The 57,152-nt window shown below is 73.2% G+C and carries 48 protein-coding genes (1 of these 48 running past the window's edge); 27 read left to right on the forward strand and 21 right to left on the reverse strand.

Annotated elements, in window-relative coordinates:
• Positions 1–235 precede the first annotated feature (235 nt).
• Together CHR28_RS30325 and CHR28_RS30330 are read left to right on the forward strand one after the other, a co-directional pair.
• Entirely contained in the window at positions 236–3,352 is a 3,117-nt protein-coding gene (locus CHR28_RS30325) for a sacsin N-terminal ATP-binding-like domain-containing protein (RefSeq protein WP_094056912.1), read from the forward strand.
• A gap of 172 nt (positions 3,353–3,524) precedes the next feature.
• The gene (locus tag CHR28_RS30330) at positions 3,525–4,433 is read left to right on the forward strand and encodes a hypothetical protein (RefSeq protein ID WP_179272608.1); all 909 of its coding nucleotides are present in this window, start codon (positions 3,525–3,527) and stop codon (positions 4,431–4,433) included.
• Positions 4,434–4,439: 6 nt separating this feature from the next.
• Here the strand turns inward: CHR28_RS30330 and CHR28_RS30335 are convergent, their stop codons facing one another.
• From CHR28_RS30335 to CHR28_RS30345, 3 genes are all read right to left on the reverse strand, one after another.
• Positions 4,440–6,833, reverse strand: a complete 2,394-nt coding sequence (locus CHR28_RS30335) for a cation-translocating P-type ATPase (RefSeq protein ID WP_094056913.1) — start codon at positions 6,831–6,833, stop codon at positions 4,440–4,442.
• A gap of 131 nt (positions 6,834–6,964) precedes the next feature.
• Positions 6,965–7,810 (reverse strand): class I SAM-dependent methyltransferase, encoded by an 846-nt coding sequence (locus CHR28_RS30340; protein ID WP_094056914.1) that lies wholly within the window; start codon positions 7,808–7,810, stop codon positions 6,965–6,967.
• Between the two features lie 129 nt (positions 7,811–7,939).
• Positions 7,940–8,200, reverse strand: coding sequence for a DUF2530 domain-containing protein (locus CHR28_RS30345; protein WP_094056915.1), 261 nt, complete (start codon positions 8,198–8,200; stop codon positions 7,940–7,942).
• A gap of 118 nt (positions 8,201–8,318) precedes the next feature.
• Here CHR28_RS30345 and CHR28_RS30350 point away from each other — a divergent pair, with 118 nt between their 5' ends.
• Positions 8,319–9,764, forward strand: a complete 1,446-nt coding sequence (locus CHR28_RS30350) for an NCS2 family permease (protein ID WP_094056916.1) — start codon at positions 8,319–8,321, stop codon at positions 9,762–9,764.
• Here the strand turns inward: CHR28_RS30350 and CHR28_RS30355 are convergent.
• Positions 9,734–9,967 carry a ribbon-helix-helix protein, CopG family gene (locus tag CHR28_RS30355; protein WP_094056917.1) on the reverse strand — a complete coding sequence of 78 codons (234 nt, stop codon included), beginning with the start codon at positions 9,965–9,967 and terminating at the stop codon, positions 9,734–9,736. The two genes, CHR28_RS30350 and CHR28_RS30355, sit on opposite strands and share 31 nt — an antisense overlap.
• Positions 9,968–10,115: 148 nt before the next feature.
• On the opposite strand from CHR28_RS30355, the gene CHR28_RS30360 reads away from it, so the two are divergent.
• Both CHR28_RS30360 and CHR28_RS30365 read left to right on the forward strand, forming a co-directional pair.
• On the forward strand, positions 10,116–10,553 hold the full coding sequence (locus CHR28_RS30360) for a MarR family winged helix-turn-helix transcriptional regulator (RefSeq protein ID WP_094056918.1): 438 nt from the start codon (positions 10,116–10,118) through the stop codon (positions 10,551–10,553).
• A 27-nt stretch (positions 10,554–10,580) separates the two neighbouring features.
• Positions 10,581–11,963 (forward strand): MFS transporter, encoded by a 1,383-nt coding sequence (locus tag CHR28_RS30365; RefSeq protein ID WP_094056919.1) that lies wholly within the window; start codon positions 10,581–10,583, stop codon positions 11,961–11,963.
• A 7-nt stretch (positions 11,964–11,970) separates the two neighbouring features.
• On the opposite strand, the gene CHR28_RS30370 is transcribed toward CHR28_RS30365, so the two are convergent.
• Complete coding sequence (locus CHR28_RS30370; protein WP_094056920.1) at positions 11,971–12,558, reverse strand: Uma2 family endonuclease; 588 nt, start codon at positions 12,556–12,558, stop codon at positions 11,971–11,973.
• Positions 12,559–12,672: 114 nt separating this feature from the next.
• Between CHR28_RS30370 and thpR the strand changes: the two genes are divergently transcribed.
• Positions 12,673–13,245 carry an RNA 2',3'-cyclic phosphodiesterase gene (thpR, locus tag CHR28_RS30375; protein ID WP_094056921.1) on the forward strand — a complete coding sequence of 191 codons (573 nt, stop codon included), beginning with the start codon at positions 12,673–12,675 and terminating at the stop codon, positions 13,243–13,245.
• 168 nt (positions 13,246–13,413) lie between these two features.
• Here the strand turns inward: thpR and CHR28_RS30380 are convergent, their stop codons facing one another.
• The 3 genes from CHR28_RS30380 to CHR28_RS30390 all read right to left on the reverse strand — a co-directional run bounded on the left by CHR28_RS30380 (position 13,414) and on the right by CHR28_RS30390 (position 15,864).
• Positions 13,414–14,406, reverse strand: a complete 993-nt coding sequence (locus CHR28_RS30380) for an aldo/keto reductase (protein WP_094056997.1) — start codon at positions 14,404–14,406, stop codon at positions 13,414–13,416.
• Positions 14,407–14,449: 43 nt separating this feature from the next.
• Complete coding sequence (locus CHR28_RS30385) at positions 14,450–14,974, reverse strand: hypothetical protein (RefSeq protein ID WP_094056922.1); 525 nt, start codon at positions 14,972–14,974, stop codon at positions 14,450–14,452.
• A gap of 215 nt (positions 14,975–15,189) precedes the next feature.
• Positions 15,190–15,864, reverse strand: coding sequence for a GDSL-type esterase/lipase family protein (locus tag CHR28_RS30390; protein ID WP_094056923.1), 675 nt, complete (start codon positions 15,862–15,864; stop codon positions 15,190–15,192).
• Between the two features lie 134 nt (positions 15,865–15,998).
• Here CHR28_RS30390 and CHR28_RS30395 point away from each other — a divergent pair, with 134 nt between their 5' ends.
• Positions 15,999–16,979 (forward strand): hypothetical protein, encoded by a 981-nt coding sequence (locus tag CHR28_RS30395; protein ID WP_094056924.1) that lies wholly within the window; start codon positions 15,999–16,001, stop codon positions 16,977–16,979.
• Here the strand turns inward: CHR28_RS30395 and CHR28_RS30400 are convergent.
• Positions 16,976–17,776: a TetR/AcrR family transcriptional regulator gene (locus CHR28_RS30400; RefSeq protein WP_094056925.1), complete on the reverse strand. Its 801-nt coding sequence runs from the start codon at positions 17,774–17,776 to the stop codon at positions 16,976–16,978. The genes CHR28_RS30395 and CHR28_RS30400 overlap by 4 nt on opposite strands.
• Before the next feature lie 105 nt (positions 17,777–17,881).
• On the opposite strand from CHR28_RS30400, the gene CHR28_RS30405 reads away from it, so the two are divergent.
• The 3 genes from CHR28_RS30405 to CHR28_RS30415 are packed head-to-tail and all read left to right on the forward strand — an operon-like array spanning position 17,882 to position 20,386.
• Positions 17,882–18,841, forward strand: a complete 960-nt coding sequence (locus CHR28_RS30405) for an ATP-binding cassette domain-containing protein (protein WP_094056926.1) — start codon at positions 17,882–17,884, stop codon at positions 18,839–18,841.
• Complete coding sequence (locus CHR28_RS30410) at positions 18,838–19,659, forward strand: ABC transporter permease (protein ID WP_094056927.1); 822 nt, start codon at positions 18,838–18,840, stop codon at positions 19,657–19,659. The genes CHR28_RS30405 and CHR28_RS30410 overlap by 4 nt, the downstream gene beginning before the upstream one ends.
• Positions 19,660–19,717: 58 nt before the next feature.
• The gene (locus CHR28_RS30415; RefSeq protein ID WP_256984497.1) at positions 19,718–20,386 is read left to right on the forward strand and encodes a formylglycine-generating enzyme family protein; all 669 of its coding nucleotides are present in this window, start codon (positions 19,718–19,720) and stop codon (positions 20,384–20,386) included.
• Between the two features lie 97 nt (positions 20,387–20,483).
• Here CHR28_RS30415 and CHR28_RS30420 read toward each other — a convergent pair whose 3' ends face one another.
• The 4 genes from CHR28_RS30420 to CHR28_RS30435 all read right to left on the reverse strand — a co-directional run bounded on the left by CHR28_RS30420 (position 20,484) and on the right by CHR28_RS30435 (position 27,815).
• Positions 20,484–21,473, reverse strand: a complete 990-nt coding sequence (locus CHR28_RS30420; RefSeq protein ID WP_094056928.1) for an EamA family transporter — start codon at positions 21,471–21,473, stop codon at positions 20,484–20,486.
• A 172-nt stretch (positions 21,474–21,645) separates the two neighbouring features.
• On the reverse strand, positions 21,646–22,782 hold the full coding sequence (locus CHR28_RS30425) for a lipid II:glycine glycyltransferase FemX (protein ID WP_094056929.1): 1,137 nt from the start codon (positions 22,780–22,782) through the stop codon (positions 21,646–21,648).
• 361 nt (positions 22,783–23,143) lie between these two features.
• The gene (locus tag CHR28_RS30430; protein ID WP_094056930.1) at positions 23,144–26,047 is read right to left on the reverse strand and encodes an FAD-binding and (Fe-S)-binding domain-containing protein; all 2,904 of its coding nucleotides are present in this window, start codon (positions 26,045–26,047) and stop codon (positions 23,144–23,146) included.
• Positions 26,048–26,108: 61 nt separating this feature from the next.
• Positions 26,109–27,815, reverse strand: coding sequence for a serine/threonine-protein kinase (locus CHR28_RS30435; RefSeq protein WP_094056931.1), 1,707 nt, complete (start codon positions 27,813–27,815; stop codon positions 26,109–26,111).
• A gap of 198 nt (positions 27,816–28,013) precedes the next feature.
• Between CHR28_RS30435 and serC the strand changes: the two genes are divergently transcribed.
• The gene (gene serC, locus CHR28_RS30440; RefSeq protein ID WP_094056932.1) at positions 28,014–29,132 is read left to right on the forward strand and encodes a phosphoserine transaminase; all 1,119 of its coding nucleotides are present in this window, start codon (positions 28,014–28,016) and stop codon (positions 29,130–29,132) included.
• 57 nt (positions 29,133–29,189) lie between these two features.
• Here serC and CHR28_RS30445 read toward each other — a convergent pair whose 3' ends face one another.
• The gene (locus tag CHR28_RS30445) at positions 29,190–30,062 is read right to left on the reverse strand and encodes an NAD(P)-dependent oxidoreductase (protein ID WP_094056933.1); all 873 of its coding nucleotides are present in this window, start codon (positions 30,060–30,062) and stop codon (positions 29,190–29,192) included.
• A gap of 156 nt (positions 30,063–30,218) precedes the next feature.
• On the opposite strand from CHR28_RS30445, the gene CHR28_RS30450 reads away from it, so the two are divergent.
• From CHR28_RS30450 to CHR28_RS30495, 10 genes are all read left to right on the forward strand, one after another.
• Entirely contained in the window at positions 30,219–30,821 is a 603-nt protein-coding gene (locus tag CHR28_RS30450; protein WP_094056934.1) for a TetR/AcrR family transcriptional regulator, read from the forward strand.
• Positions 30,822–31,514: 693 nt separating this feature from the next.
• Positions 31,515–32,309 (forward strand): TIGR03084 family metal-binding protein, encoded by a 795-nt coding sequence (locus tag CHR28_RS30455; RefSeq protein WP_094056935.1) that lies wholly within the window; start codon positions 31,515–31,517, stop codon positions 32,307–32,309.
• A 32-nt stretch (positions 32,310–32,341) separates the two neighbouring features.
• A complete protein-coding gene (locus tag CHR28_RS30460; protein WP_094056999.1) occupies positions 32,342–34,012 on the forward strand; it encodes an acyclic terpene utilization AtuA family protein in 1,671 nt (556 codons plus the stop codon).
• Positions 34,009–35,607: an acyl-CoA carboxylase subunit beta gene (locus tag CHR28_RS30465; protein ID WP_094056936.1), complete on the forward strand. Its 1,599-nt coding sequence runs from the start codon at positions 34,009–34,011 to the stop codon at positions 35,605–35,607. Before CHR28_RS30460 ends, CHR28_RS30465 begins: the two co-directional genes overlap by 4 nt.
• Positions 35,608–35,617: 10 nt before the next feature.
• Positions 35,618–37,465: an acetyl/propionyl/methylcrotonyl-CoA carboxylase subunit alpha gene (locus CHR28_RS30470; RefSeq protein WP_094056937.1), complete on the forward strand. Its 1,848-nt coding sequence runs from the start codon at positions 35,618–35,620 to the stop codon at positions 37,463–37,465.
• A 58-nt stretch (positions 37,466–37,523) separates the two neighbouring features.
• Positions 37,524–38,651 (forward strand): acyl-CoA dehydrogenase family protein, encoded by a 1,128-nt coding sequence (locus CHR28_RS30475; protein WP_094056938.1) that lies wholly within the window; start codon positions 37,524–37,526, stop codon positions 38,649–38,651.
• A 38-nt stretch (positions 38,652–38,689) separates the two neighbouring features.
• Positions 38,690–40,258 (forward strand): 4-coumarate--CoA ligase family protein, encoded by a 1,569-nt coding sequence (locus tag CHR28_RS30480; RefSeq protein ID WP_094056939.1) that lies wholly within the window; start codon positions 38,690–38,692, stop codon positions 40,256–40,258.
• Positions 40,255–40,989, forward strand: a complete 735-nt coding sequence (locus tag CHR28_RS30485) for an enoyl-CoA hydratase family protein (protein ID WP_094056940.1) — start codon at positions 40,255–40,257, stop codon at positions 40,987–40,989. The genes CHR28_RS30480 and CHR28_RS30485 overlap by 4 nt, the downstream gene beginning before the upstream one ends.
• Positions 40,977–41,588, forward strand: coding sequence for a TetR/AcrR family transcriptional regulator (locus tag CHR28_RS30490; RefSeq protein WP_179272609.1), 612 nt, complete (start codon positions 40,977–40,979; stop codon positions 41,586–41,588). The genes CHR28_RS30485 and CHR28_RS30490 overlap by 13 nt, the downstream gene beginning before the upstream one ends.
• 34 nt (positions 41,589–41,622) lie before the next feature.
• Positions 41,623–42,204, forward strand: a complete 582-nt coding sequence (locus CHR28_RS30495) for a hypothetical protein (RefSeq protein ID WP_094056942.1) — start codon at positions 41,623–41,625, stop codon at positions 42,202–42,204.
• Between the two features lie 11 nt (positions 42,205–42,215).
• Here CHR28_RS30495 and pdxH read toward each other — a convergent pair whose 3' ends face one another.
• Positions 42,216–42,884, reverse strand: a complete 669-nt coding sequence (gene pdxH, locus CHR28_RS30500; RefSeq protein ID WP_094056943.1) for a pyridoxamine 5'-phosphate oxidase — start codon at positions 42,882–42,884, stop codon at positions 42,216–42,218.
• 279 nt (positions 42,885–43,163) lie between these two features.
• Here pdxH and CHR28_RS30505 point away from each other — a divergent pair, with 279 nt between their 5' ends.
• Positions 43,164–44,264, forward strand: a complete 1,101-nt coding sequence (locus tag CHR28_RS30505) for a citrate synthase 2 (RefSeq protein ID WP_094056944.1) — start codon at positions 43,164–43,166, stop codon at positions 44,262–44,264.
• A gap of 18 nt (positions 44,265–44,282) precedes the next feature.
• Here the strand turns inward: CHR28_RS30505 and CHR28_RS30510 are convergent, their stop codons facing one another.
• The gene (locus tag CHR28_RS30510; protein WP_094056945.1) at positions 44,283–44,783 is read right to left on the reverse strand and encodes a diadenosine tetraphosphate hydrolase; all 501 of its coding nucleotides are present in this window, start codon (positions 44,781–44,783) and stop codon (positions 44,283–44,285) included.
• A gap of 413 nt (positions 44,784–45,196) precedes the next feature.
• Here CHR28_RS30510 and CHR28_RS30515 point away from each other — a divergent pair, with 413 nt between their 5' ends.
• The gene (locus CHR28_RS30515; RefSeq protein ID WP_094056946.1) at positions 45,197–46,663 is read left to right on the forward strand and encodes a PAS domain-containing protein; all 1,467 of its coding nucleotides are present in this window, start codon (positions 45,197–45,199) and stop codon (positions 46,661–46,663) included.
• Positions 46,664–46,873: 210 nt separating this feature from the next.
• On the opposite strand, the gene CHR28_RS30520 is transcribed toward CHR28_RS30515, so the two are convergent.
• Positions 46,874–47,629, reverse strand: a complete 756-nt coding sequence (locus CHR28_RS30520; protein ID WP_094056947.1) for an SIS domain-containing protein — start codon at positions 47,627–47,629, stop codon at positions 46,874–46,876.
• A gap of 276 nt (positions 47,630–47,905) precedes the next feature.
• Here CHR28_RS30520 and CHR28_RS30525 point away from each other — a divergent pair, with 276 nt between their 5' ends.
• Entirely contained in the window at positions 47,906–48,598 is a 693-nt protein-coding gene (locus CHR28_RS30525; protein ID WP_094056948.1) for a metal-dependent transcriptional regulator, read from the forward strand.
• A gap of 552 nt (positions 48,599–49,150) precedes the next feature.
• The gene (locus CHR28_RS30530; RefSeq protein WP_094056949.1) at positions 49,151–50,059 is read left to right on the forward strand and encodes an alpha/beta fold hydrolase; all 909 of its coding nucleotides are present in this window, start codon (positions 49,151–49,153) and stop codon (positions 50,057–50,059) included.
• Positions 50,060–50,111: 52 nt separating this feature from the next.
• Here the strand turns inward: CHR28_RS30530 and CHR28_RS30535 are convergent, their stop codons facing one another.
• The 3 genes from CHR28_RS30535 to CHR28_RS30545 all read right to left on the reverse strand — a co-directional run bounded on the left by CHR28_RS30535 (position 50,112) and on the right by CHR28_RS30545 (position 53,263).
• Positions 50,112–51,704 (reverse strand): transporter, encoded by a 1,593-nt coding sequence (locus CHR28_RS30535; protein WP_094056950.1) that lies wholly within the window; start codon positions 51,702–51,704, stop codon positions 50,112–50,114.
• Positions 51,701–52,492 carry an ABC transporter ATP-binding protein gene (locus CHR28_RS30540; RefSeq protein ID WP_094056951.1) on the reverse strand — a complete coding sequence of 264 codons (792 nt, stop codon included), beginning with the start codon at positions 52,490–52,492 and terminating at the stop codon, positions 51,701–51,703. The genes CHR28_RS30535 and CHR28_RS30540 overlap by 4 nt, the downstream gene beginning before the upstream one ends.
• A gap of 108 nt (positions 52,493–52,600) precedes the next feature.
• Complete coding sequence (locus CHR28_RS30545; RefSeq protein ID WP_094056952.1) at positions 52,601–53,263, reverse strand: bifunctional DNA primase/polymerase; 663 nt, start codon at positions 53,261–53,263, stop codon at positions 52,601–52,603.
• 306 nt (positions 53,264–53,569) lie between these two features.
• Between CHR28_RS30545 and CHR28_RS30550 the strand changes: the two genes are divergently transcribed.
• Together CHR28_RS30550 and CHR28_RS30555 are read left to right on the forward strand one after the other, a co-directional pair.
• Positions 53,570–54,955, forward strand: coding sequence for a transcriptional regulator (locus CHR28_RS30550; RefSeq protein ID WP_094056953.1), 1,386 nt, complete (start codon positions 53,570–53,572; stop codon positions 54,953–54,955).
• A gap of 200 nt (positions 54,956–55,155) precedes the next feature.
• Positions 55,156–56,850, forward strand: a complete 1,695-nt coding sequence (locus CHR28_RS30555; RefSeq protein ID WP_094056954.1) for a hypothetical protein — start codon at positions 55,156–55,158, stop codon at positions 56,848–56,850.
• 70 nt (positions 56,851–56,920) lie between these two features.
• On the opposite strand, the gene CHR28_RS30560 is transcribed toward CHR28_RS30555, so the two are convergent.
• Positions 56,921–57,152 carry the end of an ABC transporter substrate-binding protein gene (locus tag CHR28_RS30560; RefSeq protein WP_094056955.1) on the reverse strand. It continues 1,079 nt past the right edge of the window, so the window shows 232 of its 1,311 coding nt (coding positions 1,080–1,311); its start codon lies off the right edge, out of view; its stop codon occupies positions 56,921–56,923.

Below are 57,152 nucleotides of genomic sequence, written 5' to 3' on the forward strand. Positions count from 1 at the left end.
ACCTTCGACCTCACGGCCCCCGCTGCGTCCGCGGCCCGGCGGCCGGTCGTTGGCTTCTTCGGCCTGCGTTGTGTCCGGCCGAGGCCGCCGTGAGGAGTTGCCCCGCGGCTGTGCCCGGTGGTGATCGGCACGGGCCGCTCGGTGGCCGGGGTGGCGCCCGCACCTGGTCCGGCGGCCCCTCCGGGGCGCGGTACCTTCGACCTCACGGCCCCCGCCGCCGATGAGGAGAGTCAACGTGAGCAAGTTCGTGCGCCCGGCCGCCGAAGGTGCCGACCCGTTCGGCACGGCACGTCTGCGGCGCGGAGTCCTGGACGCCTGGGCCACCAGCCCCGCCCGGTTCCGCGAGGACGCCAACGCCGAGGAGGACCTGGTCCTCGGCGGCTACCGGGACCGGCTCGTCGTCGAACTCGCCCAGAACGCCGCCGACGCCGCGGCCCGGGCCGGAGTGCCGGGACGGCTGCGCCTCACCCTGCGCGACGGGGTGCTCGTGGCCGCCAACACCGGTGCCCCGCTGGACGCGGCCGGCGTCGAGTCGCTGTCCACGCTGCGCGCGTCGGCCAAGCGGGACACGCCCTCGATCGGCCGGTTCGGCGTCGGTTTCGCCGCCGTGCTGTCCGTGACCGACGAGCCCGCCGTCGTCGGCCGGCACGGCGGGGTCCGCTGGTCCCTCGCCGAGGCGCGCGAACTGGCCGCAGACACCGCCCGGCACAGCCCCGGCCTCGGCGACGAGATCCGCCGGCGGGACGGGCACGTGCCGCTGCTGCGACTGCCGTTCGCCGCCGAGGGCACCGCCCCCGGCCCGTACGACACCGCCGTCATCCTGCCGCTGCGGGACACGGCCGCCGCCGACCTGGCCGAGCGGCTGCTGCGGGCCGTCGACGACGCCCTATTGCTCGCCCTGCCCGGTCTGGAGGAACTCGTCGTCGAGATCGGCGACGGGCAGCCCCGCACCCTCACCCGCCGCACCGACGGCCCCTTCACCGTCGTCGACGACTCCGCCGAGGGCGTCACCCACTGGCGCACCGCCGCCGCGAACGGCCCCCTCACGCCCGACCTGCTCGCCGACCGGCCCGTCGAGGAGCGGCTGCGGCCCCACTGGTCCGTCACCTGGGCCGTCCCTGTGGACAGCGACGGCAGCCCGGTCCGGCCGCGCACCACCCCGGTCGTGCACGCCCCGACCCCCAGCGACGAGCCGCTCGGCGTGCCCGCCCTGCTCATCGCGTCGTTCCCGCTGGACTCCACCCGCCGGCACGCCGCCCCTGGCCCGCTGACCGACTTCCTCGTCCAGCGCGCGGCCGACGCCTACGCGGAGCTGCTGGGCGAGTGGCGCCCGGTGTCCGCCGGGATCGTCGACCTCGTGCCCGGGCCGCTCGGCAAGGGCGAACTGGACGGCGCCCTGCGCCAGGCCGTCCTGGAGCGGCTGCCCCGCACGTCCTTCCTGCCGCCCGCCGTCCCGCCCCAGGACGGCGACGACCTGCCGGAATCCCTGCGGCCGCGGGACGCCGAGCTCGTCGAGGGCGCAGGCGCGGACACCGTACGGGTCCTCGCCGAGGTGCTGCCGACCCTGCTGCCCGCCGGCCTCGAACGCCGCCCGGAGCTGCGGACCCTGGCGGTCGCCCGGGTTCCGCTCACCGACGCGATCGACCGGCTGGCCGGCCTGGAGAAGGACCCGGCCTGGTGGCGGCGGCTCTACGACAGCCTGGCCGGGGTCGACCCGGACCGGCTGTCCGGTCTGCCGGTGCCGCTGGCCGACGGGCGGACCACCATCGGGCCCCGGCAGGTGCTGCTGCCCGGTGCGGACGGCGTCCGGATCGACCCGGAGGTGCTGGCCCGGCTGGGTCTGAAGGTCGCCCACCCGGACGCCGCCCACCCGATCCTGGAGAAGCTGGGCGCGCTGCCCGCGACCCCGCGGGCCGTCCTGACCACCCCGCAGGTGCGGGCCGCCGTCGCCGCGTCGCTCGACGACGAGGGCCCGGTGAACTGGGAGGAGGACGCCCTCGACGCCGAGGAGCTGGCCGACACCGTGCTCGCCCTGGTGCGGGACGCCGGCCTGGAGCCCGGCGACGAGCCCTGGCTCGGCGCGCTCGCCCTGCCCGACGAGGACGGCGAACCGGCCCCGGCCTGCGAACTGGTCTTCCCCGGTGGCCCCTTCGCGCAGGTCATGCGGGAGGGCGAACTGGCCGCCGTGGACGCCGAGCTGGCCACGAAGTGGGGCGAGCAGCCCCTGGCCGCCTGCGGTGTCCTGGTGGACTTCGCGCTCGTCCGCGCCACCGACGTCGTCCTCGACCCGGACGAACTGGAGCCCCGCGAGGGCGACTTCGCCGAGCCGGACGACGCGGGCCTGCTGGACGCCGTCGACGTGTGGTGCGAGGACGTCCTCGACCGTTTCCCGGACAGCCCCGTGCCGCCGGTCGCCACCGAGCTCGTCGCCGTACGGGATCTGGACCTGGTGGACGAGGACAAGTGGGCGCGGGCGCTGGCGCTGCTGTCCCGGCCGCCGCTCAGGGACGCGATCGTGCAGCCCGTGCGGATCCTGCTGCACGACGGCACGCACGAGGTCGTCCGCCCGTACACCGCCTGGTGGCTGCGCGGGAACCCGGTGCTGGACGGCCGCCGCCCCGCGGGCCTGCGCGCCGCAGGCGGTGACCCGCTGCTGCGCGGCCTCTACGACGAGGCCGACGCGACCGGCTTCGAGGACGAGCAGGTGCTGCGGGCGCTCGGCGTGCGCACCTCGGTCGCCGCGCTGCTGGACGAGCCCGGCGGCGCCGCCGAGCTGCTCGACCGGCTCGCCGACCCCGAGCGCGAGGTCACGGAGGCTCAGCTGCACGCCCTGTACGGCGCGCTGGCCGAGCTCGACCCGGAGCAGGTGACCCTGCCGGACGAGCTGCGGGCCGTGGTCGACGGCCGGGTGGAGGTCGTGGACGCGGCCGACGCCGTGGTGTGCGACTCGCCCGATCTGCTGCCCTTCACCGAGGGCGTCCCGCTGCTCCCGGTACGGCCGTCGCGCGCCGCCGAGCTGGCCGAACTGTTCCAGGTGCGGCGGCTGAGCGAGTCCGTCACCGGTCAGGTCACCTCCGAGGGCGCCGAGCACGAGGTGCCCGAGCCGGTGCGGGTGCTGCTCGGCCGGCGGACCCCGGCCACCTATCTGGAGCACGACGAACTCGTCGTGGACGGCGTGGAGATCGACTGGCGGCTCACGGACGACGGCGTCCTGCACGCCGCGACCCTGGAGGGCGTCGCCGCGGGGCTGGCCTGGGCGGCGGGGCAGTGGCCGCGGCGGTTCGAGGTGGCGGCGCTGCTGGAGGACCCGTCCCGTACGCAGGAGCTGGCGCGGGACCGGTGGTTCGACTGAGCCGGTGACGGCGTTCACCCGGCCGGTGAAAAATACCGCACATATTTTTCACCTGTCGTACAACCAAGCGACCTGTTCGCGAATCTGATCACGTGAGTCAACAGACTCCACGATCACTTGGGCCCCGAGAGCCGACGACGAGCACCGGGGTCCCTCTCCACCTGGAGAACGCATGCGTATCCGAGCCACCGTGGCCGCCGTCACCGGCGCCCTGGCCCTTTCCGCCCTCGCCGTGCCGGCCGCCCAGGCCGCCGAGCCGAAGGTGCCCGCGGACATCGCCGCCGCCAGCGAGGTCATCCACGCCGACTCCGGCCGGTCGGCCTTCGCCGCCGCCGAGGACGGCCTGCCGTACGCCCTGAACGCGACCTTCTCCTCGGTCAAGGTCAACAACGGCAAGAACATCGCCGTCGGCACGACCAACCTCGTCAAGGTCCCCGTGTCCTTCACGCTGACCCACGGCGCGGAAGTGAACATCCACGCCGCGGACTTCTTCGCGGGTGTCGAGCTGTACCGCGGTGCCTCGTTCGAGGACAGCATCTTCTTCTTCGACAGCAACGACGCGACCTGCACGGACTCCTCCGCGACCGTCGCCAGCTGCAAGGCCACCGTCGAGATCGACCCGTTCGCGCTGCTGAACGAGGACGCCGGCTCCTGGAAGGCGGCGGCGTTCGCGGTCGCGTTCAACGGCGAGGACCCGGAGAACCCGAACCTGGACAACGTCGGCGTCAAGGTGCAGGACCCGACGAACTCCTTCAAGCTCCAGCGCTACTCCAAGCTGACGGTCAACGCCTCGCCCGAGCCGGTGAAGAAGGGCAAGACCATCACCGTCACGGGCAAGCTGTCCCGCGCCAACTGGGACGACAACAAGTACCACGGCTACACCAACCAGTCGGTGAAGCTGCAGTTCCGCAAGAAGGGCAGCAACACCTACACCACGCTGAAGACCATCAAGTCGAACAGCACGGGTGAGCTGAAGACCACGACCACGGCGTCGACCGACGGCTACTTCCGCTGGTCCTTCGCGGGCACGACCACCACCCCGGCGGTCAACGCCACGGGTGACTTCGTCGACGTGCAGTAAGTCCGGCTAGGCCGGGAAGCGGCGGTCCACCCACTTCCACGTGAACTCCAGGGTGGCCGCCGCCACCACCGAGATGCCGACCGCGGTCCACGGCATCGTCATCCCCACCAGCTTCAGCGCGAAGAAGTCCTGCAGCCACGGCACCACCAGCACCAGCAGGAACGCCCCGCCCATCGCGGCGACCAGCGCGATCCGCCACCAGGTGTACGGCCGGGCGATGATCGCCAGCACCCACATCGAGATCAGGAACAGCGTGAGCGTCGCCGCGCTGGTCTCGGCGTCCAGCGCCTGCGCGCCCGTGTAGTGCTCCCGGGCGATCAGATACGTCGCGAAGGTCGCCACCGCCGCCACGACCCCGCCGGGGATCGCGTACCGCATGACCCGCCGTACGAAGTTCGGCTTCGCGCGCTCCTTGTTCGGCGCGAGCGCGAGGAAGAACGCCGGGACGCCGATGGTCAGCGTCGACAGCAGGGTCAGATGGCGCGGCAGGAACGGGTACTCGACCTGGGAGCAGACCACCAGCACGGCCAGCAGCACCGAGTAGACGGTCTTGACGAGGAACAGGGTCGCCACCCGCGTGATGTTGCCGATGACCCGGCGGCCCTCCGCCACCACCGACGGCAGCGTGGCGAAGCTGTTGTTCAGCAGCACGATCTGCGCGACCGCCCGGGTCGCCTCCGAGCCCGAGCCCATGGCGACGCCGATGTCGGCGTCCTTCAGGGCGAGCACGTCGTTCACCCCGTCACCGGTCATCGCGACGGTGTGCCCGCGGGACTGCAGCGCGCCCACCATGGTCCGTTTCTGCTGCGGGGTGACCCGCCCGAACACCGTGCCGTCGTCCAGGGCGTCCGCCATCCCGTCCTGGTCGGCGGGGAGCCTGCGGGCGTCCACGGTGGTCCCGGACAGCCCGAGTTTGGCGGCGACCGCGCCGACCGAGACGGCGTTGTCCCCGGAGATGACCTTGGCCCTGACGTTCTGGTCGGCGAAGTAGCGCAGCGTGTCGGCGGCGTCCGGCCGCAGCCGCTGCTCCAGCACGACCAGGGCGGTGGGCCGCGCGCCCCGCGCCACCTCGGGATCGTCCAGGTCCCGCTCGACCCGGGCCAGCAGCAGCACGCGCAGCCCCTGCTCGTTCAGCCGCCCGGTCTCGGCGAGCGCCGGATCGTCCTCGGACAGCAGCACGTCCGGCGCGCCCAGCAGCCAGGTGCCGCTCTGCCCGTCGCCCTCGCTGAGCGCGGCGCCGCTGTACTTGCGGGCCGAGGAGAACGGCAGCGCCTGCGTGCAGCGCCAGTCCTCCACGGCCGGATAGGTGTCGATGATCGCCTGCAGCGAGGCGTTCGGCCGCGGGTCGGACTCGCCGAGCGCGCCGAGCACCTTCCGTACGTACGTCTCGTCGGCGCCCTGCAGCGGCCTGAGCTCGGTGACGTCCATGCCGCCCTCGGTGAGGGTGCCGGTCTTGTCCAGGCAGACGGTGTCGACCCGGGCCAGTCCCTCGATCGCGGGCAGCTCCTGGACCAGGCACTGCTTGCGGCCCAGCCGGATCACGCCGATGGCGAAGGCGACCGAGGTGAGCAGCACGAGCCCTTCGGGGACCATGGGGACGATGCCGCCGACCGTGCGGGCGACGGAGTCGTCGAAGGCGTTCTCCTTCACCAGCAGCTGGCTGATGATCAGGCCGATCGCCGTCGGGACCATCATCCAGGTGACGTACTTGAGGATCGTGGAGATGCCCGAGCGCAGCTCCGACTGGACGAGCGTGAACCGGGAGGCCTCCTCGGCGAGCTGCGCCGCGTAGGCCTCACGGCCGACCTTCGTGGCCTGGAAGGCGCCCCCGCCCGCGACCACGAAGCTGCCGGACATCACCGGGTCGCCGGGGCGCTTGACGACCGGGTCGGCCTCACCGGTGAGCAGCGACTCGTCGATCTCCAGACCGTCGGCCTCGACACAGACGCCGTCGACGACGACCTTGTCGCCCGGCCCGATCTCGATCAGGTCGTCCAGGACGATCTCGGACGTGCTGACCTGTCCCGCGGCCCCGTCCCGGCGCACGGTCGGCCGCACCTCGCCGATCAGGGCGAGCGAGTCCAGCGTCTTCTTCGCCCGCCACTCCTGGACGATGCCGATGCCGGTGTTGGCCAGGATCACGAAACCGAACAGGCTGTCCTGGATCGGCGCGACCACCAGCATGATCAGCCACAGCACGCCGATGATCGCGTTGAAGCGGGTGAAGACGTTGGCCCGGACGATGTCGACGGTGGACCGGCTGCTGCGCACCGGTACGTCGTTGACCTGACCGCGTGCCACCCGTTCGGCGACCTGAGCACCGGTCAGGCCGGTCTCGCGTGAGGTGACCGTCACCGGACCCGCCGAGTCGGGCCGGGCACCCGCGTCGAGATGCGTCATGCCTTCGACGGTACGTGCGGTTGTGACGCTTCACCCGCTGAATGCGGCGAAGATCCGACCTGGGAAGGAGGGACTTCGTGCCGTGGTCGTACGGCAGTTGTACGTCGCTGTCCCCGCTGCCGCGCGGGGTGTCAGCCGGCCCGGCGGGCGGTGCAGAGCAGGTACTCCCAGTCCAGGGCCGCCCCGTCCGGGCCCGTCCCGAGGCCGGCGTCGCGGGCGAGGTCCGCCAGGTCGCGGTCCAGGGCGGCGGCCCGTTCGGGGGCGTCGGCGAGGCTCTTGTAGACGGTGATGGTGGGGCCGTAGCGCTCCTTGAAGTAGTCGCGGAACGTCTCCGGTGTGTCGAAGCGCTCGACGCGGACGGTCCGCCGCTCGGCGCGCAGGTCCGTGACCCGGTCGCCGAGGAGAGCGCGTACGTGGTCCTCGTCGCCCCACAGCGGGGGCGGCTGGGCGCCCGGCGGGGGCGGGGGCGCGTACGGCTTCATGGTGGCGAACATCCGTCCGATGAACCCCTGGGGGGTCCAGCTCAGCAGGCCGATGGTGCCGCCCGGGCGGCAGACCCGGACGAGTTCGTCGGCGGCTTGCTGGTGGTGCGGGGCGAACATCACGCCCACGCAGGACAGCACGGTGTCGAACTCCGCGTCGCCGAAGGGCAGGGCCTCGGCGTCGGCCTCCTGCCAGGTGAGCCGCGCCCCGCGCTGCTCGGCCGCCCGTCGCCCGGCCTCGAACAGCTCGGGCGTCAGATCGGAGGCGACGACGTCCGCGCCGGCCAGGGCGGCCGGGATCGCGGCGTTGCCGGCGCCGGCGCCGACGTCCAGCACGCGTTGGCCGGGCCGCACCCCGCACGCCTCGACCAGGGCCGCTCCCAGGCCGGGGATGACTTCGGCCGCGAGGGAGGGATAGTCGCCCTGGGCCCACATCGCCCGGTGCTTGGTCTTCAGCGCGCGGTCCGCCTCGGCCGTGTCGTTCTGCGTCGTCATGGCTGCGCTCCTCACCTGTGGGGCGGCTGCGCGCGCGAGGGCCGCGACACGACTCGCCGCCTCCTTCCGAGCGTAGGGAGGGGGTGGGGGTGTGTCCTGCCGGACGGCGGTGGGTGCGGGTGCGTCGTTCTACGCGGCTTCGTCCTGGACCGCTGCCCGCTTCAGTGCCGCGTCGCGCCTGCGGACGTAGTAGATGCCGATGAGGCCGAGGCCGCCGCCGGCCAGGCAGGTCCAGATCCACCACGTGTGCCCGCGGTCGTCGAACCAGCCGTAGAAGGGGAGCTGCACGAGGAAGAGGACGAACCACAGGATCGTGCCGCCGGTGATGGTGGCGACCACGGGGCCCTCCAGGGGCTCCGGCGCCTCGTGTCGGGGGGTCCACTTCGCCATGAGGGACAGCTTACGAGGCGCACAGGTCTACGCGCGGAGATGGCCGAGGGAGGCGTTATATGTTCATACTGAAACGGTTTGTGTCTGACCACTTCTCTTCGTAGGAAACTCCAAACACATGTCCTCCTCGGCTCCCGCCAAGGTCCCCGCCCCTGAACAGCCGGGAGCCGGGCCCACGACCCTCGACCGCTTCTTCCGCATCTCCGAGCGGGGCAGCACCGTGCCCCGCGAGATCCGCGGCGGTCTCGCCACCTTCTTCGCGATGGCCTACATCATCGTGCTGAACCCGATCATCCTCGGCAGCGCGAAGGACATGTACGGCCACCAGCTGGACAACGGACAGCTGGTCACCGCGACGGCCCTGACCGCGGCGCTCACCACGCTGCTCATGGGAGTCATCGGCAACGTCCCGATCGCGCTGGCCGCCGGTCTCGGCGTGAACTCGGTCGTCGCCCTGCAGCTCGCCCCGCGCATGTCCTGGCCGGACGCGATGGGCATGGTGGTGCTGGCCGGTTTCGTCGTGATGCTGCTGGTCGCCACGGGGCTGCGCGAGCGCGTGATGAACGCCGTGCCCTACGGGCTGCGCAAGGCCATCTCCATCGGTATCGGCCTGTTCATCATGCTGATCGGGCTGGTCGACGCCGGCTTCGTCTCCCGGATCCCCGACGTCGCCCAGACCACCGTCCCGCTGCAGCTCGGCGGCGACGGGCATCTGAACGGCTGGCCCGTGTTGGTCTTCGTGCTGGGTGTCCTGCTGACCATGGCCCTGATCGTGCGCAGGGTCTCGGGCGCGATCCTGATCTCGATCGTCGCCATGACGGTCGTCGCGATGGTCATCGACGCGGTCGCCAAGGTGCCGAGCTGGGGTCTGACCGCGCCCAAGTGGCCGGGCAACCCGGTCGCCAGTCCGGACTTCGGGCTGGTCGGGCAGGTCAGCCTGTTCGGCGGCTTCGAGAAGGTCGGCGTGCTGACCGGGGTGCTGTTCGTCTTCACCGTGCTGCTGTCGTGCTTCTTCGACGCGATGGGCACGATCATGGGCGTCTCCGACGAGGCGAAGCTGACCGACGGCGAGGGCCAGATGCCCGGCATCAACAAGGTGCTGTTCGTCGACGGCCTCGCGGTCGCCGCCGGCGGTGCCAGCTCCTCCTCGGCGACCACGGCGTTCGTGGAGTCCACGGCGGGTGTGGGCGAGGGCGCCCGGACCGGTCTGGCGAACGTCGTCACCGGCTCTCTCTTCGCCGTCGCGCTGTTCCTGACCCCGGTCGCCACGATGGTCCCGTCCCAGGCGGCCACCCCCGCTCTGGTCGCGGTCGGCTTCCTGATCCTGGCCGGCTCGGTGAAGGAGATCGACTGGGCCGACTACACGATCGCGATCCCGGCGTTCGTGACGATGCTGATGATGCCCTTCACCTACTCGATCACGAACGGCATCGGCATGGGCTTCATCACCTTCGTCGTGCTGCGGCTGGCGGCCGGGCGGGGCCGGGAGGTGCCGTCGGCGATGTACGCGGTGGCGGCGGTGTTCGCCTTCTACTACCTGATGCCGGCGCTGGGTCTGACCTGATCCTCGTCCTCGGAGCCGGGTGAGCCGTAGAACCTCTCCGTCTCCTCGACGGCGGCCTGGAACCGCTGGTCGAAGTCATCTCGAATGAGCGTCCGGACGACATAGTCCTGGACGCTCATTCCTCGTTTGGCGGCATGGTGCCGGAGCCGTTCGAGCAGGTCGTGGTCTATTCGCAGGCTGAGCACGCTGGTCCCCATGACCATGAGGGTCGCGGCACCGTTCGGTGCGGTGTGTCACGTTCCCCTCCGGGATCACCCATATGAGTGATGTCACGGTTCAGTGGCGGGCGTCACGGGCCTTCCGTGTGTTCCCGGTGGTATTTAGCGAGAGTAATGAGTTACGCTAAAGAACATGCCGGACCTCAGCCATGGCGACGACGCAGCCGCCGTGAACTCCCTCCGCTCCGCCGTGATGCGGCTCTCCCGCCGTCTCAAGCACCAGCGGGTCGACGAGTCGCTCAGCCCCACCGAGATGTCGGTGCTGGGCACCCTGTCCCTGTGCGGCAGGGCCACACCGGGCGAGCTCGCCCGCAAGGAGCACGTCCAGCCGCCGTCGATGACCCGCATCGTGGCGCTGCTGGAGGCCAAGGGACTGGTCCGTCTGGAGCCGCACCCCGAGGACCGGCGCCAGAAGGTCGTGACGCGGACCGAGCAGGCCGAGGCGATGCTCGAGGAGAGCCGCGCCAAGCGGAACGCGTTCCTGGCCACGCTGGCCGAGAACCTCGACGAGGACGAGTGGGCGAAACTGCGTGCCGCCGCCCCCGTGCTGGAGAAGCTCGCGCACCTGTAAGCCGTATGCACCAAGGAGGCGAACCCTTTGAGTTCGGGACCCGGAACAGCTTCCGCCCCCGCACCTGAACCCCACGACTCCCCGCCCGCCCCCGCGACACCCGCCTCCGGCGACCGCGCCGTCCGCAAGTCCTCGATGTTCTCCTCCCTGAAGGTGCGGAACTACCGCCTGTTCTTCATGGGGCAGGTCGTCTCCAACATCGGCACGTGGATGCAGCGCATCGCCCAGGACTGGCTGGTGCTCAGCCTCACCGGCTCCTCCGCCGCCGTCGGCATAACGACCGCCCTGCAGTTCCTGCCGATGCTCCTGTTCGGCCTCTACGGCGGTGTTCTCGTCGACCGGCTGCGCAAGCGGCCCACGCTGCTTGTGACGCAGTCGGCGATGGCGCTCACGGCGATCGCCCTGGCCGTCCTCACGCTCACCGGGCACGTCCAGGTGTGGCACGTGTACGTCGCCGCCTTCGCGGTCGGCCTCGCCACCGTCGTCGACAACCCGGCCCGCCAGTCCTTCGTCTCCGAGCTGGTCGGCCCGGGCCAGCTGCAGAACGCCGTCAGCCTCAACTCGGCGAACTTCCAGTCGGCCCGCCTGGTCGGCCCCGCCGTCGCGGGCCTGCTGATCACCGGCGTCGGCACCGGCTACGCCTTCCTCTTCAACGGCCTGTCCTTCATCGCGCCGCTGACGGGGCTGCTGCTGATGCGCGCCCGCGAGCTGCACGCCGTCGAGCGCGCCCCGCGGGGCAAGGGGCAGCTGCGCGAGGGCGTCCGCTACGTCACCGGCCGGCCGGAGCTGATCTGGCCGATCGTCCTGGTCGGCTTCGTGGGCACGTTCGCCTTCAACTTCCCCGTCTACCTCTCGGCCTTCGCGGACGACGTCTTCCACGCGGGGGCCGGCGCCTACTCCCTGTTCAACACGCTGATGGCGGTCGGCTCGGTCGCGGGCGCGCTGCTCGCCGCGCGGCGGGGCACGGCCCGGCTGCGGCTGCTCATCGTGGCGGCGGCGGCCTTCGGCGCCCTGGAGATCCTGGCCGCGACCACCCCCACCCTGTGGATGTTCGCCCTGCTCATGATCCCGCTGGGCCTGTTCGGCATGACCGTCAACGTCACGACGAACACCAGCATCCAGATGTCCACCGACCCGGCCATGCGCGGCCGTGTCATGGCCCTCTACATGATGGTCTTCCTCGGCGGCTCCCCGGTCGGCGCCCCGATCGTCGGGTGGATCACCGACACCTACGGCGCGCGCGTCGGCCTCGCGGCGGGCGGCGCGGTGGCGGTGGCGGCCGCGGCCGCGATCGGCCTGATCCTGGCCCGCGTCGGCAACCTCCGCCTCTCGGTCGGCTGGCACCGCGGGCACCCCCGCGTGCGCTTCGTCCCCCGGGACCGCACGGAGGAGCTGGCTCCGGCGGCGTGAGGGGGGTTCAGTCCCGGGGGAACTCGTCGGTGGACAGGACGAGGCCGACCACGGTGCCGGTCAGGTCGACCTCGTCTCCGAAGGGCACCTTCGTCTCGGTCGCGTAGTCACCTTTGTGGGGCCGTGTATAGACATGGCAGATGCCCGTGTACGGGTCGGCGACGAGGTACACGGGCACTCCCGCCTGGGCATAGGCCGCCTTCTTGGGGCCGTAGTCGTTTCCGGCGGTGTCCTTGGAGATGACCTCGGCGACGAACTCGACGTCCTGGTAGCGCCAACGTCCGTTGCGGTCCTTCACCGAGCGGTCCCTGAAAGCCGCCACGTCGCAGGCGAAGCCGTTCAGGCGTCCGGGAAAGTCGACCCGTACGTCCGAGGCCAGTCGCTGCAGCGGGTACGTGGCGCGCATCTGTTCCAGGATGCCGAAGATGATCTCGAAGTGCGTCTGGCGCTGCGGTGACATGAAGATGTTCCCCCCGACGACCTCCACCTTGGTGCCTTCGGGGATCGGCATCTTCTCGAGCCACTCGAACATGACGTCCAGAGTCAGCTCGCCGCTTTCCTCGGCCATCTCGATCCTGTCGTCAAGGACGGTCATCGTGGCGCTCCTCCCCGGCCGCACCCGACGATGGATACGGCCGCGCAGTACAACGATACGCACGGCGACCAGGGCATGCCGGACCGTCGCGACGGGGGCGGGCAGACTGGTGCCATGAGACTCTTCGCCGCCGTTCTGCCCCCCGACGAGGTGTGCCGTGAGCTGGGGTCCGTGGTCGACGAGCTGCGCGCGCTGCCCGGGGCCGACGGGATGCGGTGGACCGGGCGGCCCGGGTGGCACTTCACGCTCGCCTTCTACGGCGAGGTCGACGACGCCCTCGTGCCCGGGCTGTCGGCGCGCCTGGAGCGGGCCGCCCACCGGACCGCGCCCTTCGCGCTGGCCGTGCGCGGCGGCGGGCAGTTCGGGCACGGCAAGGCGCTGTGGGCCGGGGCCGAGGGCGATGTGGCGACGCTGCGGCTGCTCGCCGAGCGGGCGGAGGCCGCGGCGCGCAAGGCGGGGGTGCCGATGAAGGAGCACCGGCGGTACACGGCCCACCTGACCGTGGCCCGCAGCCGGGAGACCCGGGACGTGCGGCCGTACCTGGACGCCCTCGGGGGATTCACCGGCCGGACCTGGACCGTGGACGCGCTGGCGCTGGTGCGGAGCAACCTGCCGGTGTCGGGGGTGCCGGGCGAGCAGCCCCGGTACGAGGCGGTCGGGCGCTGGGCACTCGGGGGTGCCGGTTAGGCTCGGTGCCGTGGACCCGAAAACCCGCAACCGGATCATGGCCGGTGTGCTCGTGCTGATGTTCCTCGTCGTCGCCCTGGCTTCCGTGCTGGGGAAGTAGGGCTGCGGGGCCGGTCGCGCCCACGCGGCGGAGCCGCACGCCGGACCGGCCCCGCGTCCCTGACGGGGCTACCAGGCGAAGGCCTCCGGGCTCGGGCCCGGGCCCGGGAAGATCTCGTCCAGGCCGGTCAGCAGCTCCTCGGACAGCTCCAGCTCGGCCGCGCGGACCGCGGAGGCGAGCTGCTCGGCGGTGCGCGGGCCGACGATCGGGCCGGTCACGCCGGGGCGGGTGAGCAGCCAGGCCAGGGCGGCCTCGCCGGGCTCGACGCCGTGCTTGTCGAGCAGGTCCTCGTAGGACTGGATCCGCGCCCGGGTGGCGGGGTCGTTGAGGGCGTCGGCCGCGCGGCCGGAGGCGCGGCGCCCGCCCTCGACCTCCTTCTTCAGGACGCCGCCCAGCAGGCCGCCGTGCAGCGGCGACCACGGGATGACCCCGAGCCCGTACTCCTGCGCGGCCGGGATGACCTCCATCTCGGCGCGGCGCTCGGCGAGGTTGTACAGGCACTGCTCGCTGACCAGCCCGATGGTCCCGCCGCGCCGGGCGGCGATCTCGTTGGCCTGGGCGATCTTGTAGCCGGGGAAGTTCGACGACCCGACGTAGAGGATCTTGCCCTGCTGGACCAGGACGTCGATCGCCTGCCAGATCTCCTCGAACGGGGTGTCCCGGTCGATGTGGTGGAACTGGTAGACGTCGATGTGGTCGGTCTGCAGCCGCTTGAGGCTGGCGTCGACGGCCCGGCGGATGTTGACGGCGGAGAGCTTGTCGTGGTTCGGCCAGGCGGGGCCGTCGGCGCCCATGTTGCCGTAGACCTTCGTGGCGAGGACGACCTTGTCGCGCCGGCCCTCGCCCTTGGCGAACCACGTGCCGATGATGCTTTCGGTACGGCCCTTGTTCTCGCCCCAGCCGTAGACGTTGGCGGTGTCGAAGAAGTTGATGCCCGCGTCCAGCGCCGCGTCCATGATGGCGTGGCTGTCGGCCTCGTCGGTCTGCGGACCGAAGTTCATGGTGCCGAGGACGAGCCGGCTGACCTTGAGTCCCGTGCGTCCGAGCTGCGTGTACTCCATGCCGACCAAGCCAACGTCTTGGAGTGCGCTCCAAGCAAGCGCCCTAGGCGGGCGGGTCTTCCCCCGCGTTCTCCGCACGGCCGTACAGCTCCGGCTCGTTGACCTCCAGGTCGTTCACCAGCCGCAGGCAGGCGGTGACGGCACGGCCCACCGAGTGGTCCGCCACCTCCGCGTACTCGACCCGGAAGAGCAGGTGCGCGGCGCCGCCGACGGTGCCGATCCCCGTGGCGGCGCGCAGCAGGAAGGCGAGGGTGTGGGCCTTGTCGCGGGGGAGCGTGAGCGTGAGGGTGGTGACGCGGAGGGGGCCGGCCGCCGCCGGCGGCTCGTCGCACAGCAGCGCGCGCAGGAGGTCCCTCGCCTCGCGCAGGAGTTCCTCGCCGGCGGGGGAGCGGTGGGCCGGGCCGATGAGCGGTCCGCCCCGGGGCGGCGGTTCCAGCAGGAGGCCCTCGGCCTCCAGACGGGCCCGGTTCCAGGAGGCCAGGCGGGTGACGCGGCAGTCGCCGGCGGCGCGGTCCGACCGCCCGGCCGCGCGCCGGGCCGGTTCCCCGGCGGTCGGGTCTGTCGCCATGGGGGGACCGTAGGGCGGGGACGGAAGGGACGTAACCGGGGCGGTGGGCAAACCCCACCTGGGGGTGAACGTCACCGCGCGTGGGGGCCCGAGCCGCGAGCCGGCAGGAGAGGAACGCGCACGCCACCACGCCCGGACACCGCGCACCTGGTCGTGCCGGGCGAAGTAAGCCCCTGGCGGTATCCGCCCGTCTGCGGCTTTTTGTACGGGGAGTGTCAGCCCTTGTAGGGCTCGCCCAGGTCCCAACCCTGGTGCATCGCCTCGGCGAAGGCCGCCGCGATCTTGTGTTCGCCGCTCGCGTTGGGGTGGGTTCCGTCGTAGGTGTCGGCGGAGACGTCGTACGAGGGCGGGGTCGAGGCCAGGAGGATCGGGGAGGCCGGTTCGTCGAGGTCCGCGGCCGTCTTGGCGAGGAGCTCGTTGAAGCGGGCGACCTCGCCGGCGAAGGCCGCGTCGTCCCGGGCCCGGACGTTCGGCGTCACCGGCAGCCAGACCATGCGCACCCGCCGGTTCGCCGCGCGCGCCGCGGCCGTGAACGCCCGCACGTTGCCGGCGGTCTGCTCCGCGTTCGTGTAGAAGCCCAGGTCGATCAGGCCCAGGGAGACCAGCAGGACGTCCGCCCGGCACGAGCGCACGGCGTCGCCGATCAGCGGCGCCATGTGCTGCCAGCCCTCGCCCCAGCCGGCCAGGTGCGCCCGGGGGAAGTCCGGCTCGGCGTAGGCGTACGACGTCGGGGCCCCGGCGAGCTTGTCGTAGAGCGTCTCGCGGGGGCCGACGAGCGTGCAGGGGCCGTCGTAGGTACGGCACAGGTGCTGCCACAGCCGGTAGCGCCACGTGTGTTCGCCCGCGCTTCCGATCGTCATGGAGTCACCGACGGGCATGAACCTGAGCATCCGCTCATCATGGACGATCAGTGCGCCGGACGGGGTGTGAGTCGGGCCACGCGCCCCGCCCGGCCCCGGCCCGGGAGGCCGGGCTCCCGGACGAGCGCCTGATGAACCGCCCGGCGGGATGGCAGGCTTGGGGCATGCGCAGACCCTTCACCCTTCTCGCCGCGGCCCTTCTCACGGGCGCCCTCGCCGTGCCCGCCACCGCCGCCGACGGGGACGGGGACGGGGAGTTCACGATCAGGGATCCGCGCATCACCGAGTCCAGCGGCCTGGCCGCCTCGCACCGGCACCCCGGGATCTACTGGACGCACAACGACAGCGACGACGGGGCCTACCTCTACGCCGTCGACAGCAGGACGGGCGAGACGGTCGCGACGATCACCATGACCGGCGTGGGCAGCCCCCGGGACGTCGAGGCCGTCTCCATCGGCCCGGACAACGAGATCTGGGTCGGCGACATCGGCGACAACCTCGGCGGCACCTGGCCGCACGTCTGGATCTACCGGCTGCCCGAGCCGAAGACCCTGCGGGACCAGAAGATCCGGGCCACGCAGTACGTCGTGAAGTACTCCGACGGCGCGCGGGACGCCGAGTCGCTCGTCGTGCACCCGAAGACCGGCCGCGTCTACATCGTCGACAAGAACGAGAAGGGCGGGCACCTGTACGAGGGTCCCGCCGACCTCACCCCGGGCGGCACGAACGTGTTCCGGCCCGTGGCGGCCGTCCCCGACCTTGAGGCCACCGACGCGACGCTCTCCCCCGACGGCGAACACCTCGTCGTGCGCAGCTACTTCGGGGCGGTCGCCTACGACTGGAACGGCGGGAGGATCAAGCGGAAGGAGCGGCTCGGTGTGCCGTTCCTGGGGCAGGGGGAGTCCGTCACCTACACCGCCGACGGCACCAAGCTCATGTTCGGCGCGGAGGGGGCCGACAGCCCCGTGGAGCCGCAGGACGCCCCCGGGGGCTCCGACTCGGCCCCGGCGCAGGGCGGTTCGTCCTCCTCGGGGGAGGGCTCCGGGGGTGACGGGCTGAGCGGCGGCCTGAAGACCGGGGCGATCGCCGCTGCCGCCGCCCTGGTCGTCGTGGTCGGCCTGCGCAGGCTGAGGCGCCGGGGCTAACTCCCGCCCGCCGCCGGGTCCGTGGAGCGGTGGCGCCGCTCCACCAGGACCTCCAGGCCGTCCAGGATGCGCTGCAGCCCGAACTCGAAGTGGTCGAAGTCCGGTCCGAAGGTGTCCTCGGACAGGGACGCCATGACCGGATAGCGGCCCGACGCCATGGCCTTCTCCAACACCGGCACCTGCGCCTGCCAGAACTCGGCGTCCGTCAGGCCCGTCCGGCGCTCCGCCTCCAGCTGGTACAGCTGGGTGCGCGCGGCCCCGACGACGTACCCGTCGATCATGATGATCGCGGAGACCAGCTCGGGGTCGCTCAGCCCCATGGGGCGGATCCGGGTGAGGACCTTCTCCATGCCGTCGAGGGCGCTGGGCCCGAGGATCGGGCGGGACTGGTTGACGTGGAGCAGCCAGGGGTGGCGGCGGTAGAGGGCGAGGGTCGCCCGGGCCAGTGCCTCCAGGGCCGAGCGCCAGCCGCCGTCGCCCAGGTCGGCCGGGTTCTCCGAGGGGCGCTGGACCCGGTCCAGCATGAGGTCGAGCAGCTCGCCCTTGCCGGGGACGTACCGGTAGAGCGACATGGTGCCGGTGCCCAGCTCGGCCGCGACGCGGCGCATGGAGAGGCCCTCCAGGCCCTCGGCGTCCGCCACCTGGACGGCCGCTTCCACGATCCGGTCCAGGGTCAGCGTGGGCTTGGGCCCGCGGCTCGGGCGCCGGCCGGTGTCCCACAGCAGCTCCAGGGTGCGGGCGATGTCGCCGCTGCCGCTGGTCTCCGTACCGCCACTGCCACTCGTGCCGCTCGTCATGAGCCCAGCTTAGGGCCCCTCACAAAAAACTGAGTACGTCGTACGCGTAATCGGGTACGCTGTACTCAGTTCAGTGCCGAGGCGGCACGGGCAACGGGAGGCGACATGGACGGATACGCGGTGCGCGCCGAGGCGCTGGAGAAGCGGTACGGCGAGAAGCGCGCCCTGGACGGTTTCGACCTGGTGGTCCGCGAGGGCACGGTGCACGGCCTGCTCGGGCCGAACGGGGCGGGCAAGACCACCGCCGTGCGCATCCTGTCCACGCTGATCCGGCTGGACGGGGGCCGGGCGACGGTCGCCGGTCTCGACGTGGCCCGGCAGCCGCGCGAGGTGCGGGCCAGGATCGGGCTCACCGGCCAGTACGCGGCGGTCGACGAGGTGCTCACCGGCCGGCAGAACCTGGAGATGTTCGGCCGCCTGTTCCACCTGGGCGGCAGGCGCGCCAGGCTCCGGGCGGCCGAGCTGCTGGAGCAGTTCGACCTGACCGACGCCGCCGACCGGGGCGTCGGCAAGTACAGCGGCGGCATGCGGCGCCGCCTCGACCTCGCCGCGTCGATGATCCTGGCCCCGGCCGTGCTCTTCCTCGACGAGCCGACGACCGGCCTGGACCCGCGCAGCCGGGGCGAGGTCTGGGACTCCGTCCGGGCGCTGGTGGCGGGCGGCACGACCGTGCTGCTGACCACGCAGTACCTGGAGGAGGCCGACAAGCTCGCCTCGCGCATCACCGTCATCGACCAGGGCCGGGCCATCGCGGACGACACCCCGGACGGACTGAAGGGCCTGGTCGGCGGCGACCGGATCGAGGTCGTGGTCGCCGAGCGGTCCGAGATCCCGCGGGTGGTGAAGGTCGTCGCCCGGGTCACCGACGGCGAACCCGAGGCGGACGAGACCGAGTTGCGGGTGCACGCCCCGGTCGCCGACCGGGTCGCGGCCCTCACGGAGGTGGCACGGACCCTCCAGGACGAGGGCGTCCGCGTGGAGGACATCGGGCTGCGCAGGCCCAGCCTCGACGACGTCTTCCTGCGCCTGACCGGACACCGGACCGAGAAGGAGGCCGCGGCATGAGCGCCGTCGACCTGAGTACCACGAGCGCGCGGAGCGGCACGTACTGGGCGCTCGCCGACTGCTGGAACATCGTCCGCCGCGGCCTGACCCACTACCAGCGTCAGCCGGTCAACATCGCCTGGCAGCTGGGCTTCCCCATCCTGTCCGTACTGCTCTACGGCTATGTCTTCGGCAGCGCGATGAAGGTGCCCGGCGGCGGCAACTACACGGACTTCCTGATGCCGGGCATGTTCGTGATGACCATGGCCTTCGGCTTCATCAACACGGCCACGGTCGTGGTCTACGACTCCACCAAGGGCGTGATCGACCGCTTCCGCTCCATGCCGATGGCGTCCTCCGCGGTGGTGGCCGGACGCGGGGTCACCGACCTCATCGTCGCCTGCGCCGAGCTGGCCATCATGATGCTCACCGCCCTCGCCATGGGCTGGCGCCCCGACGGCGGCCTCGGCTTCCTCGCCGCGTTCGGGCTGCTGCTGTGGCTGCGGTTCGCGCTGATCTGGATCGGCGTGTGGCTCGGCCTGCTGGTGCCCAACCCGGAGGCGGCGGGCGGCCTGTTCGCGGTCGCCTTCCCGCTGACGATGATCTCCAGCATCTTCGTCGCGCCGCAGCTGATGCCCGACTGGCTGGGCTGGATCGCGGCCTGGAACCCGATCTCCTCCACGGCGGCGGCGACCCGCGACCTGTTCGGCACGCCCGGCGGGACCGGCGACTCCTGGGTGGAACAGCACGCCCTGCTGATGGCCGGGGTGTGGCCGGTGATCCTCACGGCGCTCTTCCTGCCCCTGGCGGTACGGCGGTTCCGCAAGCTCAGCCGGTAGGGGAGCCGGCGGGGGCGCCCGGGGGTGGCCGGGCGCCCCCGCCGTAGGGTGGCCGGTCATGGGGGACTTCGAGAGCGACATGGTCACCGTCCCCGCCGGGCGGGTGACGTTGTCGGACCGGCGGACCGAGCGCAGCTGGGCCGTGGAGGTCGCGGCGTTCCGGCTGTCGGCGTTTCCCGTCACCCAGGAGGGCTACGCCGAGGTCACCGGTCACCGGCCGGGCGCGGCCGTTAGGGAGCGGCTGCCCGTGGAGGGCGTGTCGTGGTGGGACGCGGTCCGCTTCTGCAACGCCCTGTCCCTGCGCGACGGACTGACCCCCGCGTACCACGTGCGTGAGGGTGGTGAGGCGGTCGACTGGGACGCCGGCGCCGACGGGTACCGGCTGCCGACCGAGGCCGAATGGGAGCACGCCTGCCGCGCCGGCGGCACCGGCCCGCGCTACGGCCGCCTCGACGACATCGCCTGGTACCGGGGGAACGCGGGCGACAGGATCCATCCGGTGGGCGGCAAACAGCCCAACGCCTGGGGCCTGTACGACATGCTCGGCAACGTCTGGGACTGGTGCTGGGACCTCTACGACCCGGAGGTCTACGGCACCTACCGGGTGCTGCGCGGCGGCGGCTGGTCCGACGAGCACTGGAGTTGCCGGGCCTCGGTCCGGCGCCGGAGCCATCCGACGTTCCGGATCGACGACGTGGGGTTCCGTCTCGCCCGGACGGTGCCGTAGGGGCCGGTGCGGTCCGGATGCGGCGGGCGGTGCGGTCCGCGCCTGGTCGGCGGTGCGGCCGGCGGTGCGGTCCGGGGGCCCGGCCGGACGTCGCGGCCTAGCCCTCCAGGGCCGTGCTCTCCAGGGCCGCCGTCTTGCGGCGGCCCCGGCCCACCTGTGTGCGCACCGCGCCCATGCTCGCCGCGATCACCAGTGCGATCGCCGCGGCCTCCGGTGCCGTGAGGGACTGGTCGAGGATCAGGAAGCCGGCCGTGGCGGCGATGGCCGGTTCCAGGCTCATCAGGATCGCGAAGGTGGAGGCGGGCAGGCGGCGCAGCGCGAGGAGTTCGAGCGTGTAGGGCAGGACCGAGGAGAGCAGGGCCACCGCCGCGCCCAGGCCCAGGGTCACCGGGTCCAGCAGCTTCGTCCCCGACTCGGCGATGCCCAGCGGCAGGAACAGCACCGCGCCCACCGCCATGGCCAGGGCCAGCCCGTCCGCCTGCGGGAAGCGGCGGCCCGTACGGGCGCTGAAGACGATGTAGGCCGCCCACATGGCGCCCGCGCCCAGGGCGAAGGCCGCTCCCGCGGGGTCGAGCCCGCTGAACCCTCCGCCGCCGAGGAGGAAGACGCCGGCGAGGGCGAGGGCCGCCCAGACGACGTTGATCGCGCGGCGGGAGGCGAAGACCGAGAGGGCGAGCGGGCCGAGCACCTCCAGGGTGACCGCGGGGCCCAGCGGGATCCGGGCGACGGCCTGGTAGAAGAGGCCGTTCATCGCGGCCATGGTGATGCCGAAGACGACGACCGTGCCCCAGTCGGCGCGTGAGTGGCCGCGCAGCCGGGGACGGCAGACCAGCAGCAGCACGACCGCCGCGACGAGCAGGCGCAGCGCCACCACGCCGAGGGCGCCCGCCCGGGGCATCAGCGTCACCGCCAGGGCGCCGCCGAACTGCACCGAGATCCCACCGGCGAGTACGAGGCCCACGGGTCCGAGGGAGCCCAGCCGGCCCGGGCCGGCGGCGGTACCGGTCGCGGTACCGGTCGCGGTACCGGACGCGGGCGACGCGGTGGTCGCGGGCTGGGGCGTGCTGACGCTGTCGCGGGTGGTCACGGGCGGTCCTGTGCTCGTCGGCGCGGATGCGGGCGGTCCGTACACCGGTCGGCACGGTGCGTACATCCCGGTGTACTTCACAGTCCAGGGTAATGGACTTGGTCAGGTGCGTGAAGCCCTTTTGCCTCTGTCTCGCGCCGTGAGACGCCGGCCCGGGCGCACCGCCCGCGCCTCAGCGGCGGGACAGGTAGAGCTGGAACGCCTTGTACAGCAGCCGGTTGAGCGGGTAGTCCCACTCGCCGAGGTACTCGACGGCCTCGCCACCCGTGCCCACCTTGAAACGGAGCAGACCCAGCAGCGGGCTGGACTCCTCCAGGGTGTCGGTGATGCCGCGCAGGTCGTAGACGGCGGCGCCCAGTTCATGGGCGTCGGTCATCATCCGCCACTGCACGGCGCTGCTCGGCTGGACCTCGCGCCGGCGGCTGGTGGAGGCGCCGTAGGAGTACCAGACGTGCTCGCCGACGGTGAGCATCGTCGCGGCGGCGAGCACCTCGCCGTCGTGGTGGGCCAGGTAGAGCCGCATCCGGTCCGGGTGCTCGGCGGTGAGCGCGCTCCACATGCCCTGGAAGTAGGAGAGGGGGCGCGGCAGGAACCCGTCGCGCTCGGCGGTCTCGGTGTACAGCTCGTGGAAGGCCGGCAGGTCCTCCGCATCGCCGCGCACGACCTTCACCCCGGCCTTGTCCGCCTTCTTGATGTTGCGCCGCCACTGCTGGTTGAGCCCGTCGTGGATCTCCTCCAGCGAACGTCCGGCGAACGGCACCTGGAAGACGTACCGGGGCTGTCCCGCGGCGAAGCCGGAGTCGCCGCCGGCCTCGCTCAGCCGCCAGCCCATCCGGCGCAGGCCGTCCGCCACCTGCCCGGCCCGCGGTTCGTACGACGTCGCCCGCACGTCGCGCAGCCGGCGGGCGGCCGGGTCCGCGATCGCCGCCTTGACCGTCTCGGCGCTCCAGCGGCGCACCACCACCGGCGGGCCCATCCGCACGGCGAAGGCGCCGCGCCGCCGCAGGTGGGCGACCATCGGCTCCAGCAGGCGTTCCAGGCCCGGCTCGTGCCAGTCGATCAGCGGGCCCTCGGGCAGATACGCCAGGTACCGCCGCAGCCCGGGCAGGCGCGGCCCCGGCAGCGGGCGCAGCAGCACCAGGCCCGCGCCGACGAGCTGCCCGGTCCGGTCGAACCAGCCGAGGCTCTCGGCCTCCCAGTCGGGCTTCACGGCGCCCCAGGACGGGACCTGGGTGTGGCTGGCGGAGCGGCGGGCCGCGACGAACGCCAGGTGCTCGTCGCGGGTGATCGGCTGGACGCGGACGCTCATGCGCGGGCTCCTTCGAGCAGCGGCCCTCGGCGGGCGGGGAGTGGTGCCGCGAGCCTAGGAGCGGCCCCGCCGCTCCCCGGCGCCAGACACTCGGATCGCCCCACGGCGTGGCCCGAACGCCTCACGCGGCCACGTCGACGGGGGTGAGCCGCCCAACGCCTCGGGCGGGATCCGGCCGCGTCGCCGACGGGCGGCGAGGCGCGCGCCGCCTCATGCGATTCCGCCGGCGGGGGCGAGTGGTCCGGTGCCTCACGTGGGCTCGTCGGCGGGGCGAGTGGTCCGGTGCCTCACGTGGGCTCATTGGCGGGGCGGGTCGTGCGGCGCTTCACGTGGGCTCGTCGCCGGGGGCGAGTCCGGCGTCTCACGTGAGGTCGTCGGCGGGCGGCGCGGCGTCCAGCGCCTCCGCCAGTACCTCCGCCAAGTGCCTCCCCCGCACCCCCGCCAGCTGCTCCAGCTGCGTGCGGCAGGAGAAGCCGTCCGCCAGGACCACCGTGCCGTCCGGGGCGTTCCGCACCGAGGGCAACAGCTGGTCCTCCGCGCACGCGGCGGACACCTCGTAGTGGCCCTTCTCGAAGCCGAAGTCGCCCGCCAGGCCGCAGCAGCCGCCGCTCAGTTCGCCGGAGAGCGAGGCGGCCGCGCGCAGCCGCCGGTCGGCCGCGTCGCCGAGCACCGCGTGCTGGTGGCAGTGGGTCTGGCCGGCCACCGGGCGGTCCACGCGCGGCGGCGTCCAGCCGGGCGCGTGCCGCTCCAGGACCTCCGCGAACGTCAGGACCTTCGCGGCGAGGCGGGCCGCACGCGGGTCGTCGTGCAGCAGCTCGGGAGCGTCCGTGCGCAGGGCCGCCGCGCAGCTCGGCTCCAGCACCACGACCGGCGCGTCGGTCTCCAGCACCGGTTCCAGCAGGTCGAGCGTGCGGCGCAGGACCGCCCGGGCGCGGTCGAGCTGCCCGGTCGAGACGTACGTCAGCCCGCAGCAGACCCGGCCCCGCCCGCGCAGCAGCGACACGGGGTCGAGGGCGACCGTCCTGCCGTCGCCCACCGGCGGTTTGCGCAGGTGCACGGTGGGCGGCAGCGCCACCCGCAGCCCGGCCGCCTCCAGCACCCGCACGGCGGCCCGCCCCACGGACGGGGAGAGGTGCTCGGTGAAGGTGTCGGGCCACAGCACGACCAGGTCCCCGGCCGCGTCCCCGCCCCCCGTCTCACCGCGCCGCCGCTCCCACCACCGGCTGAACGTCCGCCGCGCCAACCGCGGCAGCTCCCGTTCGGGTGCGATCCCGCCCAGCCGTTTGGCCAGCGCGGCGAGGGGCCGTATCCCGGCGAGGGCGTTCACCAGCGGCGCCGTGCGCGTGACCGCCACCGCGCGCAGCCACACCGGCAGCCGCCCCATCGCGTAGTGCGCGGCGGGCCGGCGCCGCCCGGCATAGTGGTGGTGCAGGAACTCCGCCTTGTACGTGGCCATGTCGACCCCGACCGGGCAGTCCGACCGGCAGCCCTTGCAGGACAGGCACAGGTCGAGCGCGTCCCGGACCTCCGTCGAGCGCCAGCCGTCCGTGACCACCTCGCCGGCGAGCATCTCGTGCAGCAGCCGGGCCCGCCCGCGCGTGGAGTGCTCCTCCGCGCCGGTCGCCCGGAAGGACGGGCACATGACGGCGGACCCGGACACCGACGCCGTACGGCACTTGGCGACCCCCACGCAGCGCCGTACCGCCGCCGCGAAGTCTCCGCCGTCCGCCGGGTAGCCGAAGGCGACGTCGACCGGTTCGCGGGGCAGGACGGAGAAGCGCAGGCCCGAGTCGAGGGGCGCGGGCCGGACGAGCATGCCGGGGTTGAGCAGGTCGTCCGGGTCCCACACCGCCTTCACCCGCTCGAACAGGCCCACCAGCTCCGGCCCGTACATCCTCGGCAGCAGCTCCGCCCGCGCCTGCCCGTCCCCGTGCTCCCCGGACAGCGAACCCCCGTGCGCCACCACCAGCTCCGCGAGCTCCTCCGAGAAGCGGCGGAACCGGGCGACCCCGGCCGCGGTGAGCAGGTCGAAGTCGATACGGACGTGGATGCAGCCGTCCCCGAAGTGCCCGTACGGCGTGCCGCGCAGCCCGTGCGCCGCCATCAGCGACCGGAAGTCCCGCAGATACGCCCCGAGCCGGGCGGGCGGCACCGCGCAGTCCTCCCACCCCGGCCACGCCTCGGACCCGTCGGGCATCCGCGTGGCCGTCCCGCTCGCGTCCTCGCGGATCCGCCACAGCGTGCGCTGCCCCGCCGCGTCCGTGACCACCAGGGCGTCCAGGACATCGGCCGCCCGCACGATCGCCTCCGCACGCGCGCGTGCCTCCGGCGCCGTCTCCCCGCCGGTCTCCACGAACAGCCAGGCCCCGCCCCGGGGCAGGTCCGCGGCCGACGGCACGAGGTCCGCCGCCATGCCCTCCACCGTCAGCGGCCCGAACGGCAGCAGCCCGGCGGCGGCCTCCGCTGCCGCGCTCTCGTCGGCGTAGGCCAGCACGGCCAGCGCACGCGCGCGTGGCGCCTCGACCAGCCGTACGACCGCCTCCGTGAGGATGCCGAGGGTGCCCTCGCTGCCGCAGAAGGAGCGGGCCACATCGGCGCCCCGCTCGGGCAGCAGGGCGTCCAGCGCGTAACCGGAGATGCGGCGGGGCAGATCCGGAAAGCCCGTGCGCAGCCGGGCCGTCTCCCCTTCCGCCAGCGCCCGCAGGCCGTCGGGCGCCCCGGCCCAGTCCCGCCCGAGCCGCAGCCGCCGCCCCCGCGCGGTCACCACGTCCAGCTCCCGCACGCTGTCGGCGGTCGTCCCCCACGCCACCGAGTGCGAGCCGCAGGAGTTGTTGCCGATCATGCCGCCGAGCGTGCACCTGCTGTGCGTGGACGGATCCGGGCCGAAGCGCAGTCCGTGCGGGGCGGCGGCCTCCTGGAGCCGGTCGAGCACCAGCCCCGGCTGCACGACGGCCGTACGGGCCCCGGGATCCAGACCGACCAGCCGGTTCATGTGGCGGGTGAAGTCCAGCACCACACCGGTGCCCGTCGCCTGCCCGGCGATCGACGTCCCCCCGCCCCGTGCCACCACCGGCACCCCCCGCTCCCGGCACACCTCCAGCACGGCCGCCACGTCCTCGGCGTCCCGCGGCGCCACGACCCCGTACGGCACCCGCCGGTAGTTGGAGGCGTCCATGGTGACCAGGGCCCGGGACGTGACGTCGAAGCCGACGTCGCCCCGGACCACCGCGCGCAACTCCGCTTCCAGGGCCGCAAGATCCGTCATGGTTCCAGGATGCATCCCGGCCTCGACCATGAACGGGTGCGATTCGGGCAAGGGCCGGACCTCACTCGCCGACGGCCGCCGAGTACAGCAAAGCCAACAGGACGATGCAGCCCACCCCCACCCCGAGGCCGGTCAGCAAGGTCGTCCACCAGGCGAAGTCCAGGTGCACCGCGGCCAGGACCGAGCCGAGACCGGTGAGCAGCAGTGTGGTCAGCGCGGCCTGCGCCCCGGCGCCCTTGTTCACGCCTCCGACTTCACCTGCCGCACCGGCCGTCACGCCCAGGAAGAACTCGCCGATACTGATCCCGAAGCCGATGGTGATGTCGGTGTACCAGGGAAAGTCGGCTTTGGCTGCCACCAGCCACACGCCGCCGACCAGGGCCGGAAACCACAGCAGTGCCAGGCAGCCGGACATGAACTCATCCGCCTCGAACACCTCGGACTGCGAGCTCACTCCCACGATGAGGAGTGCCACCGAGACGAGCAGCCCCCAAGCGGCGGAGGCGCCCGGACTCACCCCGCCGGCCCCGAGCAGCAGACCGAAGGTGCCGAGGCCCGCGATCAGGGCCGAGCCGGCGATCTCGTACCGCACGGCGAGGCGAACGCGGATGTCTCGATAGGTCAGGACGGGGGCGGGATCGGGCGGCTCCTCGGCCGACGTCGATGTCTGGGAACCGCTCTCCCGGTCGGGCGTTGCAGGTTCCTCACGCTCGTCCTCGCTCTCCTCCTCGGGCTCCGGCCACCAGTCGGGCAGGTCGGTCCGAAAGAGCTTTTCGGCCCACGGAGGCGTCCCCGTCCCGGAGGTGGGCACCGCGGGCGGAGACGGAAGTGGCAGGGAAGGGAGGGAGGGGGCGGTGTGCGGAGCCGGATCCGGGGCGATGGTCGTGCTCCCGCGAGCGGACAGGGCCTCCTGCCGCTCGATCCGCGCCTTCACCTCGCCGAGCCGGGCGTGCACCTTCTCCGCCGTGGCCGGACGTGCCTCGGGACTCTTCCTCAGGAGGTCCATGACGAGGCTGTCGAGCTCCCATGGAACGGAGAAGTCGTCCCGGCGTGACCCGGGTCTGCGCGGTTCGGCGTTCTGGTGCTGCCACAGGACGTCCCCGTCCGTGAACGGCGGTTCCCCCGTCAACATCTCGTACAGCAGACACCCGAGCGAGTACAGGTCCGACGCGGCTCCCACGCGCTCGCCCCGGCTCTGCTCGGGGGACATGTACTTCCTGGTGCCGATGATGAAACCCGCGGGGGTGATCTGGGTACGGCCCTCCCCGTCCTCCTGGAAACAGGCGATGCCGAAGTCCAGGAGCACCGCCTTGCCACTCCCGGTGATCTGGACGTTGCCGGGTTTGAGGTCGCGGTGCACCAACCCGCGGGCATGGGCCGCCTCCAGCGCGCGGCAGATGTGCCGGCCCCAGCGGATGACGTCCGCCAAGGGCACCGTCCCGTTCCCGGCACGCTCCCGGGCGATGACCTTCTCCAGTGACATCCCGTCGAGGCGTTCCATGACGAGGTACAGGACGGGCTGCCCGTCCTTCTCGTCCCACCCGGAGTCGTAGACCCGTACGACGTTGTCGTTCTCGAGGCTCGCGGTGATCTTCATTTCCCGCAGGAACCGGCTCTGCATGTCCGGGCTGCCGAGGTGCCTGGGCTGGAGGAGCTTGATCGCCACCGTCCGCTCCAGATGCCGGTCCTCGGCCAGACGCACCTCGCCCATCCCGCCATCGCCGAGCCGCTCGGCCAGCACGTACCGCCCGTCACCCAGACCGACCACGGGACCTCCTTCGCCCGGCACAGTGCCGAGTGTCACCCGGAGTCGGAGATTCCACGAGAGGTCCCGTGGGAGGTCCGTGAGAGGTCCCGTCCCCACCCGTGCCCGGACTGCGGCCGACCGGCTGCGGAGTTCGCCTCCCCCATCTCATCGAACGGACACGTTTCCGTCCGGTTTCGCCGAAGAGATACGCTCCGGCTCGTGGCTGAGATCCAGATTCCCTCTGACATCAAGCCCGCGGACGGACGTTTCGGCGCGGGTCCCTCCAAGGTGCGGACGGAGGCGCTGGACGCCCTCGCCGCCACCGGCACCTCCCTCTTGGGCACCTCCCACCGTCAGGCCCCCGTCAAGAACCTGGTCGGCCAGGTGCGCGAGGGCATCAGCGAGCTGTTCCAGCTCCCCGACGGCTACGAGGTGGTCCTCGGCAACGGCGGCTCCACCGCGTTCTGGGACATCGCGACGCACGGCCTGATCGAGAACAAGTCGCAGCACCTCAGCTTCGGCGAGTTCTCCTCCAAGTTCGCCAAGGCCGCCAAGCTCGCCCCGTGGCTGGCCGAGCCGGACGTCGTCTCCGCCGACCCGGGCACCCATCCCGAGCCGGTCGCCGAGGCGGGCGTGGACGTCTACGCGTTCACGCACAACGAGACCTCCACCGGTGTCGCCATGCCGATCAAGCGCGTGGCCGGCGCCGACGAGGGCGCCCTGGTGCTCGTGGACGCCACCTCCGGCGCAGGCGGCCTGCCCGTCGACATCAGCGAGACGGACGTCTACTACTTCGCCCCGCAGAAGTCCTTCGCCTCCGACGGCGGCCTGTGGATCGGCGTGTTCTCCCCGGCGGCCATCGAGCGCGCCGAGCGGATCCACGCCTCCGGCCGCCACGTCCCGGAGTTCTTCTCGCTGCCCACGGCGATCGACAACTCCCGCAAGAACCAGACGTACAACACCCCGGCCCTCGCCACCCTCTTCCTGCTGAACCAGCAGCTGGAGTGGATCAACGGCCAGGGCGGCCTGGACTGGTCGGTGCGCCGCACGGCCACCTCCGCGCGGACGCTGTACGGCTGGGCCGAGGACGTCAAGTTCGCGAACCCGTTCGTCACCGACCCGGCCAAGCGCTCGCAGGTCATCGGCACGATCGACTTCACGGACGAGGTCGACGCCGCCGCCGTCGCGAAGGTGCTGCGCGCCAACGGCATCGTCGACACCGAGCCCTACCGCAAGCTCGGCCGCAACCAGCTGCGCGTCGCGATGTTCCCGGCGATCGACCCGGCGGACATCGAGGCGCTCACCAAGTGCGTCGACTACGTGATCGAGAAGCTCTGACCTTCGCGCGTACATGACCGAGGGCGCCCCGCACACCCGGGGCGCCCTCCGTCGTGCTCAGGCCGCGGCACCCCGCCCGAACACCTCGAACAGCCGGGTCAGGCTGTCCTCCGCGTATCCCTCGGCCGCCCCGCGCCGGAACGACTCGCGGACCGCCGCGGGCAGCGCCGGGTCCACCCCCGAGTCGCGCGTGGTGTGCACGACGTGGCCCATGCTCGCCACGGCCATGGAGATCCGCTCGACATCACCCGTGTGCAGCCCCGCCTCGATCCGGGGCGTGTAGAAGTCGAGGAATTGGTCCATCCCGCCCAGGGTGCGCGCCGCGTACGGGGCGAACTGCGAGGGGCTGATGCCGTTCGCGTCCGCCACGGCCAGGGTGTGCAGCCAGGCGGTCAGGGTGGTCCAGAAGAGGTCCATCTGGAGCTGGTAGTACAGCGCGGCCAGGCCCGGGTCCTCGCCCCGGTAGTCGGTGCCGGTGAGCACCTTCAGATCGTCCTCGCAGGCGTCGAAGAGGTCCCGGGGGCCGCTGTAGAAGGTGTCGGACTCCGGCGTGCCGATGCCGGAGGGCGGTACCTGCAGCCCGCCGGTGAGGTGGCGCGCCCCGTGCTTCGCGGCCCAGGCCGCTCCCTCGCGGGCCCGCTCCGGGGTGTCCGAGCTGGTGTTGATCAGGACGCGGCCGCGCAGCGCCGGGGCGGCGGGCTCCAGCAGGGCGTACAGGGCGGCGTAGTCGGTGAGGCTCAGCACCACCGTCTCGTTGGCCGCCAGCGCATCCTCGACGGTGGCGGCCCGCAGCGCGCCCCGGGCCACCAGCTCGTCGGCGCGGCTCGCGGTGCGGTTGAAGACGGTGACGCGGTAGCCGGCGTCCAGATAGGCGCCGGCCATGGCGCGGCCCATGGGCCCGAGGCCGATGACGGTCACGGATTTGCTCATGGAGATCCCCCTCTGATCACGGAAAACGATGGAAAGACGATGGGCAGACGACGTCGGGAGCGCGCGTCGGCCCGCAGGGCTAGAACGAACGCTCTATCCAGAGAGGAACGTAGCACAGTGGCTAGAGCGATCGCTCTAGCTCGGTAGAGTGGCGGCGTGAAGACCAAGGCCCTGCACGACCTCGAAACCGCCGGCACCCGGGAGCGGATCGTCCGTACGGCGTCCCGCCTGATGCAGCGCCAGGGCTACGAGGGCACGGGCATCAAGCAGATCTCCCGCGAGGCCGGGGCGACCCTCGGGTCCGTCTACCACTTCTTCCCCGGCGGCAAGCAGGAGCTCGGCGCGGCGGCTGTCCGGCTCGGCGACGAGGAGTTCACCGAGCTGCTGCGCGAGACGCTCGACGCGGAGCCGGACCCCGAGCGGGCCCTCCTCGCGCTCACCGCGTCCCTGGCCGAGGGACTGCGCGAGTCCGACTGGCTCGACGGCTGCCCGGTGACCTCCGCCGCCGTGGGTACGGCGGCCGGCGCGCCCGGCATCCAGCAGGCGGCGGCGGAGGCGTTCGCGCGCTGGCGGACGGTGGTCGCCGAGAAGCTGGTCTCGGCCGGTTTCGCCGAGACGGACGCCGCGGAGCTGGCCCACACGGTGATCGCGACCCTGGAGGGCGCGGAACTGGCCGCCCAGGTCGCCCGCAGCGCGACGCCATTGGAGGTGGCGGGCCGCCACCTGTCCCGCCTGATCACCTCTTACCGCGTCGCCTGATCACCTCTTACCGCGCCGACTGATCGCCGCGTGCCGCGTTGGCTGATCGCCTCGGGCCGCGTCGGCTGATCGCCGCGTGCCGCGTCGGCTGATCGCCTCGGGCCGCGTCGGCTGGTCCCCGTGTGCCGCGTCGGCTGGTCCCCGTGTGCCGCGTCGGCTGATCGCCGTGTGCCGCGTTGGCTGATCGCCTCGGGCCGCGTCGGCTGGTCCCCGCGTGCCGCGCTGGCTGGTCCCCGTGTGCCGCGTCGGCTGATCGCCTCGGTTCGCGCTGGTTGGTCCCCGTGTGCCGCGCCGACTGATCGCCGTGTGCCGCGTCGGCTGATCGCCGCGGGCCGCGTCGGCTGATCGCCTCGGTTCGCGCTGGCTGGTCCCCGCGTGCCGCGTCGGCTGGTCCCCACGTGCCGCGTCGGCTGGTCCCCGCGTGCCGCGTCGACCGGTCGCCTCGCGCCGCGCCGGCTGGTCCCACGCGGGGTGCCCTTCCGTCGTCTCGCGCCCGGCGGGCCGTGGCGCTGCGCTGGCCCGGGCCTGACCGCCTGGCCGCCTGGCACCAGGTGTGCTTCCCTCCAGTCGCTCAGATTTGCATGCAAGCATGCTTGATTGTTTCCGGGCCCGCTGCCATGCTCCTCAGCACGCCGCATCACCCCGTGCCACCCGGCATCACCCGCACACCGCCGTGCCCCGAGGGGAGCGCTCGTGTCCGATTCGACGTCCGTGCTCGACGATCTGCGCGAGGAGAGCGAGGAACTCGACCGCCTGGTGGCCGGTGCGGACCCGCGGCGCTGGGCGCTCGCGACCCCCGCGCCCGGCTGGACCGTGGCCCACCAGATCGCCCACCTGGCCTGGACCGACCACTCCGCCCTGCTCGCGGTCACGGACGCCGACGCCTTCCACGCCCTGGTCGAGAAGGCCCTCGCCGCGCCCGGCTCGTTCGTCGACGAGGGCGCCGAGGAAGGCGCGGCCCTCCCGCCCGGCGCGCTGCTCGCCCGCTGGCGCGAGGGCCGCACGGCGCTGGCACAGGCCCTGCGCGCCGCACCGCCCAAGGCGCGCTTCCCCTGGTATGGGCCGCCCATGTCGGCCGCCTCCATGGCGACGGCCCGTCTCATGGAGACCTGGGCCCACGGCCAGGACGTCGCCGACGCCCTGGGTGTGGTGCGCCCACCCACCGACCGGCTGCGGCATGTGGCCTGGCTCGGGGTCCGGACCCGCGACTTCGCCTTCGGCGCGCACGGGCTGACTCCGCCGGTCGACCCCTTCCGCATCGAACTGCGGGCACCCTCCGGCGACCTGTGGACCTACGGCCCCGACGACGCCCCGCAGCGCGTCACCGGCCCCGCCCTCGACTTCTGCCTCCTGGTCACCCAGCGCGCCCACCGCGCCGACCTGGCCCTGCGCGCCGACGGCCCCGACGCCGACCGCTGGCTGGACCTCGCGCAGGCCTTCGCGGGACCGCCGGGCAGCGGCCGCCCGCCGAAGGGAGCCGCCTCGTGACGGCCCCGGACACCGGCAGGACCGGCGCGTCGGTGCGGCCCCTGCGCATCGGCAACGCCTCCGGCTTCTACGGCGACCGTTTCGACGCCCTGCGCGAGATGCTCACCGGCGGCGAACTCGACGTCCTCACCGGCGACTACCTCGCCGAGCTGACCATGCTCATCCTCGGCCGGGACCGGCTGAAGGACCCGGGCGCCGGATACGCCCGCACCTTCCTGCGGCAGCTGGAGGAGTGCCTCGGCCTCGCGCACGAGCGGGGCGTGCGGATCGTCTCCAACGCGGGCGGGCTCAACCCGGCCGGACTCGCCGACGCCGTACGCGCGCTGGCCGGCCGGCTCGGCATCCCCGTGCGCGTCGCCCATGTCGAGGGCGACGACCTCACCGCCGCCCACCCCGGGAGCCTCGCCGCCCACGCCTACCTCGGCGGCTTCGGCATCGCGGCCTGTCTGCGCGAGGGCGCCGACCTCGTCGTCACCGGGCGCGTGACGGACGCGGCCCTGGCCACCGGGCCCGCCGCCGCCCACTTCGGCTGGACACCCGCGGATCACGACCGGCTCGCGGGGGCCGTGGTCGCCGGGCACGTCCTGGAGTGCGGGGCGCAGGCCACCGGCGGCAACTACGCCTTCTTCCGGGACGGCGACGTCCGCCGCCCCGGGTTCCCGCTCGCCGAACTGCACGACGACGGCAGCTGCGTGATCACCAAGCACCCCGGCACCGGCGGCTTCGTCGACATCGGCACGGTCACCGCCCAGTTGCTGTACGAGACGGCCGGTGCCCGGTACGCCGGGCCGGACGTCACCGCCCGGCTGGACACGGTCCGCCTCCGCCGGGACGGGCCGGACCGGGTGCGGATCGAGGGCGTGCGCGGCGAGGCGCCCCCGCCCACCCTCAAGGTCGGGCTCAACCGGCTCGGCGGCTTCCGCAACGAGGTCGTCTTCGTGCTCACCGGCCTGGACATCGAGGCCAAGGCCGCCCTGGTGCGGGACCAGATGGAACCATCCCTGCGCCAGGTCGCCGACGCCCGCTGGGAGCTGGTCCGCACCGACCGGCCCGACGCCGACACCGAGGAGTGCGCGAGCGCGCTGCTGCGGCTGGTCGTACGGGACCCGGACCGGCAGACCGTGGGGCGGGCGCTGAGCGGGGCCGCGGTGGAGCTGGCGCTGGCGAGCTACCCCGGCTTCCATGTGCTGGCACCACCCGGAAAGGGCGCCCCCTATGGGGTGTTCGAGGACGTGTACGTCCCCCATGGGGGAGTCGACCATGTGGCCGTCCTCCACGACGGGCGCCGGGTCGCCGTGCCCCCACCCCAGGACACCCGGGTCCTCGACGACGTCCCGGAGCCGCCCCTGCCGGAGCCGCTGCCGCCCGGGCCGTGCCGCAGGGCTCCGCTCGGGCTGATCGCGGGGGCCCGCAGCGGCGACAAGGGCGGGAACGGCAACGTCGGCTTGTGGACCCGCACCGACGACGCCTGGCGGTGGCTCGCGCACGAGCTGACCGTCGAGCGGTTCCGGGAGCTGATCCCCGAGAGCCGCCCGCTGAAGGTGACCCGGCACGTGCTGCCCCGCTTGCGCGCCCTGAACTTCGTCGTCGAGGGGATCCTCGGCCAGGGCGTCGCCGCGCAGCACCGCTTCGACCCGCAGGCCAAGGCGCTCGGCGAATGGCTGCGCTCCCGCCACCTGGAGATACCGGAGGCCCTGCTGTGACCGTCCTGACCTCCGCACTCGACACCGCGGGCCCCGACTTCCGGGCCAACCGCGAGGCGATGCTCGCCAGGCTCGCCGCCCTCGACGCCGAGCACGCCAAGGCCCTCGCGGGCGGCGGCGACAAGTACGTCGCACGTCACCGCGGGCGCGGCAAACTCCTCGCCCGCGAGCGCATCGAGCTGCTCCTCGACCCCGACACGCCCTTCCTGGAACTGTCCCCGCTGGCCGCCTGGGGCAGCGACTACACCGTCGGCGCGTCCCTGGTCACCGGCATCGGGGTCGTCGAGGGCGTCGAGTGCCTGATCACCGCCAACGACCCGACCGTACGCGGCGGTGCGAGCAACCCCTGGTCCCTGAAGAAGGCCCTGCGCGCCAACGACATCGCGCTCGCCAACCGGCTGCCCTGCATCAGCCTGGTGGAGTCCGGCGGCGCCGACCTGCCCTCCCAGAAGGAGATCTTCATCCCCGGGGGCGCCATCTTCCGCGACCTCACCCGGCTGTCGGCCGCCGGCATCCCGACCGTCGCGGTCGTCTTCGGCAACTCCACCGCCGGGGGCGCCTACATCCCCGGCATGTCCGACCACGTGATCATGGTCAAGGAGCGCGCGAAGGTGTTCCTGGGCGGCCCGCCACTGGTGAAGATGGCGACCGGCGAGGAGAGCGACGACGAGTCCCTGGGCGGCGCCGAGATGCACGCGCGCACCTCGGGCCTCGCCGACTACTTCGCCGCCGACGAGCACGACGCGCTGCGCCAGGCCCGCCGCGTGGTCGCCCGCCTCAACCACCGCAAGGCGTACGGCGATCCCGGCCCGGCGGAGCCGCCCAAGTACGACGCCGAGGAACTCCTCGGCATCGTCCCGGGCGATCTCAAGAGCCCCTTCGACCCGCGCGAGGTCATCGCCCGCGTCGTCGACACCTCCGACTTCGACGAGTTCAAGCCGCTGTACGGCACCAGCCTGGCCACCGGCTGGGCCACCCTGCACGGCTACCCGGTGGGCATCCTCGCCAACGCCCGGGGGGTGCTGTTCAGCGAGGAGTCCCAGAAGGCCGCCCAGTTCATCCAGCTCGCCAACCAGCGCGACATCCCGCTGCTGTTCCTGCACAACACCACCGGCTACATGGTCGGCAAGGAGTACGAGCAGGGCGGCATCATCAAGCACGGCGCCATGATGATCAACGCCGTCAGCAACAGCCGGGTGCCGCACCTGTCGGTGCTGATGGGCGCCTCCTACGGCGCCGGCCACTACGGCATGTGCGGCCGCGCCTACGACCCGCGCTTCCTGTTCGCCTGGCCCAGCGCCAAGTCGGCCGTCATGGGCCCGCAGCAGCTCGCCGGCGTGCTGTCGATCGTCGCCCGCCAGTCCGCCGCGGCCAAGGGACAGCCGTACGACGACGAGGCCGACGCCGCGCTGCGCGCCATGGTCGAGCAGCAGATCGAGTCCGAGTCACTGCCGATGTTCCTGTCAGGACGGCTCTACGACGACGGCGTGATCGACCCGCGCGACACCCGCACCGTCCTCGGCCTGTGCCTGTCCGCGATCCACACCGCCCCCTACGAGGGCGCCCGCGGCGGCTTCGGCGTCTTCCGGATGTGAGGAACCTTCAGTGATCACTTCTGTGCTGGTCGCCAACCGGGGCGAGATCGCCTGCCGTGTCTTCCGCACCTGCCACGAGCTCGGCATCCGCACGGTCGCCGTGCACTCGGACGCCGACGCGCACGCCCTCCACGCGCGCGTGGCCGACGCGAGCGTACGCCTGCCGGGTGAGGCGCCCGCGGACACCTATCTGCGCGGCGACCTCGTCGTGAAGGCCGCCGTCGCGGCCGGCGCGGACGCCGTGCACCCCGGGTACGGATTCCTCTCCGAGAACGCGGACTTCGCCCGGGCCGTCCTGGACGCGGGCCTGACCTGGATCGGCCCGCCGCCGGAGGCCATCGAGGCCATGGCGTCCAAGACCCGCGCCAAGCAACTCCTCGGCATCGAGCCGCTCACCGAGGTGACCGAGGCCGACCTGCCCGTCCTGGTGAAGGCCGCGGCGGGCGGCGGCGGCCGCGGCATGCGCGTCGTACGGCGTCTGGCGGACCTGGACGCCGAACTGGCCGCCGCCCGCGCGGAAGCGGCGAGCGCCTTCGGCGACGGCGAGGTCTTCGTCGAGCCGTACGTGGAGCGCGGCCGCCACGTCGAGGTGCAGATCCTCGCCGACACCCACGGCACGGTCTGGCCGCTCGGCACCCGCGACTGCTCCCTGCAGCGCCGCCACCAGAAGGTGATCGAGGAGGCACCGGCCCCCGCTCTGCCCGGCGACCTGGAGGCGGAACTGCACGCCTCGGCCGTACGCGCCGCCCGGGCCGTCGACTACGTCGGGGCCGGCACGGTCGAGTTCCTCGTCGCCGACGGCACGGCGCACTTCCTGGAGATGAACACCCGCCTCCAGGTCGAACACCCGGTGACCGAGGCCGTGTTCGGCGTCGACCTGGTCGCGGAGCAGATCCGCATCGCCGAGGGCCACCCCCTCGACCCCGACCCGCCCCGCGCGCGGGGCCACGCCGTGGAGGCCCGCCTGTACGCCGAGGACCCCGCCCGCGACTGGTCCCCGCAGACGGGCACCCTGCACCGCCTCGCGTTTCCCGGCTCGGTCCGCCTCGACACCGGCTACACCGACGGCGACACCATCGGCGTCCACTACGACGCGATGCTCGCCAAGGCCGTCGCCCATGCGCCCACCCGCGCGGAGGCCGTGCGCAAGCTGGCCTCCGCCCTGGAACGGGCCGCGATCCACGGCCCCGTCACCAACCGGGACCTGCTGGTCCGCTCCCTGCGCCACCCCGAGTTCACCGCCGCCCGCATGGACACCGGCTTCTACGACCGCCACCTCGCGGACCTGACCGAGCCGGCCCCCGACCCGCACGCCCCCCTGGCGGCCGCCCTCGCCGACGCCCGCGCCCGCTCCCGCCCCGGCTTCGGCGGCTGGCGCAACGTCCCCTCGCAGCCGCAGACCAAGCGCTACCTGATGGCGGGCGAGGAGCACGAGGCCCGCTACCGGCACACCCGGCAGGGCCTGGAGGCGGACGGCGTGCGCGTGGTGCACGCCGAGGCGGATCTGGTGATCCTCGACGTGGACGGCGTCCAGCGCCGGTTCGAGGTCGCCCGCCACGGCGACCGGGTGTACGTCAACACCACCGCCCTGATGGCCCTGCCCCGCTTCCCCGACCCCACCGCGCAACACGCCCCCGGCTCCCTCCTGGCCCCCATGCCGGGCACGGTCGTCCGCGTCGCCGACGGCCTCACGGCGGGAACCCCGGTGAAGGCCGGCGAGCCCCTGCTCTGGCTGGAGGCGATGAAGATGCAGCACAAGATCACCGCGCCGGTGACAGGAACCCTGACCTCATTGCCGGTCGCACCCGGTCAGCAGGTCGAGCCGGGGATGTTGCTGGCGGTTGTGCAGGAGGCCTGAAGGGGCGCGGGGAACTGCGCGCCCAGCCCCATACGACCCGCACCCGAAAGGACGTCCCATGGACACCGAAGACCACAAGGCGCTCCGAGCAGCCGTCGCCGCCCTCGGCAAACGCCACGGCCCCGGCGCCGACCCCGATCACCTCTGGTCCGAGGCAGGCAAACTCGGCTACCTGGGCGTCAACCTGCCGGAGGCACACGGCGGCGGAGGCGGCGGCATCGCCGAACTCTCCATCGTCCTGGAGGAACTGGGCGCCGCCGGCTGCCCCCTGCTCATGCTGGTGGTCTCACCGGCCATCTGCGGCACGGTCATCGCCCGCTTCGGCACCGACGCCCAGCGACGGGAGTGGCTCCCCGGCCTGTCCGACGGCACCCGCCGGATGGCCTTCGGCATCACCGAGCCCGACGCCGGCTCCAACAGCCACCGCATCACCACCACCGCCCGCCGCGACCAGGACACCGGAGGCTGGATCCTCAACGGCCGCAAGGTCTTCATCTCCGGCGTCGACATCGCCGACGCCACCCTGATCGTCGGCCGCACCGAGGACGCCCGCACCGGCCGCCTCAAGCCCTGCCTGTTCATCGTCCCGCGCGACACCGAGGGCTTCACCCGCCGCCCCATCGACATGGAGCTGAACGCCGCGGAGAAGCAGTTCGAACTCGCCCTGGACGACGTACGGCTGCCCGCCGACGCGCTCGTCGGCGACGAGGACGCCGGCCTGCTCCAGCTGTTCGCCGGTCTCAACCCCGAGCGGATCATGACGGCCGCCTTCGCGATCGGCATGGGCCGCCACGCCCTCGGCAAGGCCGTCGCGTACGCCCGCGACCGCACCGTCTGGAACGCCCCCATCGGCGCCCACCAGGCCATCGCCCACCCCCTCGCCCAGGCGCACATCGACCTCGAACTGGCCCGCCTGATGATGCAGAAGGCCGCGGCCCTCTACGACGCCGGTGACGACCTGGGCGCCGGAGAGGCCGCCAACATGGCCAAGTACGCCGCCGGGGAGGCCTGTGTGAAGGCCGTCGACCAGGCCGTGCACACCCTCGGCGGCAACGGCCTCACCCGCGAGTACGGACTGGCCCGGCTGATCACGGCCTCGCGCGTGGCCCGTATCGCCCCGGTCAGCCGGGAGATGATCCTCAACTACGTCTCCCACCAGAGCCTGGGCCTGCCCAAGTCGTACTGAGAACCTGAGACTTCCCGCGCCGCGAGGAGGAACCAGCCATGTTCCGCAGCGAGTACGCAGACGTCCCGCCCGTCGACCTCCCCATCCACGACGCCGTCCTGGCCCGGGCCGCCGAGTTCGGCGACGCCCCGGCCCTGATCGACGGCACGGACGGCACCACCCTCACGTACGAGCAGGTGGACCGGTTCCACCGGCGCGTCGCCGCCGGCCTCGCCGAGGCCGGGGTCCGCAAGGGTGACGTCCTCGCCCTGCACAGCCCCAACACCGTCGCCTTCCCGACCGCGTTCTACGCCGCCACGCGCGCGGGCGCCACCGTCACCACCGTGCACCCGCTCGCCACCGCCCAGGAGTTCGCCAAGCAGCTCACCGACTGCGCGGCCCGCTGGATCGTCACCGTCTCGCCGCTGCTGGACATCGCCCGCCGGGCCGCCGAACTCGCGGGCGGCGTACGGAAGATCTTCGTCTGCGACAGCGCGACCGGCCACCGCTCCCTGATCGACATGCTCGCCACCACCGCCCCCGAGCCCCGGGTCGCCATCGACCCCGCCGAGGACGTCGCCGCCCTGCCGTACTCCTCCGGCACCACCGGCACGCCCAAGGGCGTGATGCTCACCCACCGGCAGATCGCCACCAACCTCGCGCAACTGAACCCGGCGATCCCCGCGGGCCCCGGCGACCGCGTCCTGGCGGTGCTGCCCTTCTTCCACATCTACGGCCTCACGGCCCTGATGAACGCGCCCCTGCGCCAAGGCGCCACGGTCGTCGTGCTGCCCCGCTTCGACCTGGAGCAGTTCCTCGCGGCGATCCGGGACCACCGCATCACCGCGCTGTACGTCGCCCCGCCCATCGTCCTGGCCCTCGCCAAGCACCCTGTCGTCGCGCAGTACGACCTGTCGTCCCTGCGGTACATCGTCAGCGCCGCCGCGCCCCTGGACGCCCGCCTCGCCGCCGCCTGCTCCGAACGCCTCGGCCTGCCGCCCGTCGGCCAGGCCTACGGCATGACCGAGCTGTCGCCCGGCACCCACGTGGTGCCCCTGGACGCCATGCGCGACGCACCGCCCGGCACCGTAGGCAAGCTCATCGCCGGCACCGAGATGCGCATCGTCTCCCTCGACGACCCCACCCGGGACCTGCCCGCGGGCGAGTCCGGGGAGATCCTCATCCGGGGCCCCCAGGTCATGAAGGGCTACCTGGGCCGCCCCGACGCCACCGCCGCGATGATCGACGGCGACGGCTGGCTGCACACGGGGGACGTCGGCCACGTCGACGGGGACGGCTGGCTGTTCGTCGTCGACCGGGTGAAGGAACTCATCAAGTACAAGGGCTTCCAGGTCGCCCCGGCCGAACTGGAGGCGCTCCTGCTCACCCACCCCGGCATCGCCGACGCCGCCGTCATCGGCACCTACGACGACGACGGCAACGAGGTGCCGCACGCCTACGTCGTCCGCCAGCCGGCCGCCGCCGGACTCTCCGCCGGGGAGATCATGATGTACGTCGCCGAGCGCGTGGCCCCGTACAAGCGCGTACGCCGGGTCACCTTCATCGACGGCGTCCCCCGGGCGGCCTCCGGCAAGATCCTCCGCCGACAGCTCCGGGAGAGCGCATGACCCTGATCGCCCGCACCCGCGCGCGTGCCGTGGAGACCCTCGCCCTCGACGCGCCGCGCCACCGCAACGCGCTCTCGGCGGCCCTGGTCGGCGAACTGGCCGACGCGCTCACGGACGCCGGCAAGGACACCGGCGTCCGCGCGGTCGTCCTGACCCACACCGGCACCACCTTCAGCGCCGGCGCCGACCTCAAGGACCCGCCCGACCCCGAGGCCCTGGTCGCCCTGCTGCGCCGGATCGTCGAGCTGCCCAAACCGGTCGTCGCCCGGGTCACCGGCCACGTCCGCGCGGGCGGCCTCGGCCTGCTGGCCGCCTGCGACATCGCGGTCGCCTCCACCGCGGCCACCTTCGCCTTCACGGAGGTCCGCATCGGCGTCGCCCCCGCGGTCATCTCGCTGCCGCTGCTGCCCCGCGCCGACCCGCGCGCCCTGTCCCGGTACTACCTCACCGGTGAGCGCTTCGACGCGGCCGAGGCCACCGCGACAGGCCTGCTCACCGCGTACGCCGAGGACGTCGACACGGCCCTGGCCCCCATCCTTGACGGCCTGCGCAGAGCCGCCCCCGACGCCCTGGCCGAGACGAAACGGCTGCTCACGGCTAGGGTGCTGGAAGCCTTCGACCGGGACGCGGCCGACCTGACCGCGCTCTCGGCCCGGCTGTTCGCCTCCCCGCAGGCACGCGAGGGGATGACGGCCTTCCTCGAACGACGGGATCCGGCATGGGTGGTGTGAGCGCGGTCGACCGTGCGGAGAGAGTCCCCAAGCAGGACCGCAGCCGGGCCACCCGGCAGCGGCTCCTGGAAGCCGCCGTGGCCTGCCTGGCCGAACACGGCTGGGCGGGCTCCACCGTCTCCGTCGTCGCCGAGCGGGCCGGTGTCTCCCGGGGCGCCGCCCAGCACCACTTCCCGACCCGCGAGGACCTCTTCACGGCGGCCGTCGAGTACGTCGCCGAGGAACGCTCCACCGCCCTGCGGGCCCTCTTCCCCGAGGGCGCGTCCGGGGACCGCCACGCCGTCGTCGCGGCCCTGGTCGACCTCTACACGGGCCCGCTGTTCCGCGCGGCCCTCCACCTGTGGGTGGCCGCCTCCAACGAGGAGCAGCTCCGCCCCCGCGTCACCGAGCTCGAATCCCGCGTCGGCCGCGAGACCCACCGCATCGCCGTGGACCTCCTCGCCGCCGACGAATCCGTCCCCGGCGTCCGCGAAACGGTCCAGGGCCTGCTCGACATGGCCCGCGGCCTGGGCCTGGCCAACCTCCTCACGGACGACGCCCCGCGCCGCGAACGCGTGGTCACCCAGTGGACCCACCTACTGGACGAGGCGCTGGGCTGACGGCGCTGTCAGTGGCCCGGGCTACGGTTCCGGCATGGGTGATCACTTCCAGACGATCGTCGACCGCGACGCGGACGGGGCGGACGCTGAGCCGCTCGCGCGCAGAGTCGTGCAGTGGCTCGTGGCCGAGGGCGTCGTGCTGTCCGAACGCACGGACTGCGTCCTGGGCCTGCCCCTGGGACACCCACCGGGCCCGCGATGGGAGCGCGCGGTCGCCGAGGCCGACGCGGACGACGAGCCGTGGGACGGCCTCGCCGTGCACACCGGGCGCACCGTCTTCCACGGCTGGCCAGGGGGCATGGAGGCAGCGACGTGTCCGCGCTGCTCGGTCACGACCCGCCTGGTCGACGACGAGTGGGTGACGATCGACGAGGCCTGGGCGCCCTTCGGGGACGCCATCAGCACCTGGTCCGCCACCGGTACGGCCCAGGTCCGCTGCCCGGCCTGCGCCCGCCGGGTCCCCCTGCGCGACTGGGCCTGGACCGACGACTACTTCGCCTTCGCCCACCTCGGATTCGAGTTCTGGAACTGGCCCGAGCTCACACCGGAATTCCGCGGCCGGGTGAGCGAGCTGCTCGACGGGCACCGCACGGCGTTCGTCCAGGGAAAGATCTGAGGCCGGCCCCGTCACGGACTGAGCCGCTCCACCCGCCAGCTCCCGTCGGGCCGCTCCACGTACCGCAGCCGGTCGTGCAGGCGGTTCTCGCGGCCCTGCCAGAACTCCACCGTCTGCGGGGCCACCCGGAAACCGCCCCAGTGCGGCGGCACCGGCACCTGCTCGCCCTCGGGGTAGCGGGCGGCCAGTTCCGCGTAGGCGCCGTCGATGTCGGCCCGGGTGGAGACCACCGAGGACTGGGCGCTGGCCCACGCCCCGAGCTGGGAGCCGTGCGGCCGGGTGCGGAAGTAGGCGGCCGTCTCGTCCCGGCCGGTGCGCCGCGCGACGCCCGTGACGATGACCTGGCGGGCCATGGGGTGCCAGGGGAACAGCAGTGAGACGTACGGGTTCTCCGCCAGGTCGCGGGCCTTGCGGGAGTCGTAGTTCGTGTAGAAGACGAAGCCCTGCTCGTCGAAGTGCTTCAGCAGCACCGTGCGGGAGCCGGGCCGGCCCTCGGCGTCGGCCGTCGAGACGATCATGGCGTTCGGCTCGAACAGCCCGCCGTCCGTCGCGGCCTGCTTGAACCAGCGAGCGAACTGCTCGACGGGCGTGGCGGCCAGCTCGGTCTCGGAGAGCCCCTCCGCCCGGTACTGCTTGCGCATCGAGGCCAGGTCGATGGGGAGGTCGTCGCGGTCGGTCACCCGGTCATCTTGCCGTACGGACGGTGTCCTTCGTCACTGCCTGGCACTGAGTGCCGCGAACCCTCCCCAACCTTGACACTCGGAGATATCGTTTCGGTGCCGTTCCGGTTGGGTGACCGCCAGCCGTACGGGGCATCACAGGGGCAACCGGCCAGGACCGCGAGTCGCCGCAGACGACCGTGGATCCACTGGACGGCCGCCGCCAGCCGACTGACACATGGTTCGTACGGCCCACCCCACATCACACCATCTGTCGCTTACCTCACGAGGAGCCGCCTGATGTCCGACTTCGTACCCGGGCTCGAAGGAGTCGTCGCGTTCGAGACGGAGATCGCCGAACCGGATAAGGAGGGCGGCGCACTCCGGTACCGGGGCGTCGACATCGAGGATCTCGTCGGACACGTCTCCTTCGGCAACGTCTGGGGCCTGCTCGTCGACGGTGCCTTCAATCCGGGTCTGCCCCCTGCCGAGCCGTTCCCCATCCCCGTCCACTCCGGTGACATCCGCGTGGACGTCCAGTCCGCGCTGGCGATGCTCGCCCCGGTCTGGGGCCTGAAGCCGCTGCTCGACATCGATGCCGAAGAGGCCCGCGAGGACCTGGCCCGGGCGGCCGTCATGGCGCTGTCCTACGTGGCCCAGTCGGCCCGCGGCCAGGGCCTGCCCATGGTGCCGCAGCGCGAGATCGACAAGGCCCACTCGGTCGTCGAGCGCTTCATGATCCGCTGGCGGGGCGAGCCCGACCCCAAGCACGTGGCGGCGGTGGACGCCTACTGGACGAGCGCCGCCGAGCACGGCATGAACGCCTCCACCTTCACGGCCCGGGTCATCGCCTCGACCGGCGCGGACGTCGCGGCCGCGCTGTCCGGCGCGGTGGGCGCCATGTCGGGCCCGCTGCACGGTGGTGCCCCGTCCCGGGTCCTGCACATGATCGAGGAGATCGAGCGCACGGGCGACGCCGAGGCCTACGTCAAGCAGACCCTCGACAAGGGCGAGCGCCTCATGGGCTTCGGGCACCGCGTCTACCGCGCCGAGGACCCGCGCGCGAGGGTGCTGCGCCGCACCGCCCGTGAGCTGGGCGCCCCGCGCTTCGAGGTCGCCGAGGCCCTGGAGAAGGCGGCCCTGGCGGAGCTCCACGCCCGCCGCCCCGACCGCGTCCTCGCCACCAACGTGGAGTTCTGGGCGGCCATCGTCCTGGACTTCGCCGAGGTCCCGGCGCACATGTTCACGTCGATGTTCACCTGCGCCCGCACGGCCGGCTGGTCCGCCCACATCCTGGAGCAGAAGCGCACGGGCCGCCTGGTCCGCCCCTCGGCCCGCTACATCGGCCCGGGCAGCCGCAACCCGCGCGAGATCGAGGGCTACGAGGACATCGCCCACTGACTCACTCGGCCCGTGGTCTCACCCGCCCCCGGGTGAGGCCGCGGGCCCGCCCGCGAGCCGGTCCAGTTCCTCCCCGATCGCCTCGCGCAGGGGCCCGTGCCGCGCCCCGAGGGCGTACCGCTCCTCGGTCCACATCCCCCGTGGGTAGAGCCACACGGGCAGCCGCACGCGGTCCGGAGGCTCCCAGTCGTAGCGCGGCCACACATGGGCGTGCAGGAACCCGTCGGTGTTCCCGAGGATCTCCAGATTCACCCGCCGGAACCCCGACTCCACGCGGAGGCAGGCCCGCTCGACCGCTTCCCCGAGCCGGTCCATGCCGTCCAGGAACGCCAGCCGCCGGTCCCGTGGGAGCTCGGACAGCCGCTGCACCGCCGGGTCGTCGGTGAGCAGCACCGAGTAACCCGGCAGGAACTGCACGTCGCCGATCGCCGCGAATCCGGCGTCCAGCCTGCGCATGACGGTGGGATTCTCACCGCGCAGGGCGCTGCCCACGCGGTCGCGGTGCCATGTGCCCGGCATGATCGCCCTCCCCGAGAACGCAGACGACCCGCGAGTCTGGTTCCTCCGGGGAGGAGCCGGCCGGACGTACCGGCGACTCGCGGGTCGGGTGACTGCTTGAGATTGGGCCGGCTGCACGCGCGTTCGCGCGCTGGCTCGGCACCGCACCGAGTGTGGTGTCGGGCCGCTAGCCCGCAGCCACCTCACGCGTCCGGTTTCCATACATCTGCCGAACCACCTCCTCTCTCGTGTACCTGGAACCCTAGGAAACGGTCCCGGCCCGGATCAACCGCTTTTTTTGAGACCTCGGCCCCGGGGGTACCCGCACCGTTGCGACGGCGCTGTCACGGGCCGTTGACGTGGGGATTGCCCGCGTACAACGATTCCTTCAATGTTGGGGGAACCCGGTGTGCGCCGGGTCACCTTCCAGTTGAATGAAGGCAAGGAGCGAACCGGCGTGCCGTACGTGCGGACGCAGCCTGCAGGGGGTCCAGGTGAGTGCTTCCCGGCGTAGTGGGACCACCGACGAGCTGGGGCCGGACGAGCCCGGGCGGGACGGTGCGGACGGCTCTGATCTGCTGGCCGCGCTGCTGGACGGGATGGACGCGGCGCTGTGCGCCTTCGACGCCGACGGTGTCGTCACGCACTGGAACCGCGAGGCCGAGCGCATCCTCGGCTGGAGCGCGGACGAAGCGGTCGGCAAGCGCGGCCTGGCCGGCTGGGCGGTGCGCAGCGCGGACGCCGAGGAGGTTGAGGAGCGGCTGCTGTCGGCGATGCACGCCCCGGGCCGGCAGGTGCACGAGTTCGCGCTGCTGACGAAGGACGGCGGGCGGGTGCTGGTCCGGACGCAGTCGGCGGCCGTGCGCGGGCCCGACGGGAAGCCGGCGGGGGTCTACTGCGCGTTCAGCGAGGTGCACGCCCAGATCGACCTGGAGCGGTCGATCGCGCTGAGCGAGGCGCTGTTCGAGGACGCGGGCTGGGGCGTCGTCCTGGTCGACGTCGACCTGCGGCCCGCCGTGGTGAACGCGCACGCGGCCCGGGCACTGGGCACGGGCCGTACGTCGGTGCTCGGCCGGCCGCTCGGGGAGCTGCTGTCACAGGGCGTGGAGGAGCTGGAGAGCGCGCTGCAGCACGTGCTCGCGGAAGGCGCGCCCCCGGCGCCGGCCGAGGTGTGGGTGAGTGTGCGCACCCCGGAGGGGGAGCGGCGGCGGTGCTGGCGCAGCGGTTTCCTGCGGCTGGCCTCACCGCTCGCGGAGGAGCCGGTTCCGCTGGGTGTGGGCTGGCTGTTCCAGGACGTGACGGAGTTCAAGCAGAACGAGCAGGAGGCGTCGCTGCTGCGGTTTCGCACGCAGCAGCTGCACCGGGCGGCGCGGGCGGCCGCCGAGTGCGAGGACCCGGCGGAGGCGGCGACGGTCCACCTGGACTTCGCACTGGCCGGATTCGCCGATCACGCGCTGATCGACCGGGTGGCCGGTGGCGCGCTGACCGACCCGGAGGCCGCGGGGCCGGTCCGGCTGGTGCGGGTCGCGGCCACGCCGTCCGGGGCGCCGGGGCCGAGCAGGCTCGCGGGCCCGGCCGGGCTGCCCGTGCGCTACCCGGAGGGCCACCCGGCCCTGCAGTGCGTGGAGCGGACGGGGGCGCTGCGGGCGAGCGCGGGCGCCGCGTCCGCCGAGCGGGCCCGCGAGTGGGCGCTGGCGCGCCAGTGGCCGCCGGACGCGGTGCACGCCCTGTGCGCGGTGCTGCGCAGCAGGGGGCGCACGCTCGGTGTCGTGACGTTTCTGCGGGGGGCGGGCCGCAGCGCGTTCGAGCGGTCCGACGCGATGTACGCGGAGGACGTGGCGGTACGCATCGCGACGGCGCTGGACCTGGTGGATCTCACGGGCCCGCCCACCGACGGCTGACCGCTCGCCGACGGCTGACCGTCCGCCGACGGCTGACCGTGCGCCGGCGGCTGACCGTCCGCCGACGGATGACCGTCAGCCGACGGATGACCGTCAGCCGACGGCTGACCGCTCGCCGACGTCCTGACCGCCCGTCGGCGGCTGACGGCCCCGGCCGGCTCGGACCAGGCCTAGCCCGGACCCGGCCGACGCGTTCCGCCGGCTCCCCGTTCAGTGCCGGTAGAAGATCCGGTCGCCGTACTGCTCCATCACCCGGGCGTTCCAGTCGTGCCCGCCGTCGACGTTCCCGGAGCGCAGCAGCGGCGGCTCGACGCCCCGCTCGGCGAGGGTCGTGGCGGCCGTGGCCATGACGGCCTGGAGCAGGGCCGAGGTGACGACCGTGGAGGCGGGGGCGAACGGCGCGGGCACCTGGTCGTGGGTGAGCTCCGCGTCGCCGACCGCGATCTTGGAGTCGAGGACGAGGTCGCAGTGGTCCTTCAGATACGTGCCGGAGGCGTGCCGGGACGTCGTCTCCGAGGCGTAGGCCACCGACGTCACGCCGATGACCTTCACCCCCAGGGCGCGCGCGTGCAGGGCCATCTCCACGGGCAGGGCGTTGCGCCCGGAGAGGGAGATGATCAGCAGGGCGTCGCCCGCGCGCAGCGGGGAGTTGTCGAGGACGGCGGCGGCGAGGCCGTCGACGCGTTCCAGGGCGGAGCCGAGCGGTGCGGGCATGACGTCGACGCCGACGGCACCCGGCACGGCGAGGAGGTTCATCAGGGCGAGTCCGCCGGCGCGGTAGACGAGGTCCTGCGCGGCGAGGGAGGAGTGCCCGGCGCCGAAGGCGAAGAGCCGGCCGCCCTGCTCGACGGTGTCGGCCAGGAGCGTCCCCACGGCCGCGATGGCGTCGGCCTCCTCGTCACGGACCCGCCGCAGCAGGTCGATCGCGGCGTCGAGGAACTGGCCGGCCGGCGCGCGGTCGCTCATACGGGATCCCCTTCGGAACTGGCCCACGGGCTTGTGTCGCGCATCACCGTGCGGTCTGGACCAGTGCGGTGTCAATACGGCCGGACGCCGCCCGCGTGGCCCCGGGGCCGGTCAGGGCGGGAGGCGGGAGTCCGTACCCTGCTCCGGGGCCCGGTAATCCACCGCTTCCCCTCCGGCGGCACGGTTGTCGGTGGTATCCGGCAGAATTGGGTGCAGGGCCAGCGCACGCGCCGGTGAGCCGTCCAGCCTCCGGCAGATCTCATTCGAGGGGCACGTATGTCCGGACTGATCGACACCACGGAGATGTATCTCCGCACCATCCTCGAGCTGGAGGAAGAGGGTGTGGTCCCCATGCGCGCCCGTATCGCCGAGCGGCTCGACCAGAGCGGCCCGACGGTGAGCCAGACCGTGGCGCGGATGGAGCGCGACGGCCTGGTGTCCGTCGCCACCGACCGGCACCTGGAGCTCACGGACGAGGGCCGCCGCCTGGCCACGCGCGTGATGCGCAAGCACCGCCTCGCCGAGTGTCTGCTGGTGGACGTGATCGGTCTGGAGTGGGAGCAGGTGCACGCCGAGGCGTGCCGCTGGGAGCACGTGATGAGCGAGGCCGTGGAGCGCCGCGTCCTGGAGCTGCTGCGGCATCCGACGGAGTCGCCGTACGGCAACCCCATCCCGGGGCTGGAGGAGCTGGGCGAGAAGGACGGCGCCGACCCGTTCCTGGACGAGGGCATGGTGTCGCTGGCCAGCCTCGACCCGGGCACGGAGGGCAAGACGGTCGTGGTGCGCCGGATCGGCGAGCCGATCCAGACGGACGCGCAGCTGATGTACACGCTGCGGCGGGCGGGCGTGCAGCCCGGCTCGGTGGTGAGCGTGACGGAGTCGGCGGGCGGCGTGCTGGTGGGCAGCGGCGGCGAGGCGGCCGAACTGGAGTCGGACGTGGCCTCCCACGTGTTCGTGGCCAAGCCCTGAGCCTGTCGAGTGCCGGTGCCGGAGGGGTGCTCGCGGCGTTGGCGTGATCCGTACCGCATCCGGGGTCCAGTCCGTCGAATGGCAGCGCTCGTCCGCTTCCCGTGCGACGCTGTCGCGTGAGGCATATGACCTGAGGGGCTCTGGGCCGTGGCCTGACAGCGATGTCGCCCGGCCGGGGAGGGGGCGGGAGGATGTGCCGTTCGGACGGAGAGGGCCCCGGCGCCGTGCGGCGCCGGGGCCTGTCCTCCCCTGTGCTGACCCGGAGCCCCGAGCTCTCAGGGTCATCCCCCGCGGACCGGTTTCCCCGAGCGGTCCGCCTCCCGCTGAAGATCTCCCCTCGGCAGCGGCGATCAATCCCCGAGGGCGGTCACTCGAATGAGGGGTGTTGTCCGCCGGAACCGCATCTTCGAAAGCGCATTCGATAGTCTGCGGGCGACGCAGGGCACGGGTTCACCGGGACCCGGCACGACAGGCACGGCAGGCAGAACACGGTTCACAGGACCGTCCGGCCGCAGCGGCCGCGGTCCGCGCGAAGCTTGGGGGGTGCCAGACATGGCGCGACGCATCGACGTGACCGGGACGGGCGGCGTACGCCTCGCGGCCTGGGAGTTCGGCGACCCGCCCAAGACCGGTCCGGCGCAGGACGGGCCGGGCGCGGGGGAGGGACAGGGCGGGCGGTCCGGGGCCGGCGGCTCCCCGGGCGTGCTGTTACTGCACGGCCTCATGGGCCGTGCCTCGCACTGGGCGCCCACCGCCCGGTGGCTCTCCGGCCGGTACCGCGCGGTCGCCCTCGACCAGCGCGGCCACGGCCGCAGCGACAAGCCCCCACGGGGAGCCTTCACCCGGGACGCCTACGTCGACGACGCCGAGGCCGCTCTGGAGCAGCTCGGCCTGGCCCCGGTCGTCCTCATCGGCCACGCCATGGGCGCGCTCACCGCCTGGCAGCTCGCCGCCCGGCGTCCGGACCTGGTCCGCGGGCTGATCATCTGCGACATGCGGGCCTCCGCACTCGGCGCCGCGTCGCAGCGCGAGTGGGCCCAGTGGTTCGCGTCCTGGCCGCTGCCCTTCGCCACGCTCGCCGACGTCCGCAAGTGGTTCGGCGAGGACGACCCCTGGGTGGAGCGGCCCAACCCGGCCCGCGGCGAGTTCTACGCCGAGGTGATGGCCGAGTCCCAGGACGGCTGGCGTCCCGTCTTCGAACCGGAGCAGATGCTCCGCTCCCGCGAGACCTGGGTGTACGACGCGCACTGGGAGGAGCTGGCCCAGGTGCGGTGCCCCGCCCTGGTGGTGCGCGGCCTCGACGGCGAACTGGGCCGCGCCGAGGCCCAGGAGATGGTCCGGGTCCTGCCGCGCGGCCAGTACGCGGAGGTCGCCGACGCCGGTCACCTCGTCCACTACGACCAGCCGGAGGCCTGGCGCGCGGCCATCGAGCCGTTCCTGGACTCGCTCGGCGACGACTGAGACCGCCCGGCGCCCGGCACCCGGACCCGCACGCCCGCCGCGACCGGCCCCGTCACCCCTTGCTGACCGCCTGGAGGATCTCCGGCAGCCGCCGGGCCGTGCGGGGAGCGGCCAGCCGCAGTCCCGCCGCCGTGAGCACCGCCCCGTACAGCGTGCCGGCGGGCAGCAGCAGCCAGGCGAAGTCGTCCCCGTCCGCGCTCACGTTCAGCCAGATCGCGAGCGCGATGACGGGCGCGCACAGCAGGGCCGCCCCGATCATCCCGCCGAAGACGGAGATCCAGGCGAGTCCGGTCTGCCCGGGGGCGACGTTCTTGTAGCCCTCCTGCGGGATGGAGTAGGGGAAGCGGGCGGAGGTCCACGCCCCGGTCGCGAGCATCGCGCCGAGCAGCGCGAACGACAGCCCCAGCGCCTCGGGCAGCCGCGGCCAGTCGCCGAGCATGGCGGTCGTGAGGACGGTGACGAGCGCGGCGTACGGCAGGGTGATCAGCAGCAGCGCGTAGGCCCGGGCGCGCAGTTCGACGTAGGCGTCACGGGTGGAGGAGATCGTCGTCGCGACCATCCAGAACGCCGAGGAGTCCTGCCCGAACTGGTTGTACATCTGGATGCCGAGCATGCCGGCCGCGAAGCACGCGAAGTACACGGACCCGGTGCCCTGCCAGGCGTTGAAGACCGGCACGATCAGCCCGATGGCCAGCGAGGTCACCCAGGCCGCCTTGGTCTTCGGGTCGCGCCACACATAACGCAGGCTGCGCTCCATCACCGTGCCCGTACGGCCGGGCGGCAGCAGTGCGGCGAGCCCGGTCGAGGACCGCTCGCGGGCGGCCGTGTCCGCCGTCGGCAGGGTCGAGCCGTCCGGCGAGGTCATCAGCCGGGTCAGATGCCGCGACCACACCGCGAGCAGCGCCGCCAGTGCGCCGGCGCTGAGCGCCAGTTGTGCGACGGCGCGTCCGTACGAGCCCTCGCTCACCGCGTGCACGGCGCCGATCGCCGAGGCGGGCGGCACCCACTGCAGCACGTCCCCCGCCGGGTCCAGCTCGCCCAGCCCCGACGCCCCGATCCGCTGGGCGCCGAAGTTGACGATCTGTGCCCCGATGGCGATGACGAGCCCGCTCAGCACGGCGAGGTCGCGTCCCTTGCGGCTGGTCAGCAGCCGGACGTTGGCGGCGGCCACGGCCCGCGCGAGGGCCACGCACACCAGCAGCGCCAGTACGACGGCGACCACGCCCACCGCGAACGCGGCCCCGCCCCGCGCCACCGCGATCACCGAACCGGCCAGCAGGCACAGCGTGAACAGCGGCCCGATCCCCACCAGCGAGGCCGTGAGCAGCGCCCGCACCAGGGGCCGGGGCCGCAGCGGCAGCATCACCAGCCGGGTCGGATCGAGGGTCTCGTCACCGCTGGGGAAGAACAGCGGCATCACCGCCCAGCCGAGCCCCAGCACCGCCACCGCCGGCACCACCACCGACGCGGCGTGGGCGTGCCCGCGCAGCGCGATCAGGCCGATCAGCTGCAGCGCGGCGAACAGCAGGGCGAAGACGGCCGAGGTGATGTAGGCGGCCTTCCGCCCGCCGGACTGCCGCAGTCCGTTGCGCAGCAGCGACAGCTTCAGCCGGATGAAGACGGGGGTGAGGGCGCCGGCGCTCACCGGGATCCGCCGCCCAGCCAGTCGAGGTCGGACCCGGCGTCCCGCCCCTGGGCGCCGACGAGTTCGAGGAACGCCCGCTGCAGCGACGGCGCGTCACCGCGCACCTCGGCGAGGGTGCCGGTGGCCCGGATGCGCCCGGCGGCCATCACCGCCACCCAGTCGCACAGCGACTCGACGAGCTCCATGACGTGGGAGGAGAACACCACGGTGGCGCCCGAGGCGGTGTAGCGCTCCAGGACGCCCCGGATGGTCTGGGCAGAGACGGGGTCGACGCCCTCGAACGGCTCGTCCAGGAAGAGCACTTCGGGATTGTGGAGCAGGGCGGCGGCGAGACCGATCTTCTTGCGCATGCCGGTCGAGTAGTCGACGACGAGCTTGTGCTGGGCGCCGGCCAGGTCGAGGACGTCGAGGAGCTGGGTGGCCCGCTTGTCGACCTCGGCACCGGGCAGCCCGCGCAACCGGCCGGAATAGGCCAGCAGTTCCCGCCCGGACAGCCTCTCGAACAGCCGCAGCCCCTCCGGCAGCACCCCGATGCGGGCCTTCACCTCGACGGGATCGCGCCACACGTCGTGCCCGACGATCTCGACGGTCCCGTGGTCGGGCCGGAGCAGCCCGGTCACCATGGACAGCGTGGTGGTCTTCCCGGCCCCGTTCGGCCCGACGAGCCCGATGAACTTACCCGCGGGCAGCTCCAGATCGATCCCGGCGACAGCGACCTGCTGCCCGAACCGCTTCCAGAGCCCCTGCACACGCACAGCGCTGGATCCCACCGCGCCTCCCTCCGTCACCTTGCACCCTACGGTTCCGGTGATGCCTCGGGGGCGCGGGGAACTGCGCGACCAACCACGGACGGCCCGCGGTCGCCACACCACGCAAAGGGGCAGACGAAGGGGCGCCTAACGATCCCTGCCGCACGCATAGGCCAACGGCGAGATCAACTCCTCCGCATCCGGCAGCCACCGATTGGCAGGCGTCGGCCGGCAGGCCCACTGCACGGCCCCACGGGACCCGAACCGCGTGGGCGGCGCGGCCACATACGCGCCCTCGCCCAGCACCGTCAGATCCAGCGACGCCACCGACCACCCCAGCTTGCGCACCAGATCGGGCACCTTCACGGCGGCCCCCGGCAGCACGAAGAACTCCATCCGCCGGTCCGGCGTGAGCGTCACCGGCCCCAGCGTCAGCTCCATCCGCTCCATCCGCGCCAGCGCCAGGAACCCGGCGGTCTCCGGCACGGAGATCGCGTCGAACGTCCGCCCCGTCGGCAGCAGGATCGACGCCGTCGGCTGCTTCTGCCACATCCGCCGTGCGACCGTCGCGCTCCCCGTCGCCTGCGTCGCCCAGTCCGGACGCGCCGGGTGCGAGCCGGGTGCCGGACACGCGGCGTCACCGCACGAGCAGCGCTGACTTCCGTCGACGGCTTCCAGCCAGGTGCCCGGGAACACGTCCCAGTGCCGCTCCTCGGCGTAGCGGACGGCGGTCTCCAGCAGCGATTCCCCGCGCTGCTTCGGGATCTGAGCGGCTTCGGTGCCGGCGATCGTCTCTTCCACGATGAACACAACTCTGGTCGTCACCAGGGGTTACGCCCGCCGACGTGCGCGGGGAGGAGCACCTCGCCCGTGGCCGGGGCGCATGGGTGCATGTGCGGGGGCGCGCAGGAGGATCCATGGCCGGAGGTGGGTAGCCACGAGTGGGGCCGGCACCAGCCGTTACCCCGGCAATCCTCACATGCCTCGCATTTTCGCCTGGTCGGCGGGGCATTGATCTTCACGGCCGGATCCCTTCGCCGGGACGCGAGGGGCCCGGCCGCGGAAGACACGTCAACTCGGTGCGTGGGCAGGCACCGCAGCCACAGGGGGTACGCCATGGCCGCAAGGCCGCTCGTCGCCCGGCAGCCGAACGAACGGCTCCAGGCGCTCATCCAGGAAGCCGGTTGCTCCAACGCCGGCCTCGCCCGCCGGGTCAACATGTGCGGAGCCGAGCACGGACTCGACCTGCGCTACGACAAGACGTCCGTGGCGCGCTGGCTGCGCGGGCAGCAACCGCGGGGCAGGGCACCGGCGATCATCGCCGAGGCGCTGGGCCGCAAACTCGGCCGTACCGTCACGATCGACGAGATCGGCATGGCCAACGGCAAGAACCTCGCCTCGGGGGTCGGCCTGCAGTTCTCGCCGACGGTGCTGGGGGCCATCGAGCAGGTCTGCGAGCTGTGGCGCAGCGACGTGGGGCGGCGGGACTTCCTGTCCGGCTCCTCCGTCGCCGCGTCCGCGCTGGTCGAGCCCAGCCGCGACTGGCTGATCTCCGCGCCGGACTCGCAGGTGTCGCGGTCGGCCGGGCCGCGGGTCGGGCAGTCCGACGTCCAGGCCGTGCGGGCCATGACGCAGGCCCTGGTGGATCTCGACCACCAGTACGGCAGCGGGCATGTGCGCCCGGTGGTGGTGCACTACCTCAACAGCGTGGTCTCCGGGCTGCTTGCGGGGTCGTACCGGGAGGCGGTCGGGCGGGATCTGTTCGCCGCGGTGGCGCGGCTGACGGAGCTGGCCGGGTACATGGCCGTGGACACGGGCCAGCCGGGGCTGGCGCAGCGCTACTACATCCAGGCCCTGCGGCTGGCGCAGGCCGCCGGGGACCGCGGCTACGGCGGTTACGTCCTCGCGGCCTCCATGAGCCATCTCGCCGCGCAGCTCGGGAACCCGCGGGAGATCGCGCAGTTGGCGCGGGCGGCGCAGGAGGGGGCGCGGGGGCGCGTCACGCCGCGCGCGGAGTCCATGTTCCACGCGGCGGAGGCGCGCGGGCACGCCCTGCTGGGCGACGCGCGCGCCGCCCAGGTCGCGGCCGGGCGCGCGGTGAGCGCCCTGGAGGCGGCCGACCCGGCCACCGGGGACGACCCGGCGTGGATCGCGCACTTCGACGAGGCGTATCTGGCCGACGAGTTGGCCCACTGCCACCGGGACCTCGGGCAGGCCGAGGCGGCGGCGCGGTGCGCGCAGGAGTCGCTGGCGGGCCATCCGCGGAGCCGGGCCCGCCGCCGGGCCATCGGATATGTGTTGCTCGCCACAGCGCAGGTGCAGCAGCGCGAGATCGAGCAGGCGTGCAGCACCGGCATGAAGGCGGTCGAACTGCTGGAGGGCCTGCGCTCCAACCGCGGTGCCGAGTACCTGGAGGACTTCCAGCAGCGGCTGGAGCCGTACCGGGACGAGGCGGTGGTAAGGGAGTTCGGCGCGCGGCTCGACCTCCAGGCGGCGGCGTGAACACACGCTCCGCGCAGGCGTGAACATCCGGGAAACGGCCCCTTGACGGGCGGGAGGTGACGCGAAGGCGTGCCGTGACCCGGTTTTGTTGCCGCGCTCACAGGGCAGGAGGCCGCGCCCTGTGCTGCGTGGCACGGGGCTCAGGGGACCCGGTAGCGTGACCCGACGATTCACAAGGTCCCCCATTAGTAGGAGTCCCGGTGACGCAGAGTGGACAGGGCGAGGAGCCCTCGGCGCGCCCCGCGCGCGAAGGCATCGTGCTGCCCTCGGACGGTGGCGAACCCCTGCTGCCGGGGATGACGGGCGGACCCCGTGACGCTCCCGCGGGCCGCCGTCCCGCCGCGCCCCCGACGGGGCAGGCCCCCGCGGAGGGCCAGACCTGGGGCCTGCCGTGGGGTCCGGAGCAGCAGGCGGCCCCGCAGCCGGGCCAGACCTGGCAGTCCCCGCCGCCCCAGCAGTGGCACACGCCCGAGCAGCAGGCCTGGGACGGCCGGCAGCCCGCGGCCGGCCCGCAGGACCCGGGAGCGCTCCCGCAGCAGGACACCCGGCCGCCGCAGGCGTACGACCCGCAGGCGCAGCACGCCGCGTACGGCACCCCGCAACCGCCGGAGGGCGCCTACGGCGCTCCCGGCGCCGGAGCCCCGCTGCCCCCGGAGGGCCCGCAGACCCCCGGCCCGTACGGCGCCGCCGGGGGAGCCCCCCTGCCGCCCGCCACGGACGCCTACGGGGCACCCGCCGCGGGCGGCATGCCGCCGGCCTCCGACGCGTACGGCTCTCCCGCCGGTGCGCACGGGCACGGTCCGGCAGGCGCCCCGCTGCCTCCCGCCGCCGACGAGGGGGCGACCCAGTACCTGCCGCCCGTCGCCGCGGACGGGGCCGCCGCGGCCACGCAGTACCTGCCGCCCGTCCCGGCGGCCGCCGACGAAGGGGCCACGCAGTACATACCCCCGGTCGGACCGGGGGCGCTGCCGCCCGAGTCGACCGCGGAGGACCCCGAGGCGACGCGGTTCCTGGGCACCGGACCGCGCGCCGGCGCCGGACCGCTGCCGCCCTCCTCGAACCCGGACGCCGAGGCCACGCAGTACATCGCGCCGGTGTCCGGCGGCGCGGACCCGCAGCCGCCCGCCGAGTTCGGCCACCTCTTCCGCGACGACCAGGCCGCCGGCGCTCCCGCCGGGGCCACCCAGCAGCTGCCCCGCGTCGAGCAGCACCGGCCCCAGCCCTCCCACGGAGCCCCCGCCGCGGGCCGCTCCCGCGGCGGCCGGACCGGCTCGCGCGTCCCCCTGATCGCCGCCGTCGGCATCGGCATAGCCGTCCTCGGCGTCGGCGCGGGCGCGCTGCTCGCCGGCGGGGGCGGCGACGACGACGCCGGCGACGACAACAAGACCGTGGCCGCCTCCGCGCCCGCGACGGAGGGCTCCGCCTCGCCCTCCGCCGACCCGGCCCGCGCCCAGGCCGTCGAGCTCGACAAGCTGCTCGCCGACAGCGGCGACAGCCGCAGCGCGGTGATCAACGCGGTGGCCGACGTCAAGGGCTGCGACAACCTCGCCCAGGCCGCCAAGGACCTGCGCGACGCGGCCAGGCAGCGCACCCAGCTGGTCACCCGGCTCGGCGGCATCCAGGTCGACCGGCTGCCCGACCACGCCGCGCTCACCACCGCCCTCACCAAGGCGTGGCAGGCCTCCGCCTCCGCCGACAACCACTACGCGGCCTGGGCCGACCAGACCGCCGGCAAGAAGGGCTGCAAGAAGGGCCAGGCCCGGGTCACCGGCCAGACCCAGGCCGGCAACCGGGCCAGTGGCGTCGCGAGCGCCGAGAAGGCCAAGGCGGCCACGCTGTGGAACAGCATCGCCAAGACGTACGGCCTGACCGAGCGCCAGCCGACACAGCTGTGACGAGCCGGACACTCCGACTCACTCGGACCATCCGAGTGAGTCGGACCGGCGTGGGCCGCCAGGCGTCCGCCTAGTAGTTCACGTCGGCGTCCTGCAGCGTGCGGGTCGTGTCGACGAAGCCCTTGCGGGCCGAGACCAGCCGCCCGTCGCGCACGACCTGCAAGGTCACGTTCGCGTTGACCAGCCGCGGGAAGCCCACGGCGGCCAGCTCGTCCTGGAACCGCCACTGCAGGGTCGGCGTGAGCCCGCCCGTGTCGGCCTTGAAGCCGTCGTCGAGGGCCTCCGCCACCGTGTCGGCGCTC

This window comes from Streptomyces sp. XY006 (assembly GCF_002237655.1).
Lineage (GTDB): Bacteria > Actinomycetota > Actinomycetes > Streptomycetales > Streptomycetaceae > Streptomyces > Streptomyces levis.

Excerpts from the sequence above, each read along its gene's own strand:
- CHR28_RS30330 (WP_179272608.1), top strand. The coding sequence starts at position 3,525 with ATGCGTATCCGAGCCACCGTGGCCGCCGTCACCGGCGCCCTGGCCCTT.
- CHR28_RS30335 (WP_094056913.1), bottom strand. The coding sequence starts at position 6,833 with ATGACGCATCTCGACGCGGGTGCCCGGCCCGACTCGGCGGGTCCGGTG.
- CHR28_RS30340 (WP_094056914.1), bottom strand. The coding sequence starts at position 7,810 with ATGACGACGCAGAACGACACGGCCGAGGCGGACCGCGCGCTGAAGACC.
- CHR28_RS30345 (WP_094056915.1), bottom strand. The coding sequence starts at position 8,200 with ATGGCGAAGTGGACCCCCCGACACGAGGCGCCGGAGCCCCTGGAGGGC.
- CHR28_RS30350 (WP_094056916.1), top strand. The coding sequence starts at position 8,319 with ATGTCCTCCTCGGCTCCCGCCAAGGTCCCCGCCCCTGAACAGCCGGGA.
- CHR28_RS30355 (WP_094056917.1), bottom strand. The coding sequence starts at position 9,967 with ATGGTCATGGGGACCAGCGTGCTCAGCCTGCGAATAGACCACGACCTG.
- CHR28_RS30360 (WP_094056918.1), top strand. The coding sequence starts at position 10,116 with ATGCCGGACCTCAGCCATGGCGACGACGCAGCCGCCGTGAACTCCCTC.
- CHR28_RS30370 (WP_094056920.1), bottom strand. The coding sequence starts at position 12,558 with ATGACCGTCCTTGACGACAGGATCGAGATGGCCGAGGAAAGCGGCGAG.
- thpR (WP_094056921.1), top strand. The coding sequence starts at position 12,673 with ATGAGACTCTTCGCCGCCGTTCTGCCCCCCGACGAGGTGTGCCGTGAG.
- CHR28_RS30380 (WP_094056997.1), bottom strand. The coding sequence starts at position 14,406 with ATGGAGTACACGCAGCTCGGACGCACGGGACTCAAGGTCAGCCGGCTC.
- CHR28_RS30385 (WP_094056922.1), bottom strand. The coding sequence starts at position 14,974 with ATGGCGACAGACCCGACCGCCGGGGAACCGGCCCGGCGCGCGGCCGGG.
- CHR28_RS30390 (WP_094056923.1), bottom strand. The coding sequence starts at position 15,864 with ATGCTCAGGTTCATGCCCGTCGGTGACTCCATGACGATCGGAAGCGCG.
- CHR28_RS30395 (WP_094056924.1), top strand. The coding sequence starts at position 15,999 with ATGCGCAGACCCTTCACCCTTCTCGCCGCGGCCCTTCTCACGGGCGCC.
- CHR28_RS30400 (WP_094056925.1), bottom strand. The coding sequence starts at position 17,776 with ATGACGAGCGGCACGAGTGGCAGTGGCGGTACGGAGACCAGCGGCAGC.
- CHR28_RS30405 (WP_094056926.1), top strand. The coding sequence starts at position 17,882 with ATGGACGGATACGCGGTGCGCGCCGAGGCGCTGGAGAAGCGGTACGGC.
- CHR28_RS30410 (WP_094056927.1), top strand. The coding sequence starts at position 18,838 with ATGAGCGCCGTCGACCTGAGTACCACGAGCGCGCGGAGCGGCACGTAC.
- CHR28_RS30415 (WP_256984497.1), top strand. The coding sequence starts at position 19,718 with ATGGGGGACTTCGAGAGCGACATGGTCACCGTCCCCGCCGGGCGGGTG.
- CHR28_RS30425 (WP_094056929.1), bottom strand. The coding sequence starts at position 22,782 with ATGAGCGTCCGCGTCCAGCCGATCACCCGCGACGAGCACCTGGCGTTC.
- CHR28_RS30430 (WP_094056930.1), bottom strand. The coding sequence starts at position 26,047 with ATGACGGATCTTGCGGCCCTGGAAGCGGAGTTGCGCGCGGTGGTCCGG.
- CHR28_RS30445 (WP_094056933.1), bottom strand. The coding sequence starts at position 30,062 with ATGAGCAAATCCGTGACCGTCATCGGCCTCGGGCCCATGGGCCGCGCC.
- CHR28_RS30475 (WP_094056938.1), top strand. The coding sequence starts at position 37,524 with ATGGACACCGAAGACCACAAGGCGCTCCGAGCAGCCGTCGCCGCCCTC.
- CHR28_RS30480 (WP_094056939.1), top strand. The coding sequence starts at position 38,690 with ATGTTCCGCAGCGAGTACGCAGACGTCCCGCCCGTCGACCTCCCCATC.
- CHR28_RS30485 (WP_094056940.1), top strand. The coding sequence starts at position 40,255 with ATGACCCTGATCGCCCGCACCCGCGCGCGTGCCGTGGAGACCCTCGCC.
- CHR28_RS30490 (WP_179272609.1), top strand. The coding sequence starts at position 40,977 with ATGGGTGGTGTGAGCGCGGTCGACCGTGCGGAGAGAGTCCCCAAGCAG.
- CHR28_RS30495 (WP_094056942.1), top strand. The coding sequence starts at position 41,623 with ATGGGTGATCACTTCCAGACGATCGTCGACCGCGACGCGGACGGGGCG.
- CHR28_RS30505 (WP_094056944.1), top strand. The coding sequence starts at position 43,164 with ATGTCCGACTTCGTACCCGGGCTCGAAGGAGTCGTCGCGTTCGAGACG.
- CHR28_RS30510 (WP_094056945.1), bottom strand. The coding sequence starts at position 44,783 with ATGCCGGGCACATGGCACCGCGACCGCGTGGGCAGCGCCCTGCGCGGT.
- CHR28_RS30515 (WP_094056946.1), top strand. The coding sequence starts at position 45,197 with ATGAAGGCAAGGAGCGAACCGGCGTGCCGTACGTGCGGACGCAGCCTG.
- CHR28_RS30520 (WP_094056947.1), bottom strand. The coding sequence starts at position 47,629 with ATGAGCGACCGCGCGCCGGCCGGCCAGTTCCTCGACGCCGCGATCGAC.
- CHR28_RS30525 (WP_094056948.1), top strand. The coding sequence starts at position 47,906 with ATGTCCGGACTGATCGACACCACGGAGATGTATCTCCGCACCATCCTC.
- CHR28_RS30530 (WP_094056949.1), top strand. The coding sequence starts at position 49,151 with ATGGCGCGACGCATCGACGTGACCGGGACGGGCGGCGTACGCCTCGCG.
- CHR28_RS30550 (WP_094056953.1), top strand. The coding sequence starts at position 53,570 with ATGGCCGCAAGGCCGCTCGTCGCCCGGCAGCCGAACGAACGGCTCCAG.